Origin of the sequence: Hydrogenophaga sp. Root209, from assembly GCF_001428625.1 — a bacterium.
Classification (GTDB): domain Bacteria; phylum Pseudomonadota; class Gammaproteobacteria; order Burkholderiales; family Burkholderiaceae_C; genus Hydrogenophaga.
Genome location: NZ_LMIE01000001.1, coordinates 276,236 through 331,265 on the forward strand (window position 1 = coordinate 276,236; position 55,030 = coordinate 331,265).

Genomic DNA, 55,030 nt, shown 5'->3' on the forward strand with positions numbered 1-55,030 from the left:
CACCGAGAAGCGTTGCTCCACCCGTGGCGCTCGCGTGGGCTGCAGCAGCGGGCTGCTGCCGTCGCCAGCGCCCAGAAAACACCAGGCCTGCAGCGGCGCCCACTGCGCGGTCTGCGCGGCCGTGGGCGCGCACGCGGCCTGGATGGGCTGGCCCGGGAGCGCCACGCGCAAGGCCGCGCCGTCAAAGCGCGCACTCAGCGTGGCCAGCAAACGGCGTGCAGGCGGTTGCACCGAGACCACCTCAGCCACGCGGCGGCTGCGCCAGGAAAAAGCGCAGCATCTCGGCCGAGGCGTCGGGCCCGGCGTTGTCGGTGTAGGAGCCTGCGGCGTCCCCGCCCGACCACGCGTGCCCGGCGCCGTGCACGGTCCACTGCTCCACCCGGACCCGGCCGGCGGCATCGGCATGCACTTCGCGCGTGTAGCGGCGCCCGCCAGCGGCGGTGCCGGTTTCGCTGCGAGCGTTCAGGGGCGGCTCTGCGTGGCGCGCCTGCTGGGTGATGTGCTCGCCGTTGCTGTGTTGCACGGTGTGGTCGCGGTCGCCGTGGAACACGATGGTGGGCACGGCCTGCGTGGCGCTGCGCCGGGGGTCGTCGGCGGTGCCGGGAAAATGGGCCCGGCCCATCACGCCGCGACCCTTCATGGCGGCCATGGCCGAGGGGATGTCGTGCGCGGCCGCAAACGGCAAACCCGAGTGGGCGCCCACGGCGGCAAACACATCCGGCCAGGTCTCGCCGAGGATCACCGCCATCGCCGCGCCGGCCGAGAGCCCGGCCACGAACACGCGCCGGGGATCCACCGGCGGGTCGGTGGCGTGATCGCTCATGACCTCGCGCACCATGGCGGCGATGAGGGCGGGCTCGCCGCCCTCGCGCACCTGGTCTTGCGGGCGAAACCAGTTCCAGCAGCGCGACGTGTTGGCGCTGGCCGACTGCTCGGGGTAGAGCACCAGAAAACCATGCTCATCGGCCAGGCGGTTCATCTGCGTGCCGGCGGCAAAGTCGTCGGCCGACTGGGTGCAGCCATGCAGCATCACGACCATGGGCCGTGGGCCGCCCGGTGTGCCCGCCCGCACGGCGGGCCGGTAGAGCTTGTAGTCGCGAACGCCAACTGGGTGGTTGAGCGTGCGGGCCAGAAACTGGCCGACGCCTGGCGCCGTGGGCTGGGCGGAGATGTCGCGCGCGGTCACCTCGATCGCGTCGGCATCGGCTGGCATGCCCACAGGCCCACCCCCCAGGCCGGCCGAGGCCAGCGCCTTGCGGATGGTGTCCGTCACGCCTTTGAGCGGTCCGCCGCGGGTGTCGAGTCCAGCCTGCGCAAGCGCCTTGGCGATGGTGTCGTTGATGTTCATGGCCAGGGTTGGCGGAATGGGCGTTTTCAATGGGGGGTGTTTCGTCATGGAAAAAAGGAAGATCAAACGGTGCGAGGCGCGAGCGCTTGGCGCACGGCGGGGCTGGCGTGGAAGGCACCCAGCACCGACACGGTTTCGATGGCGGCCAGGGCGAGCTCGGGCGTGACGTCGTCGTCGATGCGGGCCAAGCCCACCACCTGGATGCGCAATGTCTCACCGGCGGCCACGGTCCGTTCCAGTTCGGCGCGGGTGAGGTGCTGCAGGCCCAGCGTCAGCGTTTTGCGGGCCACGGTTTGCTTGAGCGTGTCGGCATGGGTGGCGAGGAGGTTGCGCACCGCCGTGCGCACCAGGTCGGAGCGGTTCGAATAAAAGCCCTCCTGCACCAGCAGGTCGACCTGGCCCAGGTCGACCACCCGAGATTGACCGTCATCTTCTCGGAGTCGCCCACTCGAGGGCGGGCTTCGGGCATTCGGTTTGTCATCTATTTGCCATCCATGTGGAATCCATATGGATGGTATTTAAGCACGATTTCTCAGAATGCAAGGGCGTGGCTTCAACACAACCCGCTGGTGCGCTGGCGAACAGCGCCATACTCGGCGCGCCCTCAAACTCCTGGCCGTGAACATGACAACACCTGCCACACCCGACCCCGTTGAATCCGCTTCCGGTGAGCCACAGGTGCTCTCACCCCTGCCCATGCCTGCGGTCTCGGCGCCACTCACGCTGCGCCTGATGCTGGCCGCCGTGACGGTGGCGTTCTTCTGGATCCTGCTGCCCTTCTTCGGCACCATCCTGTGGGGCTCGATCGTTGCGCTGATGTTCACCCCGCTCTACCGGTGGCTGCTGCCGCGCATGAACCATCGGCACACGCGCGCAGCGCTGGCCACCATGGGCGCCGCGCTGGTGGCCGTGGTCATGCCGGCGGTGCTGGTGCTGATCTCGCTGGCGCGCGAGGCGGCGCAGATGTACACCCGCATCCAGTCGGGCGAAGTCAATCCGGCGGTGATGCTGCGCGGACTGTTCAACGCCCTGCCCGATGGCGTGATCTCGCTGCTCGGGCGGTTCGGTCTCGGCAACTTCGACCGCGTGCAGCGCAAGTTCAATGCGTTGCTCACGCAAGGCAGCGAGCTGATCGCCACGCACACATTCAACTTCGGCCAGGACCTCTTCACTCTGGTCGTCAGCGTGTTCATCACGCTCTACCTTGCGTTTTTCCTCATCCGCGATGGCGCCAGCATCGTGCGCAGCGTGCGCCTGGCCATCCCGCTGCCGCCCGACCACAAACAGGAGTTGCTGGATCGCTTTGGCACCGTGCTGCGCGCCACCGTCAAGGGCAATCTGGTGGTGGCCCTGGTTCAAGGCATGTTGGGTGGTCTGGCGTTCTGGGCGCTGGGGGTCAACGGGGCCTTGCTGTGGTCCGTGTTGATGGCCGCGCTCTCGCTGCTGCCCGCCGTGGGTGCGGGCCTGGTGTGGCTGCCGGTGGCGCTGTACCTGTTTGCCATGGACCAGGTCTGGCAGGGCACGGCCCTGGTGGCCTACGGCGTGCTGGTGATCGGGCTGGCCGACAACGTGCTGCGCCCGCTGCTGGTGGGCAAGGACACCGGCATGCCCGACTACCTGGTGCTGATCACCACGCTGGGCGGCATCGCGGTGATGGGCATCAACGGTTTCGTGATCGGCCCGACCATCGCGGCCATGTTCGTGGCGGTCTGGCACATCCAGACCACCACTCGACCCCTCATCGCGCCGCACCGGCCACCCGTGGTGGAAGCGCCGCCAGAGCCAGGGGCGCCGGTCGACCGCCCGGCGCCCTGAAGCCCGGGCGTACCGCCTCATTCGAAGTTCTGCAACTCCTGCAGCAGGCGAGGACGCACTGCGCGCATGCCGCGGTAATGCGCCACGGCGTCGGTCATGGAGTACAACGCCTCCCGCAGTTCGGCCGACCGGCCGGGCACCACACGCAGCACGTCGGCCAGCCCGCACACCAGCACTCGGATGAAGAACACGCCACGCAGCAGAGACGGCAGCGGCAGCGTGGTCTGGCGCTCCACGCGAAAGAACACCTGATCGAGCAGCCGACCCGAAGGCGACGTGTCGGCCTGTTGAAGCGCGTCTTCCCAGCGGATGCGGCGGGCCTCGGGGTGTTGCGACAACTCGGCGCCCGGCGTGAGCAGCCACACATGGCGCAGCATGGACGCCTTGCGAAACGCCATGTCGACGATGCCGTGCGCGCCGGCCTGCAGCAGCGCGTTGTCGGCCACGGGCGCGTGGATGGCGGTGAAGTCCAGGCCGAGCTTCTCGGTCGGGTTCCAGTTCGACGGAAAACACACGGCCAAGAATCGCGTGCGCATGCCGGCGGGTTCGTCGTGCAGGATCACGAAGTCCTCCTGCATGCCATGGACCAGCGCGTCCACGGTGGCGCTCAGGTGCACGCCGGTCTGCAGCTCGTAGGCCTGGGCGATGGCCTGCAACACCTGGGCGCCGGGCTCGCCGGGCAGGCCGTTTGTCCCCAGGGCGTGCAGCGCGGCGGCTTTGTGTGCGGCGTATTCACCGGCCAACGCGTCGCGCAAAAAGAGCGGTGGCCCATCAACCACGGATGCAGCGGGCAAGCGCCTGAGACCGGGCTGCATGCGAAACGGGCTGGACACGGTCCAGGGCATCTCGGGAGCGGGCGTGAGGGTTCGCATGGTCACCCCCGATCTTCAGGCAAGTCCGCGTGGCGCGTTGGCGCCACTTTCTGCTCACAATGCAGTCCATGAAAAGCCCGCGCCTGACGATCCTCGTGGCCGTGGTGGCCTGGTTCGGCGTGCTGCTGCAGCTGGTGCTCTCGCTGCAACTGGCCATGGCCAACGGCAAGTCGGCTGGTGACGGCGTGGTGGCCTACCTCGGCTACTTCACGGTGCTCACCAACCTGCTGGTGGCCATCAGCCTGAGCTGGCCGCTCTTGCGCCCGCACAGTGCAGCGGGTCGATGGTTCCAGCGACCGGGCGTGGCTTCGGCCGTCACGGTGAGCATCCTGATCGTGGGACTGGCCTACCACCTGCTGCTGCGCCACGTGTGGAACCCCCAGGGCCTGCAGTGGCTGGCCGACGTGACACTGCACTACGCGACGCCGCTGCTGTGCCTGGTGCACGGGTGGCTGGCGGTGCCGCCCGCCCGCATGGCCTGGCGCGCGCCGCTGGCCTGGGCCCTCTGGCCATTGGCCTACGTCGTCTGTGCGCTGCTGCCCGGCGTGTGGCTGCAGAGCTACCCCTACCCGTTCATCGACGTGACCGCGCTCGGCTACCCACAGACGCTGCTGAACTCGGCGGGCCTGCTGATCGCCTTTCTGCTGCTGGGCAGTGGGCTGGTGGCGATCAGCCGCGCGCGCCTCAGACCGCTGCCGCGCTGAGCAGGCGCTGCACCAGCGGGTGTTGCACCTTGCGCGCGGTGCCAATGGCGTAGAAGTGCTCGCGCACGCCGTCACAAGGACCGATCCACTGCAGGCCATACGATTTCGACAGCTTCTCGCGCAGGCCTTCGGACGCGGGGAACACTCCCATGCCGGACGCACCGAACGTGGCAAGCAGCGCGCTGTCTTCAAACTCCCCCACCACGCGCGGCAGCACACCATGCCCCTCGAACCACTGGTCGATGCGCAGGCGCACCGAGGCGTGGGCCGTTGGCAGCAGCACCGGCACCGTGGCCAGGCTGTGGGGGAAGCCCTGGCGCGCCTGGGCCAGCCAGGCCTTGGGCGCGTACCAACCCAGAGCCGATGAGCCCAGTGCGTGGCTGTAGAGCTTGAGGTTGGGGTTCGCTGGAGCAGGCCGGTCGGCAAGCACCACATCAAGTCGGTGCAGGGCGAGGTCGGCCAGCAGATCGTCGAATTCGTCTTCGTGGCAGAGCAGGCGCAGGTTCGGCTCGGCCAGCGCCGGCTCCAGCAGGTCGCGCACCGCCAGCTTGGGCAAGCCATCGGAAATGCCCACCACCAGGCGCACCTCGCTGGCGCGCGTGGCGTCGCGCACCGCAGCGGGCAACTGCCCACCGAGGTGGAAGATCTGCTCGGCCACCTGCAGTGCGGCCTGCCCCGCTTCAGTGAGCGCCAGGCCACGACCCGCGGGCTTGAAGAGCGCGTGGCCCAGCGACTGCTCGAGCAGACGCACCTGCGCGCTCACGGTCTGTACCGCCAGTCCCAGGCGCTCCGCCGCGTGCGACATGCCGCCTTCCTTGGCCGTGACCCAGAAGTAATACAGGTGCTTGTAGTTGAGTTCCGCGTTCATGCTTCGATTTTTCAGGATGGTATCGCAGTGATTTTCTGCTTTTTCAAAAACCCTTGCACGCCTATCCTCGCGGCTTCCTTCCACTCTGGAGCCTTTCATGGAAAACGCCTCGCGCAATTCCGCCCTGTCCCGCCGCATGGCCGTGGCCACCGCCACCGACGCCACCCCGGCACAAACCACGCGGGTGCTCAAGAACACCTACGCCCTGCTCTCGCTCACGCTGCTGTTCAGCGCTGGCGTGGCAGCCTTGGCTGTGGCCAACAGCTGGCCAGCTCCGGGCCTGGTGATCACGCTGGTGGGCTACTTCGGTCTGCTGTTCGCCGTGCACAAGCTGCAGAACAGCGGCTGGGCGCTGCCCGCGGTGTTTGCCCTGACCGGCTTCATGGGCTACACGCTCGGCCCCATCCTCACCCACACGCTGGGCCTGCCCGGCGGCGCTCAGACCATCGTGGCCGCGCTGGGTGCCACCGGCGCCACGTTCCTGGGTTTGTCGGCCTATGTGCTCACCACGCGGCGCGATTTCAGCTTCATGGGCGGCTTCCTGTTCGCCGGCATGGTGGTGGCCCTGGTGATGGCGCTGGCCGCGTTCTTCTTCAGCGTGCCCGCTCTGGCGCTGGCCGTCTCGGCCCTGGTGGCCCTGCTGTCGGTCGGCATGATCCTGTTCGAGACCAGCCGCATCGTCAACGGCGGCGAGACCAATTACGTGCTGGCCACGGTGGGCCTGTTCGTCTCGCTGTTCAACCTTTTCACCAGCCTGCTCAGCCTCATGGGCCTGGGTGGCAGCAACGAGTGACATCACACGCCACCCCCATTCAGGATCACACCATGCGCACCTATCCCGTGAACAGCCCGCAAGCCGCAGCCCGTCTGCTGGCCATGGCCCTGGTGGCCGACGGCAACTACGCGCTGAGCGAGATCAAGGCGCTGGACCGACTGGACGCCGCCCGCCAGCTCGGCCTGCCGCCGCAGGACCTCAAGACCGTGATCGAAGCCTTCTGCGAAGACCTGCTGATCGGCGCCCAGGGAGAGTGGCTGGGCTCGTCGCAGCTCGACACCGCCACCCGTCAGGCCCTGCTGGCCGAAGTGACCGACACCGCCCTGCGCACAAAGATCGTGGCCTTGTGCGAGGCCGTGGTGGAGGCCGACGGCCATCTCGCCGACGGTGAGACAGCCATGCTCGACAGCCTCACGCGGGCCTGGCGCCAGATGCCCGATCGCCACCGCACCCGGGAAGGTGCCTTGCCATGAGGACCATCGTCTGGGGCGTCTTTGCGCTGCTCACCGTTTGCTGGACCGCGCTGGTCGCGCTGTCGGTGCAACTGACCGGCTGGCTGCTCGGCGCCGCCGGCTCGGGTCAGGCCACGGCAGCGGCCAATTCGGTGGGCCAGTGGCCCATGCCGACCTGGGCGGCGGTGTGGGTCGATCCTGCCTGGCTGCAGGCGCTGCAAGCCATGTGGCTCGACCTGGTGCAGTGGCTGGGCCGGGTGGCGCCTTCGAGCGATGGCCTGATGGGCTGGATCACGCCGCTGCTGTGGACCGGCTGGGGGTTGGGCATGTTGTGCCTGCTGGTGTCTGCCATCGGCCTGCACTGGCTCATCGGCCTCGTGCAGAAGCCCGCCGCGCTGCGCAGCAGCGTGACCACCTGAGGGCGGGGGTGCGGCGCCTAGAATCGGCGCACACCCTACCGGACCCTTCGTTTGACGACTGCCGCCACCCACGCCCGCCTCGCCGACACCTGCCCGCTTTACGTGGATATGGACGGCACGCTCACGCCCAGCGACACGCTGTACGAGTCGGTGATGCTGTTCATCCGGCGCAACCCGCTCAACCTGCTGCGCCTGTTCGCGTGGCTGCTGCTGGGCAAGGCCGGCTTCAAGCTCAGACTGGCCAACGCCGTGCGCCCCGATCCGGCACGTCTGCCCTACCACGAGCGCTTCGTGCAGTACCTGCGCGAGGAACGCGCGCGCGGCCGCAGTCTTGTGCTGGCGAGTGCGGCGGACTCGCGCATCGTGCGCGACGTGGCGGCGTACCTCAAGCTGTTTGACGACACCCTGGGCACCAATGCCCGTGCCGACGGCGTGAACCTCAGCCGAGGCAACAAGCGCGACGCCATCGCCGCGCACGCGAAGGCGCGCGGCCACAGCAGCTGGGCCTATGCCGGCAACAGTGCCGACGACCTCGCCGTGTGGCAGGGCAGTGCGCAGGCCGTGGCGGTGAACGCACCCGCCAGCGTGATCAGTGCGCTGCAGCAGGTGCACCCCCAGGCACGCGTGTTCGAGCGCGAGCCGCTGCGCCTCAAGACCGTGCTGCGCGCGATCCGCATCAAACAGTGGTCGAAGAACGCGCTGCTGTTCCTGCCCTTGCTGGCCTCGCACCGGCTCGACCCCCATCTCTGGGCATTGGTGCTGATGGCCTTCGTGGCCTTTGGCCTGTGCGCGTCGGCCACCTACCTGTTCAACGATCTGCTGGACCTGCCCAACGACCGCGCGCACCGCCTCAAGCGCCACCGGCCGCTGGCCGCGGCCACCATCAGCATTCCGCTGGCGGTGGTGCTGGGCAGCGTGATGCTGGTGCTGGCCTTCGTGCTGGCCTGGACCGTGTCCCCGGGCTTCAGCGCCATGCTGTTGGTCTACACCGTGACCACGCTGGCCTACTCGCTGGTACTCAAGCGGCTGGCGCTCATCGACGTGCTGGTGCTCTCGGGTCTGTACACGCTGCGCATCGGCGCCGGCGCCGTGGCGGCACAGGTTGAGCTGTCCAACTGGCTGGCCGCCATCTCGATCTTCCTGTTCCTGAGTCTGGCCCTCGTCAAACGCTGCGCCGAACTCGAGGAACTCGACGACGAGCGCATCACGCTGGCTCCCGGTCGGGGCTACCAGCCGCGCGACCTGTCCTCGCTGCGCGCCATGGGCATGGCCAGCGGGTTTCTGGCGGTGATGGTGCTGGCCCTGTACATCGACAGCCAGAACAGCGAGATGCTCTACGCCAACCCCGAATGGCTGTGGGCCGCGGCGCCCGTGCTGCTGCTGTGGATCATGCGTATCTGGCTCAAGACCGGCCGGCGCGAGCTGCACGGCGAAGACCCGCTGCAGTTCGCCTTGAAAGATCCCTTCAGCTGGATGACGCTGCTGGCCATGGGCGGCATCGGCATCGCCGCCACCCTCGGACTCTGAGGCTCCCCCATGAAATCCATCGCCATCGGCCTGGCCGTCTTCTGTGTGCTGCTGTCTTCGGCGGCTCAACTCGCCATGAAACGCGGCATGGGCGCGCCCAGCGGCGCCGACGTGGGCGCCACCTATGTGCACGCGCTCACCAGCCCCATGGTGTGGCTGGGCCTGGTGCTGTACGGCGCGAGCGCCGTGCTCTGGCTGTGGGTGCTTTCGCGGCTGGACGTGAGCCTGGCCTACCCGCTGGTGAGCCTGGGCTTCGTGGTGACGATGGCGCTCGGTGTGCTGTGGCTGGGCGAGCCCTTCTCGTGGCTGCGCGTGGCGGGCTGCACGCTGATCGTGGTGGGCGTCTCTCTGTTGGCCCTTGACGCCTGACGCTGCCGATGCGCGCCTCCGAATTCTCCGCCCACGCGTCGCGCCAGATCTTCTGGTCCGCGTTCGCCATCACCCTCGTCCTGAAGATCGCCATCGCGGCGGGCTTTCCGTTCACCGGCGACGAGGCCTTCTTCTACCAGTGGGGCGTGTTCCCGGCCTGGGGCTACTCCGACCACCCGCCCATGGTGGGCTGGCTGCTGGCGGTGCTGCGCCAGATCAGCGACCACCCGCTGGTGCTGCGCAGCTTCACGCTCATCGTCACCAGCGTGATCGCGCTGGGCATCGTCGATGCGCTGCGCCGCTTTCTGCCGGACGAACGCGAGTCCAGCGCGTGGCTGGCCGGCGCGGTGTACCTGGCCATGCCGTGGAGCTGGATGTTTGTACTGGTGACCACCGACTCGCCACTGATCTTCTTCATGGCGCTCTCGGCCTGGGCCTACCTGCGGGCCGACACCAGCGCCACGCGCAGTGCGCCCTGGTACGCGCTGGCGGGCTTGTTCCTGGGCCTGGCGTTTCTCTCCAAATACTTCGCCGCGCTGCTGGGTTTTGCGTACGCGGCCCACTGTTTCGGCTGGCGTCGCGAGCGCTGGTGGGCGCCGTTCCTCATTTTCACGCTGGCGCTTCCGTCGATCGCGATCAACGTGGCCTTCAACGCCACGCACGGCTGGACCAACGTGATGTTCAACGTGTTCAACCGCAACGAAGGTTCGGCCTGGTCGCTCAAGACCTTCGGGGTGTACGTGGGCATGGCGGTTTACCTGCTCACGCCCTGGTTGCTGTGGCGTGGCGTCAGCTCGCGAGCGGCACCAGGCACCTCGGCGACCACGCGCACGACGCTGGCGGTGCTGTGGCTCTTCCCCATCCTGGTGTTTGCACTGCTGAGCACCCGCCGCACGATCGGCCTGCACTGGGTGCTCGGCTTCGTGCCGGTGTTTGTGGTGTGGGCCGGGATGCGGCTGGAGGCCAGGCCGTTGCGCAGCGCGCTGAACTGGACGGTGGCGCTGTCGGTGCCGCACCTGCTGGTGGTCGCGGCCATCGCCTGGGCGCCACTGGCCTGGTGGCAACCCTTCAAGATTCATGACCGGGCTGTCTTCCTGCGCGAGACGCCCGCGGTGGTGGCCGCGCTGAAGCAAGACCTGCCGGCCGGTGCTGCGCTGATGGCACGCACCTACAACCCGGCGGGCATGCTGGCGTTTCACCACGGCGCCTACGTGCCGGTGTTCGGCGTGGGCCGCCACCACGCGCGCCAGGACGACCAGATCATTGACTTCCGTGTGTACGACGGCAAGCCGATCCGGGTGTTTCTCTACGACGAACCGGTGCTGGCCGAGTTCGCGCCGTACTTCGAGCGGGTGAGCGTGAAGCGTTTCGAGGTGGAGGGCGTGCCGTTCTTCGCGGTGGATGGCGTGGGGTTCCGCTTTCAGGCGTATCGCGATGGGGTGCTGGCGGAGGTGGCGCGGGAGTATCACGACGTGCCTTCGTGGCTGCCGGTGTTGGGGAGTCCGTTTTGTGAGCGGTATGGGTTTGTTTCCTGTTCGCCTTCTGCTCGGTCGAAGTGATGTTGTTTCTGTCGTGGCGAGCCGGGTCTCGGCCCGGCGGCCGACTCACTTTCTTTTGCTTCGCCAAAAGAAAGTGAGCAAAGAAAAGGCGAGCCGAATTCGCTGGCCCTTCGGGCACGCTGCGTTGCTCGGATCGCCCGGGGTGCGCACAAACTTGTCTGCTGCGCAGCCTTCGGACATGTGCGCCCCTTGTCCGGGCGCCCCTGCGCTACTCGCCAGCGAATGACGGCGCAAGCGGGAGCAAGACACGCGCACCGGAAGGGAAACCCGATCCCGATTCCGCTTGTTGCCGTGTGGCCGGGCTGAGCAGCGCAGGGGCGCTCGGACAAGGGGCGCGCATTGTCTGAGCGAAGCGAGTTTGCGCGCACCCCGAGCGAACCGAGCAGCGGAAGGAAGCCCGCAGGGCCCCGGACTTCGGCTCGCCTTTCTTTTGCTTACTTTTCTTTGGCGAAGCAAAAGAAAGTGAGTCGGCCGCCGGGCCGAGACCCGGCTCGCCACGACAGAAAAAACCTCACATCAAAAAGCAAGATCAAGAAGAAAACGGAACCCGCTGAGCCACAGCACACATCAACTCATACCCAATCGTCCCCGCAGCCGCCGCCACCTCATCCACCGGCAACACCGCTCCGGCAGAAGACCGCCCCCACAACACCACCTCAGACCCCATGCCGGCAGCATCGAGGCCCGAGAGATCCACCGTCACCATGTCCATGCTCACCCGCCCCACCACCCGGGTTCGCACCCCATCCACCAGCACCGGCGTGCCATTGGGCGCGTGGCGCGGATACCCATCCGCATAGCCACACGCGACCACGCCGATGCGCATCGGCTTGTCGGCGGTGAAGGCCGAGCCGTAGCCCACGGTGTCACCTGCCTGCAGCGTCTGCACGCCGATGATCCGGCTCGACAAGGTCATGGCCGGTTGCAGGTTCCAGTCGGTCGATGAACGCAGGGGAAAGTCGGGCGCGCTGCCATACAGCGCGATGCCCTCGCGCACCCAGTCGCCGGCCAACGTCGTCGCGCCCTCGCCACGCAGCGCAACCGACGGATGCCGCAGCAAAGCCGCGCTGTTGCACAGCGTGCGTTCGCCCGGCAGGTCGGCGGTGGCGGCTTCAAAAGCTGCCACCTGGTGCGCAATGCCGCGGGGGCCGTCGGCGTCGCTGAAGTGGGTCATGAGAGAGATCTCGTCGACCTGCGGCAACGCGTTGAGCCGCGCCCAGGCGCTGCGAAAGCCGTTGGGGGTGAAACCCAGGCGGTTCATGCCGCTGTTGAGTTTGAGGAACACGCGATGCGGCGCCAGCGTCTTGTGCGCGGCCAGCCAGTCGATCTGCTCCGCGCAATGCACCGTGTGCCACAGGTGCAGGCGGGAACACAGCTCCAGGTCGCGCGGCTCGAACACGCCTTCAAGCAGCAGGATGGGGCCGCGCCAGTCGAGCGCCCGGATGCGTTCGGCCTCGGCCAGATCCAGCAGGGCAAAACCATCAGCAGAGCGCAGGGCATCGAAGCAGCGCTCGATGCCGTGGCCATAGGCATTGGCCTTGACCACTGCCCACACCCGCGCATCGGGGGCGCATTCGCGGGCGCGTTGCAAGTTGTGGCGAAGGGCTTCGGGGTGGACAGTGGCGAGGATGGGGCGGGGCATGGGTGCGGTCGGGCGTGAGGTCCGTCATCGAACGGTGTTGCAAGCGAGGTCAACACCCGTGAATTCGGCGTCGTCCGGGGGTGGCGTGCTATAACCCCGCATCCCCTGGAGACACCTGTCAACTGTCGCATAAAAATGCCGCTGCGACCCGCTCAGCCTCTCTCTGCTGAAGCCACTCGGCGCTCAAAATCATCGCCATGAAGCGCGGCTTCTACACCATCATGACGGCGCAGTTCTTCAGTTCGCTGGCGGACAACGCGCTGTTCGTGGCCGCCATCGAACTGCTGCGCACGCGCGGTGCTCCTGAGTGGCAAAGCGCTGCCCTCGTTCCCCTGTTTGCCCTGTTCTACGTGGTGCTCGCGCCCTTCGTGGGTGCCCTCGCCGACGCCCGACCGAAAGGTCAGGTCATGTTCATCAGCAACGCCATCAAGGTGGTGGGCTGCCTGCTGATGCTCACCGGCGTGCACCCGCTGCTGGCCTACACGCTCGTGGGCCTGGGCGCAGCGGCCTACTCACCGGCCAAATACGGCATCCTCACCGAGCTGCTGCCACCGTCGCAGCTGGTCAAGGCCAACGGCTGGATCGAGGGCCTGACCATCGCTTCCATCATCCTGGGGGTGCTGCTGGGTGGCCAGCTGGTCAGCCCTTGGGTGTCGGCCCAGTTGCTGTCGATCGACATCCCCGGCTTTCACACCGGCATCCACCACCCCGCGCAAGCCGCGGTGGCTGCGCTGATGCTGGTCTACATGCTGGCGGCGTGGTTCAACACGCGCATCCCGCTCACCGGTGTGACCCCGCGGCCCATGCCCACGAACCCCTGGGCCCTGTTGCCCGATTTCTGGCGCTGCAACAGCCGTCTGTGGCGCGACCGCCTGGGCCAGATCTCGCTGGCCACCACCACGCTGTTCTGGGGCGTGTCGGGCAACCTGCGCTACATCGTGCTGGCCTGGGCCGGTGCGGCGCTGGGCTATGGCACCACGCAGGCCTCATCGCTGGTGGGCGTGGTGGCGCTGGGCACCGCAGTGGGTGCGGTGGTGGCGTCGATGCGCATGCGGCTGGACCAGGCCACGCGCGTGATGCCGCTGGGCATTGCCATGGGGGTGCTGGTGATCCTCATGAATTTCATCGACAACGTGTGGGTGGCCGCGCCCTTCCTGGTGCTGCTCGGTGGCCTGGGCGGCTTCCTGGTTGTGCCGATGAACGCGCTGCTGCAGCACCGCGGCCACAACCTCATGGGCGCGGGCCGCTCGATCGCGGTGCAGAACTTCAACGAACAGGCCTGCATCCTCACACTGGGTGCGCTCTACAGCTTCTACACCGGCATGGGGTGGTCGGCGTTTGCGGCCATCACCGCCTTCGGTCTGCTGGTGGCCGGCTTCATGGGCCTGATCGCGCTGTGGCACCGCCACAACCAGCGCACGCACCCGCACGAACTGGAACGGCTCTTGGAGATCGCCCGCCGGGACGACCTGCACGGCTAGAACCCGACGTTCGTCGGTGCGAAGCCGTCCAGGCTCACGAGGCGATGCTGCGCCAGCACCTTGTACAGATCACCCTCGCTCACCGAACGCGAGAGGTAGGCGTCGCTGCCGGCGAGACCCGCCTTCATGCGGTCCATGCTGCCGGCGGTGGGCGCGAACATGATCACCACCGGCGCGCCTTTCGGGCCCTTGGTCTGTTTCGCGGATCGGCAGATCTGGTTGGCGTCGGGCTCTCCTTTGAGCCGGTCGATCACCACCAGCCGGTAGGGGTGGGCCTTGAGCATCACGAGCGACTGCGCCGCTTCGCGCGACCAGTCGATGGTCAGGCCATAGCGCTTGAACCGTTTGAGCAGGATGCGGCCTTCCACGAGACTTTCGGCCACCAGCAGCATGTCGCCGCGCGGCACGTCGGGCACCGCGGCCTTCTCGGGGCTGATCCTGGAACGCGGTGAGCGGGTGGAGCGCGGTGCAGGCGGCGACGGCAGATCGTCCAGGCCGCCGAAGTCGGTCAGGCGCATGGTGCCCTGGCGGTTGGCAGCAGCAGTCCGCTGCACGGCCACCGGTGCTTGCGATGCTTGCGGTGCCGAGGCAGCCAGAGACCGCAGCTCGTCACGCTCCATGGGCCGGGTGGGCGGGAACTCGGTGTCGGACGTGCGGCGCCGGCGCGCGCTCACGGCTGGTGCCATGGGGGGAGGTTGCTCTTCAGGTGGCTGGGTGGCGGAGAAGCTGCGGTCGGCGCCAGCGCGATAGGCCACCGCAGGCCCGTGGTCGGGCGCGGCGAGGCGGCCGCTGGCCAGCCGCATGCTGGCGTCCAGCCCCTGCAACTGGGAACTCTCATAAGGCTGGGTGGCCATGAAACCAGTGGCGGGTGCGCGCCTTTCTGCGGGGGCCGAAGGGCGCACGCCGACGAGGACGTCCAGCGCGTTGAGCACCGCGACCAACTTGACGGGTTTGCGCTGCAAAGGCCAGCCGGTGCCGCCGTCGGACTGGCCCACCAGCAGGATCTTGCCGGGCAGTTCGGCATCACGAACCAGGTGCAGGGCCTGGGTGTTGTCGGCATTGACGATCAGGATCTGGGCGTCCATCACTTCGTCCTGCACCATGTAGCTGGGCGGACGGCGCGCGGCCATGCGGAAGAAGGACTCGAACGTGGCGGACTCGGCTTGCGTGAAGCCCACCAGCGCCACCGAATATGCTGCCACCATCGATTTGCCCCGCCCGCTGAGATTGTTGGTTGATGCCGCAAGACCTTGATGAGTATGCCTTTTTTGCAACGGAGTACGCTGTCTTCCGTTCATCTGTCATTTGAAATGCGACACCTGTTGCGCGGCAACGATCACGGATTCAGCCCTAACTTTCACCCCACCTTTGCCCAACGGAGACCTCCATGTCCAGCATTCACGACTTTGAAGCTTTGTCCATCGACGGCAAGCCGGTGTCACTTGCGCAGTTCAAGGGCAAGCCCATGCTGATCGTCAACACCGCCAGCGCCTGCGGCTTCACGCCGCAGTTCGGCGGCCTGGAAAAGCTGCACAAGACCTATGGCGAACGCGGGCTCGTGGTGCTGGGTTTCCCGTGCAACCAGTTCGGCAGCCAGGACCCGGGCAGCAACGACGAGATCGCCAGCTTCTGCCAACTCAACTTCGGCGTGACCTTTCCCATGATGGAGAAGATCGACGTCAATGGCGCAGAGGCCCACCCGCTGTACCAATGGCTCACGGCCGAGGCGCCCGGGCTGCTGGGCAGCAAGGCCATCAAGTGGAACTTCACCAAGTTCCTGGTAGGCAAGGACGGGCGCGTGATCAAGCGCTATGCGCCGCAGGATGCGCCGGAGAAGTTGGCGACAGACATTGAAGCCGCTTTAGCCTAGATCCGGCGCCGGGCCGCCCCAAGCCGGATCAGCCCCCCCTGGGGGCAGCGACCCGCGCAGCGGCGGAGCGTGGGGGCAGGCTCAAATCCATTTCAACAACAGGCCTGCCACCAGCGGCAGCGCGACGGCGCTGAACAAGGCCGACAGCCCCATGGCCAAGCCGGCGAAGGCACCCATTTCCTCGCTCACCTGAAATGCCCGCGCGGTGCCGATGCCGTGCGCGGCGGTGCCCAGCGCAAAGCCGCGCACGATCGGATCCTTGATGCGAAGGGCATCGAACAGGAAGCGCGCGCTGGCCGCACCGATGATGCCGGTGGCCGCCACCAGCACGGCAGTGAGCGAAGGAATGCCACCGATCTTTTCGGCGATGCCCATGGCCACCGGGCTGGTGACCGACTTGGGCGCCAGCGACGCCAGCGTGGCCTTGGACGCCCCCAGCGCCCAGCCCACGCCGATGGCCGTGACGGTGGCCGCCAGCGTGCCCACCACCAGCGCGCCCACGATGGGCAGCCACAGGCGCTTGAGCCGCGGGAGTTGTTCGAACAACGGGATGGACAAGGCCACCGTGGCCGGTCCGAGCAGGAAGTGCACGAACTGCGCGCCTTCGAAATACGTGGCGTAGGGGGTGCCCGTGGCCCAAAGCAGGGTGGCCAGCACCGCGATGGCGATGGCCACCGGGTTGGCCAATGGGTTGAAGCCGCTGCGCTGGTAGAGCAGGAAAGCGCCTTGGTAGACCAGCAGCGTGAGCGTGAGGCCCAGCAGCGGCGTGGCCGAAAGGTAGACCCAGATGTCGGCCAGCGCGCCGGACAAGGGCAGCGCGGGCGTCATCGTGGGGTCCGCTTCATCAACCAGGCCATGGTGAGCGCCGCACTCGCCAGCCCCACCAAGGTGCTTACCACCAGCGCCACACCGATCGCCAGGGCTTCGTTGCCCAAGCGCTGCAGGTGCAGCATGACGCCCACACCGGCGGGCACGAACAGCAATGAGAGGTGCTGCAGCAGCGTCTGTGCGGTGGGCTTGATGGCGCCCAGCACGGAAGGCCGCAACACCAGCGTCAACAGCAGCAGGGCCAGACCCACCACCGGTCCGGGCACCGGCGCGCCCGTGGCGAGCACAAGCGCTTCGCCCAGCAACTGAAAAACGAGCAGGGTGGCGAGCGCTGGGATCACGGCGAGGAGCGACTCAAGTGGACAGCGCTTCGTCGAGTACCTCGACCCAGTGGCGCACCGGCGTGCTGGTGCCGCTCTGCAGGTGCGTGATGCAGCCGATGTTGGCGCTGGTGATCACGCTGGGCTGGAGTTCGCCCAGGTGCCCGAGCTTGCGGTCGCGCAGCTCGAAAGCGATCTCGGGGTTGAGCACCGAGTAGGTGCCGGCCGAACCGCAGCACAGGTGCGCCTCGTTCTTCGCCACCTGCACGGTGAAGCCGAGCGCGGCCAGGTGCTGCTCCACACCGCCCTTGAGCTTCTGGCCGTGCTGCAGGGTGCAGGGCGGGTGGAAGGCGATCACGCGCGATGCGTCGGGTTGGTGTTTGAGCAAGGGCCGCAGCGTGGGCACGAGCGCGGGCAGCAGTTCGCTGAGGTCCTGTGTGAGCTCGCTGATGCGCGCGGCCTTGGCGGCATAGGCCGGGTCGTCTTTCAGGATGTGGCCGTACTCCTTCACGGTCACGCCGCAGCCCGAGGCGTTCATCACGATGGCCTCGACACCGTTGGCGCCATCGACCAGGGGCCACCACGCATCGATGTTGGCGCGCATCTGGGCCATGCCCCCGTCCTGGTCGTTGAGGTGGAACTTCACCGCGCCGCAGCAGCCCGCGGTCGGCGCCAGCACGCCCTGGATGCCGGCGGCGTCCAGCACGCGCGCGGTGGCGCTGTGGATGCTCGGCATCATGGCCGGCTGCACGCAACCCGCCAGCAGCAACACGCGACGCGCGTGGGTGCGGGTGGGCAACTGGCCAGCGGCGCGGGGCGCGGGCACCTTGTTCTGAAGCGAAGCTGGCAGCAGCGGGCGCACCAGTTGGCCGAGCTTCATGGCCGGACCGAACAACGGGGAAGGCAGGCCTTCCTTGAGCAGCCAGCGCAACGTTTTCTCCATCACCGGGCGCTGCACTTTTTCATCCACCAGCTTGCGGCCGATGTCGATCAGGTGCCCATAGTCCACCCCGCTGGGGCAGGTGGTTTCGCAGTTGCGGCAGGTGAGGCAACGGTCCAGGTGCATCTGCGTCTTGCGCGTGGGCTCGGCGCCTTCGAGCACCTGCTTCATCAGGTAGATGCGCCCGCGCGGGCCGTCGAGCTCGTCACCGAGCAGCTGGTAGGTGGGGCAGGTGGCGGTGCAAAAACCGCAGTGCACGCACTTGCGCAGGATGGCCTCGGCCGCGCGGCCGTCGGCGCGGGCCTGGTATTCGGGGGAGAGCTGGGTTTGCATGGTGTGTGTGGCGAGGGTTCAAGGGCGCACGATCCGCCGCCGGGCCGCCCCAAGGCGGATCAGCCCCCTCGGGGGGCAGCGGACCTCGCGCAGCGGGGGAGCGTGGGGGCTCATGCTCTGCCGCGGTTGAAGATGCCGGCGGGGTCAAATGATTCGAGGAGGCGGGACTGGATGCTTTGCAGTGCCGCGCTCTGGCTTTGAAAACGAGACACGCCAGGCGCGCCATCGGCTCCTGCGCGGAACAGGGTTGCGTGTCCGTTCACCGCACTGGCCGCCGCGCGCAACTCGGCACCCGCCGAGGCTGGCGCCCACAGCCAGCGCTGCGCTCCCTGCCACTCGATGAATTGCGCATGGGGCAGCGCCAGCACCGGCGCGGTCTGCGGCACCGAGAGGCGCCACAGACACAGCTCGGGCGAGGGCGCGGTGAAGAACGGCAGGCGCTGGTCGCGGCAGGCGTCCCAGTCGGGCCCGGCTTGCGCGTTGTCCATGCGGGTACCGCCAGCTTCGCTGGCCATGCGTTCGCAGGCCGCTTCCACCGCGGCCACCGCGCCACGCAGGCGCACAAACAAGAGCTCGGGTGCGTCTGGCTGGGTGTCGTCCTTCACCCAACAAGAGGCGTTGATCGGCAGCGGCTGGCCGCCCCAGCGGTGCAGCTGCTCCAGGGCTTCGTGCTGTCCGAGCGTGAACACCAGCGTGGCTTCGGCCAAGGCCATGGGCAGCACCTTCAGACTCACCTCGCTGATCAGGCCCAGGGTGCCCATCGACCCCGCCATGACGCGACTCACGTCGTAACCCGCCACGTTCTTCATGACCTGACCGCCGAAGGTGAGCAGCTCGCCGCGGCCGTTGATGAAGCGTGCGCCCAGCACGTAGTCGCGCACCGAACCGGCGCTGGCCCGCGCCGGACCGGCCAGGCCCGCGGCCACCATGCCCCCCACGGTGCCGCCCGGGCCAAAACGGGGTGGTTCGAACGGAAAACACTGGCCCTGCCCGGCCAACAACGCCTCCACCTCGGCCAGGGGAGTGCCTGCGCGCACGGTGATCACGAGCTCGGTGGGCTCATAACTGACGATGCCGGACCAGTCGGTGGTGGAAAGCACATCGCCCTCGGTGGGCGTGCCGTAAAACGATTTCGTGTTGCCGCCGACGATGCGCAATGGCCTGCGGGCAGCGGCGGCTTCTTTGATCTGGTCGATCAGATGGCTGGGTTCTTCGATGGTGCTGGCTTGCATCCAATCGATGGTAGTCGCCGATACCAAGCCCGACTTTGATTTTTTTGCACAGTCCGCTGCAAACGAGCCGCGATCCGCCGCAGGGCCGCCCCAAGGCGGATCAGCCCCCCCGGGGGGCAGCGGACCACGCGAAGCGGGGAAGCGTGGGGGCCTTTTTATCGGGTGTAGCCCAGGCACATGCCGGCATTCGACCGGCCTTTGCATTCGCGCTTGAGGCGCTTCTCACGCGCCGCCGGACTTTCTTCGGACGGCGACTTGTGGAAGGTGACCGAGGTGGATTTGCGCTGGGCGCCGGTGTCGCTGCCTGGCGAGGCAGCATGAGCAATCAGGCAAAGGCTGGCGGTTGCAGCCACCAGGATGCGGAGCAAAAGCGCTGGAATCATGAGTCCTCCCGAAAAGCATGTTGATGGGCCTGTAACTATAAAGAACTCAACAGGCACCAAAAAACCCGCGTGCCTGGCGGCAACGCGGGTTCAACTTCCACAGGAGATTCTCAGCAACGGCGCGGTGGAGACATTCCGTGAAGAACGGACCGCACCGCGCGGTGAGACCTGCAGGGCTTAACGGTTGTAGGCCGTCTCGCCGTGAGCGGTGATGTCCAGACCTTCGCGCTCGGCTTCTTCCGAGACACGCAGACCCAACATCATGTCAACGATCTTGTAGCAGATGAAGGCGATCACACCCGACCACACGATGGTGATGAGCACGCCCTCGGCCTGCACCACCATCTGGCTGGCGATGGAGTAGTCGTCACCCTTGATGCCACCGAGCGAGCCGGCCGAGAACACACCGGTGAGCAGCGCGCCCACGATGCCACCCACGCCGTGCACACCGAACACGTCCAGCGAGTCGTCAGCACCCAGCATCTTCTTGAGACCGGACACGCCCCACAGGCACAGGAAGCCAGCGATCAGGCCGATGATGATGCCGCCCATGGGGCCCACCGAGCCGCAGGCCGGGGTGATGGCCACCAGACCGGCCACAGCGCCGGACGCAGCGCCCAGCATCGAAGCCTTGCCCTTGGAGAGCGCTTCACCGACACACCAGGCCAGCACCGCAGCGGCGGTGGCCAGCAGGGTGTTGATGAAGGCCAGGCCAGCACCGCCGTTGGCTTCCAGGTTGGAGCCGGCGTTGAAGCCGAACCAGCCCACCCACAGCAGCGAGGCACCAACCATGGTCAGCGTCAGGCTGTGAGGCGCCATCGATTCCTTGCCGTAGCCGATGCGCTTGCCCACCATGTAGGCACCGACCAGACCGGCCATGGCGGCGTTGATGTGCACCACGGTACCGCCGGCGAAGTCCAGCGCGCCCTTGTCGAACAGGTAGCCCCCGGCGCCCCAGACCATGTGGGCGATCGGGATGTAGCTGAAGGTGAACCACAGCGCGCAGAACAGCAGCACGGCGCTGAACTTCATGCGCTCGGCGAACGAGCCCACGATCAGCGCGCAGGTGATGCCGGCGAACGTGGCCTGGAAGGCCACGAAGATCAGTTCGGGAATCATCACGCCGGGGGTGAAGGTGGCGGCCAAGGTGTCCATCTTGATGCCCATCAGGAACACCTTGTCGAGGTTGGCGACGATCAGGCCCTCACCACCGAACGCCAGGCTGTAGCCGTACACGGCCCACAACACGACGATCAGCGAGAACACCACCATCACCTGCATCAGCACCGACAGCATGTTCTTGCTGCGAACCAGGCCGCCGTAGAACAGCGCCAGGCCCGGCACGACCATGAGCACCACGAGGATGGTGGAGACCATCATCCAGGCCACATCGCCCTTGTCCATGGTTTCCTTGACCGCTTCTTCAGCGGGCGCAGCGGCTTCTGCCGGGGCGGCAGCAGCCGGTGCTTCAACAGCCGCGGGTGCGGCGGCGGGAGCGTCTGCAGCCGGCGCGGTGACGGCTGCAGGCGCTTCGGTCGTGGTCTGCGCGGTGGCGCTCAGGCCTGCAAAGGCCAGGCCGGCGCCCAGCAGCAGGGTTGCAATCAGTTTTTTCATGTCTGTGATCTTTCTTGTTCAGTGGCGATGATCAGAGCGCTTCTTTGCCGGTTTCGCCGGTGCGAATGCGAACCACCTGTTCGAGCGAGGTGACGAAAATCTTGCCGTCGCCGATCTTGCCGGTGCGCGCGGCACCTTCGATGGCTTCGATCACGCGATCGACCAGGTCGTCAGACACGGCTGCTTCGATCTTGACCTTGGGCAGGAAGTCGACCACGTACTCCGCGCCGCGGTACAGCTCGGTGTGGCCCTTCTGACGGCCGAAGCCCTTGACTTCGGTCACGGTAATGCCTTGGACGCCCATGCCGGAGAGTGCTTCACGCACTTCGTCCAGTTTGAACGGCTTGATGATGGCTGAAACCATTTTCATGCTGCTATTCCTCTTCTTGAACAGGAGGGTGATGAGACCGGATGGCCGACACCGGGAGGTGAAACGAGTTCGGTATGCCCGGGAGCAAACCAATCACGGTGGGCTGACTGCCGCATGGAAAACCACGCTTCGAATCAATCGCTTACAAGACCTAGCAGGGAATATGCCAACTTTGCGACCCCCTACCCGGTGGGGTTTGTTGGTCCCATGGCCACTACAGTGGCCGGCGCGGGACGGCGCCATCCACCCCACCGCGCATGCCCGCACCTTCCGGGTGCGCACCAAACGAGTGCCCACACAAAAAGCCGTCCAGCCCCTGGGACGACGAAAAACACGCACCGAAACAGGGAGTGAATTGCGATGAGTCTGTCTTTGGTGCGCAGCCGCGCCCTGCTCGGCCTGGACGCGCGGCCGGTGCAGGTCGAAGTCCACCTGGCCAACGGCCTGCCCAGCTTCACGTTGGTGGGCCTGGCCGACACCGAGGTGAAGGAAGCCCGCGAACGCGTGCGCTCGGCCATCGCCAACGCCGGGCTGGAGTTCCCGTCCAACAAGCGCATCACGGTGAACCTGGCGCCGGCCGACCTGCCCAAGGACTCCGGCTATCTTTGAGGTGATGCCATTGACATGCTACGGTGCAGAGTCGATCCTATGGACACTGACCACTGGGAGTCCAAATGGCTACTCTTGAATGGATAACGTATCAGCAACACCAAGCCTCCCTAAAAGATGGAACTGTTGTCTGGAAGGTGCGGAGTGCTGCGCCAAAGATTGAACGTTTTCCTCAAATTTATTGGAAGGATAGTAGTCCATGGAGAGAGGCTAATCTTTGGGCTCAAGCTCGCGCAACAAGTAACGACGTTGATATTTCAACTATACAAACGGCGGCGACATCCCTACATGCATACGCTAATTGGTTGGAGACGACGGATACAAACTGGTGGGACTTTCCACTACGTAAATCAGAACGTTGCTTAGTTAAATACCGCGGGGCGCTTATCGAGATGCGGAACGACGGCCACCTTGCACCTTCAACTACCGCTCAACGAATGCGAGTTGCTATTGCTTTCTACCGATGGCTAAACGGTGTGGGGCTCTTAGACTCAAATTGGCCACTCTGGCAAGATAAACAAGTTCAGATTCGATTCATGGACAAGGTGGGATTCGAACGTTCAGTTCTTGTTACAACGACCGACTTGCGAATCCCCAATAGAAGAGTGATTCGAGAGAATCTTGAAGGAGGACTGCTTCCCGTCACGATAGAAGATCGAGATATCATCCTTCAATTCGCCTACGCCTATGCGTCTGAGGAGTTGTTCCTAATGTTAGTTCTTGGCTTTTTTACAGGCATGCGACTGGGTAGTATTTGTGACCTTAAAGTTGCTACGCTGTCGCAAGCATTGCGTGATCCAACGTCAAACGAACTCTTTAGAATTTCTATAGGACCAAGGGCCCGTCCGCCAGTCGCAACCAAATTTGGTGTAACCGGTCAAGTATGGTTAACAAGATTACATCTTGAGCGAATGATTGAGTATGCCCAAAGTTCTCGGAGATTAAAGCGAGAAGCTGAGGCATGCGCCGATAACAAAGATCTCTTGTTCCTGACAAGATTTGGTAACCCATATCACCAGAGTGGGACACAGAAGAGTGCCGCTCTTAATGTTGAGATTTATTCCCTAAAAAAATTAGCAGCTAAGCACGGAATCAGTTCTTTTGAAAATTTTCATTTTCACCAGACACGCGCTACTTACGCAACTGAGCTTGCAAAGATTGCACTGGCAGTGAGCGATACAGCGGGTGCAGTAGCATTCGTTAAGGATGCATTGATGCACAAAAATGAAGAGACTACACTTCAATATATTCGCTTTCTGGAAAAGGCACCAATTAAATCCGCAGCTTCGAACGCCTTTACTCGAAGTTTTCTCGGTCTTCTAGCAGGCCAAGTAAATGGAGAATAGAAATCCTGCCATTCCAGATTTAACAATCGTAGTAAATAGAAGTCGGACAAGTGCAGTGTGGAGCCTGCACCCTCTTCTTTATCGTGGGGGAGCAGCGATTGACATGCGTAAAGTTGACCATGCAATTGATAATGGGACTTTGGGTTGCTATATTGATGAACGCCTACCACTTGTGTTGAAAATCCATGAAACGATGGAAGATATGCTAGTTGGCGGGTGTAGTAGATTGACTATTCGATCATCTCTCGCATGCCTAAAGAATTTCTTTTCTTGGGCGGATACCAATGAAAAGTCTTTGAATCTACAAAATGTTGAAGTTTGCTTCCTTGAGTGGACAGAAAGCTTAATTCATCGCCAAGGCACACATGGCGGTCTAAAACCAATTTCTATCTATTCAAAAGCAAGCAACGTCGCCTCTTTATTAGACCGAGCACTTTCGCTCACCGGTGGAATGATGCGGCGGACTAGGATTAAGAAAAGGTCCTCGGCCTTAGATTCCATTAGTCGCACCGATAGAGTATCAATTTCTGATTTACAGCGTTTTGGCCCAACGCTTGTTGACATATGCGAGGCACTTTCAATGGAGGCAATATGCGGACGCCTTCCTGTCAAAATTGCGCTACGTGACGGTAAGTCAACTCTTGATTGGTGCGGACTGCGAAGCCTTGAGAGTCTAAAGAGTTTTTCATCTACGAATGTCCGGGAAAGTAGTCGCACTAGCATTCAAGACACTCGGGACGCCTACATAGCGAATGTCTCATTGCGCACGAGATATTCATTGCTCAATCTTAGAATTGAGGCAGAGTTGTTAATATTTATTGCCCAAACCGGAATGAATTTGTCTCAGGCCTTCAAACTCAAGTTTGGAGACTTTTCATACCAGAGTCATTCACACGGCTACAGAGTTAGCAGATTATATAAGGGGAGACGCAAGGGCGAGGTCGAGTTTGAGATCTACAGTGAGTACCGCCCCTTTTTTGAGCGATATTTAAGATGGAGAAAGTCTTCAATTTTCAATCCGTCCGGAGACAGGCTTTTCCCATTGTGGTCGCCCCAACTACGCTCCGAAGATGTAGCACCTACATTCAAGGCAGTAAAGCGTCGTTGCGACTTATTCGGAGTGCCCTATATTGGCCCTATGGCTCTAAGGAAGGCACGGATTAACTGGCTAGCCAATTATACTGAGGACATTCACCTCACCGCTCAGATGGCTCAGCATACGGTGAGCACATTGAGACAGTCCTATCTGTATATTAGTTTAGAAACTGTTAAAGCTGAAATTAGTAATTTTCATGCAATAACAGAAACGGCAATAGCTGCTCCAGGCCCTGTAGATTGTAATGGCTGCTCACCACAGGCAGATTACAACTCTCCTCGTGGTGCGCCAGAACCTGATTGTATTAGTCCCAGTGGCTGTCTATTCTGCTTGCAGCACAGAGACATTGATAGCGAAGATCATGTTTGGTCACTTGCTACATTTCGCCATCTCAAAACAATTGAATTGAGTGGCTCCAAACCAATTGTTGGCGGGGGAATTCATCCGGCAACTCTTGTAATCGATCGTATAACGTCAAAGTTGAATGAATTCTTTGGCCGCGAAACGAGTACTGCGTGGGTTCTTGAAGCAAAAGCTCGCGTGTTAGAAGGGCATTACCATCCCAAATGGGATGGATTCATACGTCTGATGGAGGAAGGAGTTTAGTTTGGCGTCCCACTTTGTGCTCGGAATCAATTCGCCATTGGTGTCTCAGGAATCTCTTAATTACAGACTACCATCCTGGCCGCCCTCAGTTGACTTTCCTGTGGTCATTGATGCAAACGATCGTATTGTGAGTCGCTTCGGTGATTCATCATGGGACATCTCACATTGGTTGGGGGTTAAAGAAGTAATCTCATTTGACGGAAATGATTCGTCACACAAATTTCCGCTGTCCACCGAAAATGCAGACTTACTTCGAAAGATTGCAGGTTGGTGGCTCTGGGGCCCGCGGGCAGTGTCCGCGCCAAGAACACTTCTCGCAAGAGTTAAGTGGATCCGCCCAGTTTTCGCTCTGTGCACCAAGCATAAAATTTGTGCTTCCTCTCTTTCGGAGCATCCGGAAATTGTGGATGACAACCGACAGAAGCCTCGCAAGCATCGTCAGGTCAGTTGAATGTTCTGCAGAACTCGCTTAGGAATCGCTCGGTAGTGAGGTCGCAGCAACTCGTTAAGCCTGTTAGCGCTGCCTAGTGTCCATAGGGTTCACCTAACACATACCGGGCCGCTTTGACCTGCCGATCGCCCTGGGCATTCTGGCGGCCAGTGGCCAGATCAGCGCAGCGCGCCTGGCCGACTGGGAGTTCGCCGGCGAGTTGTCACTCGGCGGCGAACTGCGCCCGGTGCGCGGGGCACTCGCGATGAGCCTGGCCCTGCACCGCGACGCTGGCGTTGACGCCACCGCCCGCCTCGTGCTGCCGCCCGGCAGCGCCGAAGAAGCCGCGCTGGTACCGCAGGCCCGGGTTTACCGGGCTCGCCATCTGCTGGATGTGATTGCCCGCTTCGCGCCCGAGAGCGCAGCCGCGACCGAACCACCCGATGACGAGGGCTGGGCGCGCCTGAGTGCCCAGGCCATCGCCCACGCCCCATTGACCACCGATCTGGCCGACGTCAAAGGCCAGGCGGCGGCCCGGCGTGCGCTGGAGATCGCCGCGGCCGGTGGGCACAGCCTGCTGATGCTTGGGCCGCCCGGCTCGGGCAAATCCATGCTGGCCCACCGCTTCGCGGGCTTGTTGCCACCCATGAGCACGCTCGAAGCGCTGGAATCCGCGGCCGTGGCCTCCCTGGCCGCGCGCTTCGAGCTGGAGCGCTGGGGCCAGCGCCCCACCTGCGCGCCGCACCACAGCGCCAGCGCTGTGGCGCTGGTGGGCGGCGGCTCGCCGCCCCGGCCGGGTGAAATCTCGCTCGCCCACCACGGCGTGCTGTTTCTCGACGAACTGCCCGAGTTCCCCCGCGCTGCACTCGAAGCCCTGCGCGAGCCACTGGAGAGCGGTCACATCCGAATCTCGCGCGCGGCCATGCAGACCGAATTCCCGGCGCGCTTCCAGCTGGTGGCGGCCATGAATCCATGCCCTTGCGGTTTTCTGGGCCACCCCACCCAGGCCTGCCGCTGCACGCCCGACCAAGTCTCGCGCTACCAGGGCAAGCTGAGCGGCCCGCTGCTCGACCGCATCGACCTGCATGTGGAAGTGCCGGCCTTGCCGTCCGAGCACCTGTTGACCCACCGCATGGGCGAATCCAGCGCAGCCGTGCGCGAGCGTGTGGTCGCCGCGCGGGAGCGGGCGCAGGCCCGGCAGGGCATGGCCAACCAGTCATTGGCCGGCCGGGCGCTGGATCAACACGCGCTGGCAGATCCCGCCGCGCTCCAGTTCCTGCACACCACGGCCGCGCGCCTGGGCTGGAGCGCGCGCGGCACGCACCGCGCGCTGCGTGTGGCGCGCACCATCGCCGATCTGGCGGGGCTGGAAGGAGTGGAGGTGGCCCAGGTGGCCGAGGCAGTGCAGTACCGCCGGGTGTTGCAAAGGAATGGTTGAAGCGGCGCGGAGAAATACTACGAAAGAAGTATGGTCCACAGCCTGCAGCCTTGACTAGAGTCGCGCGACCAAGGAGGCAGGACAAGATGACCGTGAAAAAAGGGGCGCGCGCAACAGGGTGGTGGGCTCGTATGGCCGTGTTGTGGTTCGCACTGGTGCCGATCCAGCTGCTCGCAGAAACCAGATGCTTCGACGTACCCTATTTCGTGTACACGATGCCGGAAACCTTCACCCCGGCCGAACAACGCGCACACGAGTTCATTGGCCATTTCCGGTATTACAGGGGCCATGGCACGCTGGAAGAAAACACCGCGGCCAGCCTGGCCGAGTTGCCGCCGCTGGACCAGGGCACGCTGCCGAACGGTGGCTCCCTCGTGCAGTGGCTTTCGCCCGACATCACCATGTCCACCGACCTGTATCTTGACTACGACCAGCACCTGTACACGGCAGAAGTGCACGCGGTCAACCTCAGCTGGACCGGATGCACAGCGCAGGGAAGCTGCCGCCATTCTGAATACGTGAACTTCCATCGCGGCTGCGTCACCGCCACCTACACCCCCTACCTCATTTCGCTCGACGGCTCCTCGAGAACCATCGACAAGGACCTGACGCCCATCGACCTCACGCTGAGCCTCAGCCTCAACGGGCGCCCCGCTGCCCACAAGCCGGTCAGCATCGTGGCCTCCGATCAGGGGCGACACGGCTTCCTCAGATGCAAGGGAACATGTGCCGGATTCATGTGGCAAACAAATGATGAGGGCCTGCTGCTGCTCGAATACGTGCCCACACAGCCCGCCAGCGAACGCATCGAGTTCGTCGCCAGCTGTGCGAATTGCGGCAACACCGCCAACTGGGTGGTGCAACCCCAGCGGGACATCGTCATCGGGTTTTTCAATGGGGTGGCGAATACGCAGGAAGCCGCGCTGGACAGCCTGGACCGCCTTGAAGAAGAGTTCGGCCCTCAGTACAAGGACACTCCGCTCAAGTACGACTGGTTTTACAACCAGACCGCTTGCGGCGAAGGCGTCTTGGGCAAGCCGTCGTGCCTTGAGGACGTGGCCGAGGTGTTCGACCAGCGCACCCGAGAACTCGGTGGCGTGTTCGCTTCACGATGGGAAACCTTCTGGGACATCCTGGCAGGTAGCTACCAGCAAGAGACGTCCTTCACCGGCCGGTTGCTCGACCGACTGGGCAACAGCGGCAATGCCCTCTTGCAATGGCTGGACGCCGGCCTCAATGCGATATTGAACCAGTTGGCGCGCGACACCTTCAAGCTGATCACCCTGTTCAAGGACTCGCCCACCTACGAAAACCGGGCCAGCCACATGGAACGCCTGTGGCGCTACGCCGATGAAGGCCACGGCATGGTGCTCGTGGCCCACTCGCAAGGCAATTTGTTCGTCAATAGCGCCTTCGATGCACTCAAGGCCTTCAAACCTGAGGCGCAGGCCCAGGTGGTGCACGTTGCCCCGGCCTCACCCACCCTGCGCGGCGACCACGTGCTCGCTGACATCGATCTGGTCATCAACGCGCTGCGCGTCACCGGTCTCAACAGCGTGCCGGATGTCAACATCAATCTGCCTGTGAGCAAGATCGATCGCAGCGGTCACGGCTTCGAGCCCACCTATCTCGACACGGCGCGTGCGGCCTACGCGCGCACCCGAGGCCTGATCGTCCAGTCGCTGGACGCACTCGTTAACTGATCCCACAGGAGCACACCCATGAGAAGACACTCCCTCACTGCGCTGTTCCCGCTGGCACTCGCCGGCTGGCTGTCGGCCTGCGGCGGTGGTGGCACATCGTCCGGCAACACGGGCACGCCATCGGCCACACTGGCCGAGCAAATCAAGGCCTTGGAAGAAAGCAGCCAATTGCCCAAGCTGGACCGCTCCAGTGACATTCGAGGTCCGGACGCGGACAACAACGGCATCCGCGATGACATAGATGCCTGGATTGCCGCCCAACCTATCTCGGATGTGCAGAAGAAAGCAGCGCAACAAATGGCTCGTGTGCAGCAGGCCAAGTTGCTGGCAGACCTCAATGACAAGGAAGCCCTTCAGGCTCTGGGGGAAAGATCCGCTGCTGGAATCGTGTGTCTAGGAGATGTATTCATGCCGGAACGCCAGAAGGGCCGTGATCTACGAAGTCAGCTCGAGGCCATCATGGCCAACACCAAGGAACGCGCCAGGCAGTACATCGCCTACAACCGGGCAGTGTCGGGCAGCTCCGGCCGATTGCCGGAGGGAAACACCTGCGAGCCATGATCCACCGCTGCTCACTACGTGTGAAAAGTTGCCTGCTCGTCCCGTTGGTCTTGGTCTTGTTTGCCTGTGGCGGCGCGGCTTCGTCCAACGAATTGGGCGCATCGCCGACCGCTAGAAGGGTTCTGATCTTATGGGCCATCTTGAAGCGATGATGGCCAACACCAATGAGCGTGCCAAACAGTACCTCGCCTACAACCGCGCACGCTCAGGCAGCGTTACCGAGCTGCCAGCTGGCAACACGTGCGAGTCCTGATTTACGGTGGATTTGATGCGAACGTCCATCAAGGTTGCCTTGTGGCTCATCCTCATCAACTTCGGTACGATGACCGCGCTCGGCATGCTCGTCGTGGGCCTTGCGGGCCCCATCGTCGACATGTGGTGCTCGCCCAGTTCCGACGACCTCGATTTTGCAATCACCGGCGTTGCTGGCCTGTTGTGGCCCTTGGGTATCCCCTTGGTCATGCACGGATTGGACCGCTGGAAGCACCGCTGGAGTGCTCCTCTGTTCTTGACGGTGGTTGTGGCCTCGCTCTATTTCTGGGCGGTGCTCGTGGTCTGGATGACGCTGCTCCTGCTGGAGCAACCCTCTTGATGCCCCCTGCTGCCGCGCGCCATGCACCAACTGGTATGGTTTCCGGTTTCCCCCTTTGCAAGCAGGAGACCACATGACCTACCCCAACACCCAACTCTTCATCCACGGCCAGTGGCGCGACGCCGCCGCTGGCGAAACGCTGGCCGTCTTCAACCCGGCCACCGGCAAGGAGATCGGGCGCGTGGCGCACGCCCGCCAGGCCGATCTGGACCTGGCGCTCGACGCCGCGCAAAAAGGCTTCGAAGTCTGGCGAGACAAGCCGCCCATCGAACGCGCCAAGATCATGCGCGCCGCCGCCGCCCTGATGCGCGAGCGTGCCGGCGCCATTGCCGCGCTGTTGACGCAGGAACAGGGCAAGCCGCTGGCCGAGGCCAAGGGCGAGGCCATGGCCGCTGCCGACATCATTGAATGGTTCGCCGACGAAGGCCTGCGTGTCTACGGCCGCATCGTGCCCTCGCGCCACAACCTCGCGATGCGCCAGATGGTGTTGAAAGACCCGGTGGGCCCGGTGGCCGCGTTCACACCCTGGAACTTCCCCATCAACCAGGTCGTGCGCAAGCTGGCCGCGGCGCTGGCCACGGGTTGCTCGATGATCGTCAAGGCACCCGAAGAAACCCCCGCCGCACCCGCCGAACTGGTGCGCGCCTTTGCCGACGCCGGCTTGCCACCTGGCGTGCTCGGCCTGGTCTACGGCACACCGGCTGAAATCTCCAGCTACCTGATTGCGCACCCGGTGATCCGCAAAATCACCTTCACCGGCTCCACGCCGGTGGGCAAGCAGCTCGCCGCGCTGGCCGGCCAGCACATGAAGCGCGTGACCATGGAGCTGGGCGGGCACGCGCCGGTGATCGTGGCGGAAGACGCAGACGTCGCGCTGGCCGTGAAGACCGCGGGCGGCGCCAAGTTCCGCAACGCAGGCCAGGTCTGCATCTCGCCCACGCGTTTCCTGGTGCACGAGAGCATCGCCAAGGAATTCTCGGCGGCGCTGGTGAAACACGCCGCCGGCCTGGCCGTGGGCGACGGATCCACCGAGGGCACGCAGATGGGCCCGCTGGCCAACCCGCGCCGCGTCACGGCCATGGCCGAATTCACGAAGGACGCGGTGGAACGCGGTGCGACGCTGGCCTCGGGCGGCGAACGCATCGGTGACGAAGGCAACTTCTGGCAACCCACCATCCTGACCGACGTGCCGCTTGACGCGCGCGTGTTCAACGACGAGCCCTTCGGCCCGATGGCCGCCGTGCGCAGCTTCAAGACGCTGGACGAGGCCATCGCGGAAGCCAACCGCCTGCCCTACGGCCTGGCCGGCTATGCCTTCACCAGCTCATTGAAGAACGCGGACCTGCTGGCGCGCCGCGTGGAGGTGGGCATGCTGTGGGTGAACATGCCCGCCATGCCGTCGGCCGAAATGCCCTTCGGCGGCCTCAAGGACTCGGGCTACGGCTCCGAGGGCGGCCCGGAGGCGATGGAGGCTTACCTGAACGCGCGCGCCATTTCAATCATGAACGTCTGAAGCAGAATCGCGTTCGAGCCGCGGACCCCGTTCGCACTGAGCCTGTCGAAGTGCTTGCGCTCGCAGGGCTTCGACAGGCTCAGCCCGAACGGTACTGGCGCAGGATTTAGCCTGCGGGCATCAGCCTTTATTTGGGCCCAGCTTGTTCGTGAACGCCACAACGAGCGCGGTCATGAAGAACAACGCCTGCAGCTCCAGCCGCCAGCCACCACCCGCGCCCAGGTCAAGGAACTGGCCCATGTGGGCCAGGCCCACGGCAAACGCCATGTTGGTCGCGATGATGAGCGCCGCGGGCACCACCCACACGCCAGCCAGCAACATCAGCGGCGCCACCAGTTCGCCCAGGTACACGCCATAGGCAAGCCAGCCGGGCAGGCCCTGGCCGACCAGCATGCCCTCGATGCCGCCCACACCACCCATCACCTTGGCCCAGCCGTGAAAGATCATGAGGATGGCCAGGGTCCAGCGAAGCAGGATCACGCCAAGGCGGGGTTGGTTGAACAGGTTGTTGAGTGCGTTCATGTGTTTGAAGTCCGTTGAAGGGGGAAGAAAGGGTTCCCCAAAGCTGACCTGCAAGGTCGCCTTCGGTTCCGCTCGCCGTTGAAAAAGGCCTACAGATTCGGCGCCAGCCAGCGCTGCAGTTCCTTCTCGGCCACCGCGCTGCGCTGCGCCAGATCGGCCACCTGGTCGTCGCCGATCTTGCCGACGTTGAAGTAGGTGCTCTCGGGGTGGCCCAGGTAGAAGCCGCTCACGCTGGCTGCCGGTGTCATGGCCAGGCTTTCGGTCAGCGCCATGCCGATGTCTTCGCACTGCAGCAGTTCGAACATCGGGCGCTTGACCGAGTGGTCCGGGCAGGCGGGGTAACCCGGCGCCGGGCGGATGCCCTGGTACTTTTCCTTGATGAGTTCCTCGTTGCTCAGCGCCTCGTCGGCCGCGTAGCCCCAGAGGTCGGTGCGCACGCGGTGGTGCATGCACTCGGCCAGGCCCTCGGCCATGCGGTCGGCCAGGGCCTTGAGCATGATGGCGGAGTAGTCGTCGTGGTCGTCGATGAACTGCTTTTCCTTCTTCTCCACGCCCAGGCCCGCAGTGACGGCAAAAACGCCCACGTAGTCGTTGGCCACACCCTTGGGCGCCACGAAGTCGGCCAGACACCGGCTGGGCCGCATCACGCCGTCGACCTCGAAGCGCTCCGTCTGCTGGCGCAGGCCGTGCCAGGTGAGCGCCACCTCGCTGCGGCTCTCGTCGGTGTAGAGCTCGATGTCGTCATCGTTCACGCTGTTGGCCGGGTACAGGCCCACCACCGCGCTGGCGCTGAGCCAGCGGCCTTCGATCAGGCGCTGCAGCATGCGCTTGCCGTCGCTGAACACGCGCCGCGCCTCTTCGCCCACCACCTCGTCCTTGAGGATCTCTGGGAACGGTCCGGCCAGGTCCCAGGTCTGGAAGAACGGCGCCCAGTCGATGTACTTCACGATCTCGTTGAGATCGAAGTTCTTGAACACACGCTTGCCGATGAAGCGCGGCTTCTTCGGCTCGAAGGCGCTCCAGTTGATGGGTGTCTTGTTGGCGCGCGCCTTGGCCAGCGGCCACAGCGGCACCTGCTTCTTGTTGGCGTGCTGGGTGCGCACCTTGTCGTAGTCGGCGTTGAGTTCGGCGATGTACTGCGCTGCCTGGTCAGACAGCAGCCCCTGCGCCACGCCCACGCTGCGCGAGGCGTCGGGCACGTAGACCACCGGGCCGCTGTAGTGCGGCGCGATCTTCACCGCGGTGTGCACGCGGCTGCAGGTGGCGCCGCCGATCAGCAGCGGGATCTGCCTCTCGCGGAAGTGCGCGTCCTTCTCCATCTCGCCGGCCACGTACTGCATCTCTTCCAGGCTGGGCGTGATCAGGCCCGAGAGGCCCACGATGTCGGCGCCCTCGGCCTTGGCCATGGCCAGGATCTCGTGGCAGGGCACCATCACGCCCATGTTCACCACCTCGTAGTTGTTGCACTGGAGCACGACGGTGACGATGTTCTTGCCGATGTCGTGCACGTCGCCCTTCACGGTGGCGATCACGATCTTGCCCTTGGGCTTCACGTCTTCACCGGCCGCCACCTGGGCCAGCTTCTCGGCCTCGATGTAGGGCAGCAGGTGCGCCACGGCCTGCTTCATCACGCGCGCGCTCTTCACCACCTGCGGCAAAAACATCTTGCCCTGGCCGAACAGGTCACCGACCACGTTCATGCCGTCCATCAGCGGACCTTCGATCACATTGAGCGGGCGGCCACCGCCGGCCTCGATCTCGCGCCACATTTCTTCGGTGTCTTCGGTGATGAAGTCGTTCATGCCGCGCACCAGCGCATGGCTCAGGCGCTCGCGGATCGGCAGGGCGCGCCACTCGTTTTTCTTGCTGTCGTCCTTGGCCGCGCCCTTGGCGTTCTCCGCCACGTCCACCAGGCGTTCGCCAGCGTCCGCGCGGCGGTTCAGCACCACGTCTTCCACCCGTTCGCGCAGCTCGGGCTCAAGCTCGTCGTACACACCCACCATGCCGGCGTTGACGATGCCCATGTCCATGCCGGCTTTGATGGCGTGGTACAGGAACACGGTGTGGATGGCCTCGCGCACCGGGTCGTTGCCGCGGAAGCTGAACGACACGTTGGACACACCGCCGCTGACCTTGGCGCCGGGCAGGTGCTGCTTGATCCAGCGCGTGGCGTTGATGAAGTCGACCGCGTAGTTGTTGTGTTCCTCGATGCCGGTGGCGATGGCGAAGATGTTGGGGTCGAAGATGATGTCTTCGGGCGGGAAGCCCACCTCGTCCACCAGCACGCGGTAGGCGCGCTCGCAGATCTCGACCTTGCGCTCGTAGGTGTCGGCCTGGCCTTTTTCATCAAACGCCATCACCACCGCGGCCGCGCCGTAGCGCTTGACCAGCCGCGCCTGGCGCTTGAACTCGTCCACGCCCTCTTTCATGCTGATCGAGTTGACGACGCCCTTGCCCTGCACGCAGCGCAGGCCGGCCTCGATCACCTCCCACTTGGAGCTGTCCACCATCACCGGCACGCGCGCGATGTCGGGTTCGCCCGCGATCAGGTTGAGGAACTTCACCATCGCGGCCTTGCTGTCGAGCATGGCCTCGTCCATGTTCACGTCGATGATCTGGGCGCCGTTTTCCACCTGCTGGCGCGCCACGGCCAGCGCCTGCTCGTACTCGCCGTTCAGGATCATGCGGGCGAAGGCCTTGGAGCCGGTGACGTTGGTGCGCTCGCCAACGTTCACGAACAGGCTGTCGGGGCCAATGCGCAGCGGCTCCAGGCCGGAAAGCACCATGGGCGGAACGGAAACGGAAACGGAAGGGGAGAGAGATTCGGACATGCGGCTCACCAAGGCAGTTTTGCAGACAACAGACTGGTGAGCGCCGTTTTGGGCCTGTTCATGCCCACTCAAGCCTGACGCACGGTGGGGGCTGTGAAAGCCCGCCGGCGCTGCAACGCTCCTTGAGAGGGGTGGATTTTAGCGTGCGGGGCCTCCGGGCGGTTTCTGGTGCGATGCTTGCTTACCCGGCACCCATGCCGCCGAACACCAACGACCCCCTGGCCGAAGCCCTGGAAGCCAGCACCGACTGGCACGCCCAGGAGCTGCTGCTCATGCGCGAGGTGATGAAGCTGGTGGGCCGCAGCCTGGCGCCGGCCTTCGTGCTGCGCGAGATGCTGCACCTGATGAGCGAGCTGCTCGGCTTGAACCGCGGGCGCATGGTGCTGGCCGACGACGCGCCGCACGAGGCTGAGCGCACGGCCTCCATCCGCCACGCCTACGGCCTCACCGCCGGCCAGGTGGCCAGCGGCGTGTACCGCTGGGGCGAGGGCATCACCGGGCGCGTGCTGCAGACCGGCCTGCCCGCCATCGTGCAGGACGTGGACGCCGAACCGCTCTTTCTGTTTCGCTGTGTGCCGCGCAGCCAGCTGCCACCGCAGACCGTGGCCTTCATCGCGCTGCCCATCGAGGTGAACGGCGCCACCATCGGCGTACTCGCCTGCCACCGCATCCGCAGCCGCCAGCGCCACTTGAACGACGACCTGGCCGTGCTGCGCATATTGGCCACGCTGGCCGGCCAGCTGCTGCAGCTGGAGCAGCTGGTGGCCGAAGAAACCCGCCAGCTTGAAGAACGCAACGCCGCCCTGGCCCGCGCGCTCGACACGAGCACCGCGCGCTACGGGCTCATCGGCCGCTCGCCCGCGCTGCTGCAGGCGCTGGGCGAGCTGGAGCGCGTGTCGCAATCGCAAGCCACGGTGCTGCTGCTGGGCGAGTCGGGCACGGGCAAGGAGCTGTTTGCCCGCGCCGTGCACCTGGCCAGCGGCCGGCACGACCAGCCCTTCATCAAGGTGAACTGCTCGGCGATTCCCGAGACGCTGTTCGAGTCGGAGCTGTTTGGCTACGAGCGCGGCGCCTTCACCGGCGCCAACACCGCGCGCGCGGGCTGGTTTGAGCAGGCCAACGGCGGCACCATTTTTCTGGACGAGATCGGCGAGCTGCCGCTGGCCATGCAGAGCAAGCTGCTGCGCACGCTGCAAGAGGGCACGCTGGTGCGCCTGGGCGGCACGCGCGAGCTGAAGGTGAATGTGCGACTGGTGGCCGCGACCAACCGCGACCTGGCGCGCGAGGTGCAGGCCGGGCGGTTTCGGCAAGACCTGTACTACCGGCTCAACGTGATCCCGATCCGCCTACCCAGCCTGCGCGAGCGGCGCGAAGACATCCGCGCGCTCGCGCTGCATTTTGTGAACCGCGCCAACCAGACCCACGAGCGCAACGTGCACCTGGCCCCCGAGGCCATGGCGCGGCTGGAAACGCACGACTGGCCCGGCAATATCCGCGAACTCGGCAACCTCATCGAACGCCTGGTGCTGCTCACCGACCACACCCGCGTGACCGCCGTGGCGCTGGAGCGCTTCATGCCCGAGTCCTTGACGCCGCTGCCCGCCGCCGAACCGCCGCCCGGCCGGCCCCTGCCCGCCGGCACCGTGCGCGAATACCTGAGCGCCCGCTCACACAGCCCGCAGGCCCTGCAAGACGCCCTGCTGCGCCACCAAGGCAACCAAACCCAGGCCGCCCAAAGCCTGGGGCTCACGCTGCGGCAGTTCAGCTACCGGCTGCGCAAGGCGGGGCTGCGATGAAGGGTGGGGTTGAACGGTTGCAGTGAAAACCGGCGCAACGGATGTGTGACAGCATCAGCGCCATTGACCAAGACTTGCGAGAAGCCGCCATGAAAACCATCGACGAAATGCTGAACCTGGCATTGCTGACCCCCGACGAGCACCAACAAATCAGCAGCTGGATTGCGCAAGCCGACACGCCCGACGAGATCTTGAAGATGCCGCCCCTGCTGTGGCGGGCGGTGGAGCGGGCGAGCGCGGTCATGGGGATCGATGAGGACCTGCTGCGGCCGCCTGCGCTGGATGGGGATGATCTGATTGGACGATAGGGCCGGGCGATGCGGCTAAACGGCCTGCCATGCAGTCTTGGCCGTTTCGAGATAGTGAGTGCTATGGGGATGGCTGCCCATTAAAGATGCAGAAAAAAGCGCAATGGATGCTGCGTATAGCGATTCAGCGGAAATACTTACTTTGCGCCCTAATAATTTTGCCTGTTTCACTATGAATCGATGAATGGCAGAAGCGAGAAAATGTCCTCTAAGATAGACGAGGATGTTCTCTGTTGTATCGCCTACCTCAGCGTTAGCCGATGAGATTGCACTCCCAGGTATTTTTGAAATTATTCCTGAGACCGCCTCATCAATTTTCTGTGGACACAAGGCGGCAGAATTCAAACTAGTCATAAATCTGCTGCAGTTATCTCCTATTGTCGCCAAGCCGGAGGCGGAAATGGTATTTGCTACATCAAGATGGACAAGTGGTGCAATACATTTGGCAAATTCTTCGATCCAGGATTGGCAAACGCTAGCCGAGATATCGCTTGTTTTGCACCACGCACGAGCTAGCTTCGTAACTGATTCGGTAACATACAGGCTATTTTCAACAGAGTACCCGCGCGTATAGACAATTCGTGGATCTTGAGAGCAGGTCCCCAATATGCGCAAAAAATCTGCGTCTCTGGCGGCAATAGCTATAAGTTGTCCTGATGAAATCTTTCGAATGTAGTCATCTAATGTCGGCGCTCCTCCAACTGGCTCTACTTCAAAATGTTCGTCAGCCACTTGAGAAAACACCTCGTGCCAGAACAGTACGTCATCATCACCCTCAACATAAATGATGGTTTTGGCACCAAAAAAGGCGTTGCGTACGTTTAGTGCATCGTCCGAATATGAGAGATCAGGCATGGAGTATGTCTTCCATGTCCAACAAGCATTGCTTGAATTTTCCGGCGATTTCAGGGGAATGCGTGGCTACAACTATTTGGGCGTTTGGATTCAAAGCTCGAATCGCAGTAAGGATGCTTCGTTGCCAAGCAATATGCAGAGAAAGTTCTGGCTCATCAGCGAGGAAAATGAAAGGGCGTTGTCGCTGTAGCAAGGCTTCAATAAATAGAATTAAAAGCTGCTTTTCGCCCGACGAGAGTTTCGCAAGAGGTACAGACCCCTCAGAAATAACGACTAATTCACCGCCGCTAAACGAAAATTCTTTATCGGCAATGAATGATTTCAATGTCGAAATAAATAGGGTTACTTGGCTAAAGATATCATTTGTTCTGGATTCTGCATCAAGTGATTTGGCTACTACAGCTCGAGTCAGTTTAAATGCTTCAAGAGCTGCGAAATCAATTTTGAGTTCGCGAATCGCTTTTTCATCACCTTTCTTTTCCGAAGCGATTTCGATGTTTTTTATAGTAGTTCCAACTGCAGAAATGTGATCCTGTATCTTCTTTGAGACTTCAGCGCCGCCAACGCCAAGTTGTCTGTAGGCCGAAACAAGATTTTGTCGTTCCGTTGTTTCATCAAAATCAAGAATGTAGCCTCTGTCTCGCTCTTTTATCTCCGTATAGAGCAAAGAGGTTAAAACATCTCGTTGAAGCTTGATGGATACTTCTCTTGCGGCATTGGATAGTTCTAGTTGGTACTGCGTGAGGCGCTGCATAAGGCTTTGCAAACGTACGTCTACTGTGGATGCATATCTTCTCGGAGCTCGTTCACGAGCCTCGGGATCAGGTTCACCACCGATTCGATAAACGGAAAGCGAGGCAACAGATACCAACCTGCCCAGTTCAGCCTTGATTCGCTGAATATCTTCGGTAGCTCTTCTACGCAGAGCTAGGGGCATTGCCCTACCGTCGTCCGCTCCAATCAAAACTGCAGAGAAGCGACGATTTGAGATGTGATAGTCAACCGTGGGGTAAGGCGAAGATTTTGAGTCGACCCGAGCAGCGCGGACTGTCCGAGTTCGCTGTCCATCACTCAAAGTAAGGACGACTTTTTTGAATGGATTTTCATACATGGCTTCTACGTCAACTGCGAGAACTGCATGAACGATGTTCATGAACGTTGTTTTCCCCGTGCCGTTTTTTCCGATGATGATGTTCACGTCATCGCGGAAGTGAGCTGAAGCAGTTCTCGACTGCCAAAATCCTGAGACTTCAATTGAGCTAAGTTTGAACATTGAGTAGAACCCGAAGTGAAGTGCACTGAGATAAAAATGCAGCCTTGAGACCATTGCTCTTGGTTTCAAAGACAGCTTGAGCGATTGTGTAAAGATTTTCTGGAATCACTATAGCGTTCAAGTGCTATGCGACGAGGAGATTCGGTGATCGCCTTTGGCCGCATACGCCACTGTGTTGACATTGTGTCGACACAGTGGCGCACCTAGGCATCGCCGGGCAGCTATCGCCTCCCCGCCCCTACTCCCAATAAACCCAACAAATTCAACGCCCTTCCAGCGTTGACACACCCGCTTGCCCCCCTGGCACGCAGGTTGCGCTAGAGACCTCAGGCAATCCCGCCTGCCGCCACTTCCGCGAGGTCTCCATGAGCATTGAAGCCACCCTGATCGCCCCCGCCCAGCTTGCTGCGCTGCAGTCGTCCGAACCCGTCGTGGTCATCGACACGCGTGACGCCGACACCTTTGCCGCCGGTCACATTCCCGGTGCCGTGAACCTGCGTGAGGTGTTCACGTATCTCGCCACCTCCACGCCCGAAGGCCTGCAGGCGCTCAAGGCCACGTTTGCCGAAGCGCTCGGCGCGGCCGGTTTGTCGGGCAAGGAAACGGCGGTGTTTTACGAAGACGCGATGAACAGCGGCTACGGCCAGTCGTGCCGGGGCTACTACCTGCTCACCTGGCTGGGCTACCCCAAGATCAAGGTGCTCAACGGCGGCTTCAGCGCCTGGAAAGCGGCCGGCCTGCCGGTCTCCACCACGGCGGCCACGCCCACCCCCGCCACCTTCCCGAGCGATCTGCCCACGGCCGACGTGATGCTCACGCAGGACGACGTGAAGGCCGCGCTGGGCACCGACACGGTGTTGCTCGACGTGCGCGACATCGACGAGTGGATCGGCGAATCGTCGTCGCCCTACGGCAAAGACTTCGCCCCCCGCAAAGGCCGCCTGCCCGGGGCCAAGTGGCTGGAGTGGTACCGCTTCATGAAGCCTTCGGCGCAAGGCCCGGTGTTCAAGACGCCCGACGAGGTGAAGGCCGAGTGCGCCACCGCCGGCATCACCACCGACGACACCATCTACCTCTACTGCTTCAAGGGCGCGCGCGCGTCCAACACCTTCCTGGCGCTCAAGCAGGCCGGCTTCTCTGACGTGCGCATGTACTTCGGCTCGTGGAACGAGTGGTCGCGCGACGACAGTCTGCCGATCGAGACTGGTCTGCCGCTGGCCAAGTCCAGCAAAAAGCCCGCGCTGGCCCTGGCCGCCTGAGCCTTCCCTTTTTCCCCGCCCCCTGAAACCCTGGAGACACCATGTCCGTTACCGACACGCTTGAGCCCGTAACCACTGTGAAGGCTTACCTGCGCCCCATCGACAGCGAGGGCCTCGCGGCCTTTGCCGCCAAGGGCAAGGCCAACCCCGCCAGCCGTGGCACCAACAAGGTCCACACCGTGATGGAGGGGCAGTACCGGTCCCTCTCCACCGTGGGCAACCATGCCCCGGTGGTGGTGGACGAGCCGCTGCACCTGTTTGGCGAAGACACGGCACCGGCCCCGGGCGAGATCGTGCTCTCGGGCCTGGGTGGATGCCTCGCGGTGGGCATCACGGCGGTGGCCACCTGGAAGGGCGTGAAGCTGAGCAAGCTGGAGGTGTTCCTCGAAGGCGACATCGGCAACCCCGCCGCGTGGGGCGCCGGTGGCGCGCTGGAGAAGTTGCCGGTCGAGATGGGTTTCCAGGCGATCCGGGTGAAGGTGGTGGTGGAGGGCGACGCGCCGCGCGAGGTGCTTGACGAGATCGTGCAGCACGCGAACTTCTACTCGCCGGTGGCGAACAGCATGCGCAATCCGATTCCGTTTGAGATCGCGCTGGCCTGAAGGCTTCGGCCCCTTCGACAGACTCAGGACGAACGGAGCTCAACCCGAACGGAGGTTTTCTCGTTCGAGCTGGGCTTCGACAGGCTCAGCCCGAACGGGATTTTCCGTGCACCCCAATCTCCTTCTCCGTCCGCCCTGAGCACCCCCTCCGTTCGCCCTGAGCCTGTCGAAGGGCCTACCCCCATGTTGGAGTCCGAATGAACCCGAATGACCTCCCCCGCGAACTGACGCTAGAGACATCGGCCAACGCGCTGCTGGCCGCGGTGCGCGAGGTGGCGCAGGGCCCGTTGGCGGCGGTGGTGGAGTCCATCGACCGCACCGGCTACTACCCGCGCGCCGAACTGCAGCAGCTCGCCGCGCTGGGCGCCATGAGCGCGCACCTGCACGGCGAGGCCGGCCCGGGTGATTTCGGGCTGTCGATCCGCGCCATGGCCGAGGCCTCGCGCGTGTGCGGCGCCACCGGCTTCATGATGTGGTGCCAGGCCGTGTGCGGCCTGTACATGCAGCAGTCGGGCAACCCCGCGCTGAACGGCGAAGCGCTGATGGCGCATGTGCGCGGCGACACGCTGGGCGGCACGGCCTTGTCCAACCCCATGAAGAGCTACGCGCAGATCGAAAGCCTGCTGCTCAAGGCCACGCCGGTGGAGGGTGGCTACATCGTCAACGGCGCGCTGCCTTGGGTGAGCAACCTCGGGCCGGGCCACGCCTGCGGCGCCATTGCCGCGGTGGTGCATGGCGACGAGCTCATCGGCCGCGAGGTGATGTTTCTGCTGCGCTGCGGCGCGCCGGGCGTGGAGCTGCGCGAATGCCCGAGCTTCTCGGCCATGGAAGGCACGGGCACCTACGCGCTGCGCCTCAAAGACCATTTCATTGGCGCCGACGACGTCATCGCCGACGCCGCCAAACCCTTCATTGCCCGCATCCGCGCGGCCTTCGTCATGCTCCAGTGCGGCATGGCGGTGGGTGTGACGCAGGGCGCCATCGATTCCATCTGGGAGGTGGAGGCGCAGCTGGGCCACGTGAACCAGTTTCTGGAAGACCGGCCCGACGCGCTGCAGGCCGAGCTGGATGCGCTCGCCGAGCGTGTGATGAAGCTGGCCGAGACACCCTACAACCCGTCGGTGGAATTCTTCATCGACGTGCTCGACGCGCGCGCCCACGGCGCCGAGTTGAGCCTGCGCGCCGCGCAGTCGGCTCTGCTGCACCAGGGTGCGCGCGGCTACCTCATGAGCTCGGCCGTGCAGCGCCGCGTGCGCGAGTCTCACTTCGTGGCCATCGTCACGCCCGCCATCAAACACCTGCGCAAGGAGATTGCGCGGCTGTCTGCCGAGGTGATGCCGGCATGAACGCCCTTCTGCCCGTGGCCCTGCCCACCCCTCCGTCCGATCTGCACACCCCACCGTTCGGGCTGAGCTTGTCGAAGCCCTCACCAGAAGCCTCCGTGCAAGCCCTCGCACCCTGGCAGCAGTACATCTGCGACGCCTGCGGCTACATCTACAACGAAGCCGACGGCGACCCCGACGGCGGCCTGGCCCCCGGCACGCGCTACGCCGACATCCCCGACGACTGGGCCTGCCCGCTGTGCGGCGTGACCAAAGCCGATTTCACGCCCTACACACCGCCCAGCCTGGACGCGCTGCGCGCCAGCATCCAGGGCAGCGCCCCGGTGGCCACACGCGGCGCGGCGGGTGTGGTCATCGTTGGCGCCGGGCGCGCCGGCTGGCAGATGGCAGAAGCCCTGCGAGCGCTCGATGCCGACCTGCCCATCACCGTGGTCACGGCCTGCGCGGGCGACGTGTACGACAAGCCCATGCTGTCGATTGCCATGGCGCGCAGCACGGCACTGGACCAGCTGGTGAAGGAAAGCGGCGCGGCAGCGGCTGCGCGCCTGAACGTGCGCCTGCTCAGCCACACCCACGCCGTGCGCATCTGCGCCGACACGCAGCAGCTGCGCACCACACGCGGCGTGCTGCGCTTTGATCGGCTGGTGCTGGCCCACGGCGCACAGGCCAATTTGCCAGCCGCGCTGCCAGCGGCGCTGTGCTGGCGCATCAACCACCTCGCCGCGTACCAGAGGCTGCGCGCAGCTTTGGGAGACACACCGAAGGACGTGACCATCGTCGGCGCCGGCCTGATCGGCAGCGAACTCGCCAACGACCTCGCCCTCGGCGGCCACCGCATCACCCTGCTCGACGTGCAGGCCGAGCCGCTGGCGCGCTGGAGCGCCGAGGGCGCGGGCGGCCAACTGCTCGACGCCTGGAAAGACCTGGCCATCCACTTCGTGGGGGGTGTGCAGGTGGCGCAGCTGGAGCAGCTGGCGGGCCGCTACCGCATCACCACCACCTGCGGCCAGCGTTTCGCCGCCGACCAGGTGATCGCCGCCGCCGGCCTGGCCACACCGCCGCGCCTGGCGCAGAGCGCGGGTCTGAAGTGGGACAACGGCATTGCGGTGGACCCGGCAAACCTGAAGACGAGCAACGAACTCATCCACGCCATGGGCGACTGCATCGCCATCAACGGCCAACCCAGCCGCTTCATCGAACCCATCGCGCGGCAGGCGAGGGCCATCGCAGCCGACATTTGCGGCACCACGCCCGCGCCTTATGAGCCGCGCGCAGCGGTGGTGCGGGTCAAGACGACGTCACGGCCGTTGACGCTGCACTGAGCCTCGCGCTCAGCCCTTGCGCTCGGCCTGCACCTGCGCCAACGCCAGGATGACTTCCCGCACCAGCTTGCGCTGCGGCGCGGGCAGGCTGAGGAAGGCGTCGAACACCTCGCGCTCCTGGTAGCTCACGCCTTCGTCCCACCGTTTGCGGCTCTCCTGCACCCGGTGGCGCACGGCCTGGCCGAAGCGCAGCACCTCGGGCTCCACCCGCAGGATCTCGGCCAGCACCAGCAGCTTGTCCTGCGCGGGAATCGCCTCGCCACGCAACCAGCGTGACACCGCCTGGAACGACACCGAGCGCCCCCAGTACTGCGCGTTGAAGAGGTTCAGCAGCACGCCGGGGCGTGGCTCCAGACCGGCGGCCGCCATGGCATCGCGCAGCCGCTGGGCGAATTCGAGCTTGTGTTCCATGCACCGAACGCTAGTTTTCGGCTGCGTTTCGAATCAACATCGTGTTGTATGCTGAATTCACTTGTTGATTGAATCGCTCACCCAAAACCACAACCGCAAGGAGGACAACATGAACCCAACCGTGTCGCAGCGCGTCACGCCCACCACCGCTGCGCTGCTGCAATGGTGGTTTGACCCACCGTGCACGCAGGCCCGGGGCGGGCTCGGCTTTCACGACGAGCAGCGTCGCGCCATCCTGGCCACGATCACGGCGCACGAGGCACTGGATGGCGATGCGCCGCCGATCGAGCGGCCGGTGCACCGCGTGGCGATGACCATCGGCATCGACCAGACGCGGGTCATGCTCGCCCTGCTGATCTGGCAACTGCTCAACCGCACCGATGCGCTCGCCGCCGGCATTGACGACCCCCGTTTCACCAACCGCTTCCTTGCCGTGGCCCACCACGCCCGCGCCCGCGACCGCCTGCTCGGCACCTTTTGCGGCATGCCGGTGCCGGGCGGCCTGGGCGCCCGCGACTTCGGCACATCCGGCCTGGTGCGGCTCGCCGAAATGCTCATCCCCACCAACCGCCGCGACGAGGTCTATGGCTTCGTGTGTGCCCACGTGTGCAGCGGCGCGCAGTTCATGCGCCAGCCGGTGCGCGAGGGTTTGATCGCCATCACCGACGGCCGCCTTGAAGCCTTGGAGTGTTTTGCGCGCCTGCCGCGCGTGATGGTGTTCGACGACGAAACGCGCCCGCCGCTCTGGGCCCACAGCCACAGCGGCGTGAGCAGCCCGGCGTGGCGACAGCACCTGCGCCGCATCGCCTCGGCGCGCGACGAGCTCTGCGCGCAGGTGGTGTTTGCGCAGCACCGGCCCGGCGAAGGCCCGGCCCTCGGCAGGCCTTGAGAGCCCTCAGGCGTTGGCGCCCTGCACCCGCAGGGGAATCACCCGCCTCGCGGGCTTCTCGGCCCGCGCACGCAGCTGCCCACAGCCGCCCTCCACGTCCTGCCCGGCCGACTGCCGCAGCTTGGTGAGGATGCCGCGGCGGTGCAGGCGGCGGGCGATCGACGCGGCCTGTGCCCAGCTGGGGCGCTGGTAGGGCAGGTCGTCCACCGTGTTGTACGGAATCATGTTGAGGATGGCGTGCTTGCCGTGCAGCAGGCGCACGATGCCCTCGATTTCGTCGTCGCCGTCGTTGATGCCTTCGAGCAGCGTCCACTGGTACTGGATCGGATACCCGGTGGCGCGTGCGTAGCGCTCGCCGGCGGCCACCAGTTCGTCGGGTGTCATGCGCGGGGCGCGGGGCAACAGCTGTTCCCGCAAGTCGGCTTTGGTGGTGTGCAGCGAGAGCGCCAGCGCGGGTTTCACACGCGCCAGCGGCAAGGCCTCGAACACGCGCGGGTCGCCCACGGTGGAAAACACCAGCTGCTTGTGCCCGATGTTGCCGATGGTGCCGAGCAGGTCGATGGCTTCCATCACGTTGTCCAGGTTGTGCGCTGGCTCGCCCATGCCCATGAACACCACTTTCTTCACCGGCCGCAAACCGCGCGCCAGCGCCACCTGCGCCACGATCTCGGCGCTGCCCACCTGGCGCACCAGGCCGCCCTGGCCCGTCATGCAGAACACGCAGCCCACCGCGCAACCGACCTGTGTGGACACGCAGAGGCCGTCGCGCGGCAGCAGCACGCTCTCCACCGTCTGGCCGTCGGCCAGCGCCACCAGCAGGCGGGCCGAGCCGTCTTCGCCAGGGTGTTGCGACTCCAGCCGCGCCAGGCCCGCGAGCTCGTCGGCCAACGTGGGCAGCGCCGCCACCAGCGTGGCCGGCAGGAAGTGCGCGAGTTCGCGCCGCCCGCTGTGCTGCGGCAAGGCCTGCGACCACAGGCGCAGCACGCGCTGTGTGTGGCGCGGGTTGGCGCCCAGGGCGTGCAGGCGTTGGCGGAGGTGTTCGATGCGCATGGGGGGAGAAGCTTACAGCCATGACGGCGTTGAAAAAGGCGCGTGAACCCCCTCCCCGTTCGGGCTGAGCCTGTCGAAGCCCTCTCACCCGATCATCCTGAGCTTGTCGAAGGGGCAGGCTCAGTCCGAACGGAAACAAAGGCGCATTACCGGTCAAACAAGGCCGAGAGGGCCGGCCCTGCCTCATCGATGAAGTGACGCAGCTTGGCCGGCACGAAACGCTGACCCGGGTAGACGAGGTGGATAGGGTCGGTGCGCGCGTACCAACCCGGCAACAGCGGCACCAGGTGCCCGTGGTCGACCTCGCGCCGGCACACGTAGTCCGGCAGCAGGGCCACGCCCTGGCCATCGAGCGCGAGCTGGCGAATGAGGCGCATGTCGTTGGCGGCAAAGGCGCAACGCAGCGGCACTTGCGCGCGGGTCTTGCCCCGCGTGAGCGTCCAGCTGTCGCGCCCGAGCGGGCTGAAGCACAGCGTGGCGTGTTGCGTCAGATCTTTCGGCACGCGCAGCGCCGGCGCACGCGCCAGGTAGTCCGGATGCGCAAACGGCGCCCAGCGCGCCTGGCCGATCTGGCGCGCCACCAGGCTGGAGTCGGCCAGTTCGCCGGCGCGCAAGGCGAGGTCCAGACCTTGCGCCACGAGGTCGAGCCGCGCATCGGAAAACACCAGCTCGACCGCCACACCCGGGTGGCGCGCGCGGTAGCCACTGAGAATGCCCAGCAATTGGTCGTCGCCCATGTCGATCGGCAGCGTGATGCGCAGCAGGCCCTGGGCCTCGTGTTTGCCGGCATCGAGCTGAGCCTCGGCTTGCAGGATGTCTTCGAGCCCGCGCGCGGCCTGGTGCAGATAGGTCTGGCCCGCTTCGGTCAGGTGCAGCCGGCGTGTCGTGCGCTGAAGCAGCGTGACGCCCAGGCGCTTTTCCAGCCGCGACACGCGCACGCTCAAGGTGGACGTGGGCATGCCCAGCAGCCGCGCGGCGGCACTGAAGCCACCGGCCTGCGCCACGCGCACGAACACCAGGGTGTCGTTCAAATCGGGGTTCTGCGGGTTCACCGGATTGTTCATCTCATTGAAAAATGATTTGTGATCTTACCGACTTATCACGCACGCATGACCCCGGTACAGTGGACGTTCACAAGGAGAACACCCCCATGAAAACCGTTTCTTTCATCCAGCGCAGCGTCGGCGGCCATTGGGTCGGCGACGGCTTTCCGGTGCGCAGCATGTTTTCGTACAACGACCGGCCCGAGCGCTTCTCGCCCTTCCTCATGCTCGATTACGGCGGCCCGACACGCTTCGAGCCCACCACGAAGCAGCGTGGCGTGGGCCAGCACCCGCACCGCGGCTTCGAGACCGTGACCATCGTCTACGACGGTGAGGTCTCGCACCGTGACTCCAGTGGTGGTGGCGGCACCATCGGCTCCGGCGAGGTGCAGTGGATGACGGCGGCCAGCGGCATCGTGCACGAGGAGTACCACGGCGAGCGTTTCGCGAAAGCCGGCGGGCCGTTCGAGATGGTGCAGCTGTGGGTGAACCTGCCGGCGCGCGACAAGATGGCCGCGCCTGGCTACCAGGGCATCACGCGCGACCAGATCCCCGAGGTGGCACTGCCCGATGGCGCAGGCACGGCGCGCATCATCGCGGGCGAACTGCTCGGCGCGAAAGGCCCGGCCCACACCTTCACGCCCATGCAGGTGTGGGACCTGCGCCTGAAGGCCGGTCACACGGTGACCCTGCCGGCCGCCGCAGGCCACACCACGGCACCGCTGGTGCTGCGCGGCCGCCTGCGCCTGGCCGATGGCCAGGAAGTGGTGGCAGCGAATCTGCCCGTGTTTTCGCGTGAAGGCGAGGACGTGACGCTGGAGGTGCTGGAGGACAGCACCGTGCTCTGGCTGACCGGTGAACCGATCGACGAGCCGGTGGTGGGTTATGGTCCGTTCGTGATGAACACGGAGGCCGAGATCCAGCAGGCCTTCACGGACTTTCAGAGCGGCCGCATGGGCCGCATCACAGCCGACGCTTGAGCAGGAGAACACGATGCTTGAAATGGTGATCACCGCGCGCGCCGCCGACCTGGGCCACGGCCTGAAAGTGCGGCGCGTGCTGCCCTACGCCAAACGACGCATGGTCGGCCCGTGGATCTTCGTGGACCACGCCGGGCCGGTGACGCTGGCGCCGGAAGACACGCGCGCGGCCGACGTGCGGCCGCACCCGCACATCGGCCTGTCCACCGTGAGCTACCTGCTCAGCGGCCAGGTGTTGCACCAGGACAGCCTGGGCGTGCACCAGCTCATCAACCCCGGGGACGTGAACTGGATGACGGCCGGGCGCGGCATTTCGCACTCCGAACGGTTCACGCACCCCGACTCGTTCGCCGGCGGCGGGCTGGAACTCATGCAGCTGTGGGTGGCTCTGCCCGAGAAAGACGAAGAGACCGACCCCGCCTTCACCCACTACCCGGCAGCCGACCTGCCGGTGCGCGACGAGGGTGGCGTGTGGATGCGCCTGATCGCGGGCGAGGCCTACGGCATGAAGAGCCCCGTGAAGACGCATTCACCCCTCTTCTACCTGCACACCGAGTGGCAGGCCGGCGCGAGCCTTGCGCTACCCGGTGGCCACAGCGAGCAGGCGGTTTACGTGGCGCGCGGCGAGATCGAACACGCCGGCGAGACGTATGAGCCCGGCCAGCTGCTGGTGTTCGGCGACGACAAAGACGCGGTGATCACCGCCCGCTTGAGAAGCACGCTCATGGTCTTCGGCGGCGAGCCGCTGGGCGAGCGCCACGTCTTCTGGAACTTCGTGTCCTCGCGCAAGGACCGCATTGAGCAGGCCAAGGCCGACTGGGCGGCGGGGCGCTTTGCACTGCCGCCGGAAGACAACCAGGAATGGATTCCGCTGCCGGGATAGGCTGGCTGCATTCGGACAGAGTTTGGTATATTCTTACCGTTCGTCTATCGATAGATCCGGAGCCAGACATGTCCAGTACCGCCACACTTTCCAGCAAATTCCAGATCTCCATTCCCAAAGCCGTTCGCGACGAACTGCACTGGGAGGCGGGCCAGGAGTTCGTGTTCATTCCCAAGGACAAGGGCGTGCTGGTGATGCCGGTGCCCGAACTCAAGCAACTCGCCGGCATTGCCAAAGGCGCAAGCACGGCAGGGTACCGGGATCGCAAGGACCGCTTCTGATGGCGGCGCCCTTGCGCGTGGTCGACACCTCGGCCTGGATCGAATGGCTGATCGCCTCGTCGGTCGGCAAGAAGCTCGCCAAGGAGATCCCAGAGAAGGACCTGTGCGTTGTGCCGACCATCGTGCAGTTGGAGCTGTCCAAATGGTTGTGGCGCGAACTCGGTGAATCGCAGGCCGATCAGGTGATCGCCTACACGATGAAGTGCCTGGTCACACCGTTGGACACGGCCACCGCGCTGCTGGCAGTCGATCTGCACCGCCAGCACAAGCTGGCCACGGCCGACGCCATTGTGTACGCCACGGCCGTGCAGAAAGGCGCCGAACTGCTCACCTGCGATGCCCACTTCGAAGGTCTGCCGGGCGTGGTCCTGTTTCCGAAATCGCCAGCACACTGACCCGGCATCTTCAGACCCGAGCCAGCAAGCGCCCCACGCTGGCCAGCGCTGCATCGCGCGTCGCGCCATCGGTGGCGCTCTCGGCCAGGTAGGCCGTCACGATCAGCGGCGCACGTTGCGGTGGAAGCGCGATGCCGATGTCGTTCGCATCGTCGCCGGCGGTGCCGGTCTTCTCACCCACGCGCCATCCTGCGGGCGCCCCGGCCCGCAAGCGCTTGCCGCCGGTGGTGTTGGCCAGCAGCCATTGCAGCAGCCGCTCGCGCGAGGCCGGTGCCAGCGCATCGCCCAGCAGCAGCTTGCGCACCGTGTGCGCCATGGCGCGCGGCGTGGTGGTGTCCAGCGGCTCACCGCTGGCGGCGCGGCGGTTCAGCTCGGGCTCGGTGCGGTCATGCCGTGTCACGGTGTCACCGAGGCGGCGGGCAAACGCGGTGAGCGCCGCCGGGCCGCCGTAGCTGGCCAGGATGAGGTTGGCGGCTGTGTTGTCGCTGGTGGTGATCGTGGCTTCGCACAGCTGCGCCAGGCTCAGGCCCTCGCCGCCCACATGTTTCTCCGTCACGGGTGACCACGTCACCAGATCCTGCTGGCGAAAGCGGATGCGCCGCTCCAGCGACTCTTCGCCCCGGTCCGCCCGGGCCAGCACCAGGGCGCTGGCCAGCAGCTTGAACGAGCTCAGCATGAGGAAGCGCTCGTCCGAGCGCCAACCGTGTTCGCGCCCGGTGGCGGTGTCGATGATGTGCACGCCCAGGCGGCCCCGGGCCATGGCCTCGATCTCGCGCAGGCTGTCCTGCAAAGGGGTCGTGTCCGCCCACGCATTTTTGATGGGCAATCCCGCCAGGCTGCATGCCAGCCCGGCGCCGGGGGTCAGAAAGAAAGTGCGTCGATCGATCATGGGTTCTCCTTGAAAAAGGCCCGTATCGTAGGCAGGGCGGGCCCGACATTCAAACGGGAATAATCAAGGACTGACCACAGAAAAACTTGGGGATCCCATGGACCTGCCACTCAACGCCCTGCGCGCCTTCGAGGTGTCGGCGCGGCACCTGAGCTTCACGCGCGCGGCGCAGGAGCTCAATCTCACGCAGACCGCCGTGAGCCAGCACGTCAAGAACCTGGAGCAGCGCCTGGGCAAGCCGCTGTTCCGGCGCGTGCCGCGCGGGCTGGCCCTGACCGACGAGGGCATGGCCCTCTTGCCCACGCTGGTGGACGCGTTCGCGCGCGTCTCGGCCACGCTGGAGAGCTTCAAGGGCGCGCACAAGCGCGAGGTGTTGTCGGTGGGCGCCGTGGGCACCTTTGCGGTGGGCTGGTTGCTGCCGCGCCTGCGCGACTTCCAGGCGCGCCACCCGCTCATTGAGTTGCGGCTGTTCACGCACAACAACCGCATCGACCTCGCCGCCGAGGGGCTGGACTGCGCGATCCGCTTTGGCGACGGCCAGTGGCCCGGCATGCAGACGCGCCACCTGCTGGCCGCGCCACTCGCGCCGGTGTGCGCGCCCTCCCTGGCACACCGCATCCGCGCGGTGGCCGACCTCGGGCGCGAGACATTGCTGCGCTCCTACCGCTCGGACGAGTGGCCTCAGTGGTTCGAAGCGGCCGGTGCGCACTCGCCCCTGCTCACTGGGCCGATGTTCGACTCGTCACTGGTGCTGGCCGACGCGGCGGCCCAGGGCGCGGGCGTGGCGCTGCTTCCGCTGGCGCTGTTCAGCCGCGACCTGCAAAGCGGGCGGCTGGTGCGCCTGTTCGACGTCGAGGTGGACGTGGGCGGGTACTGGCTCGCACGCTTGAAGACGCGGCGCAAAAGCTCGGCCATGAAGGCGTTCCAGGAGTGGATCGAGCAGCAGACGCCGGAAGCGCAGCGCTGAACGAGCCCATCGACGGCGGTCACAACACGGTGCCGTCGCCGATGCTTTCGATCACAAGGTCCAGAAATGCGCGCAACCGCGCGAGCCCCCGCAGGTCCTGGTGATAGGCGAACCAGACATCACGGCCTGGCGGAACAGGATCGATGTCGTGTCTCTCGAGCCCGGGAAAGGCGTCTCCCAGCAGCGTGGGCAGCACGGCAAAACCGACCCCCAGGGCGCACAGGCGGGCCTGCACATCGCGGTTGTTGCTCCCCAGCGCGAAGGTGGCCGCTGGAAACGTGGTCTGCAACCAGTGCACATCCGGGAGGTCTTCGAGCGCCGTGTCCAGTGTGATGAGCCGGGTGCCTTCGCCGTTGCCTGCGATCGGCGGCGGCGCCCCGGCAGGCCCATACAGGGCGTAGGTCATGTGCAGCAACTGCCGCTGGACCACCTCCGGGCTCTCGGAAGGCCGGATGCGGAACACCAGGTCGGCCTCGCGTCGCGCCAGATCGAGAAAGCGCGCGTCGGTGATGAGGTCGATGCGCACGCCTGGGTGGAGCGCCGCGAATCGCGCCACGACAGGCGAGAGCACATGGAGTCCAAACCAGTCTGAGGACGACACGCGAAGAAGGCCCTGGAGTTCGGCGCCTTGTCCGGCGAGCTGTCTTTCGATGGCGAGCGCCTCTTCTTCCATGCGCTCGGCGTGCCGCAGTACCGACGCGCCTTCATCCGTCAGTTGAAACCCCTCGCGTCCACGTTGAAACAGCCGTTGACCGGTGGACTCTTCCAGCGCCCGCACGCGGCGTCCCATCGTGGGCTGAGACAGGCCCAGACGCTGCGCCGCGCCATTCAACGAGCCCGAGCGGGCCACCGCCAGAAAGATGCGGACATCACTCCAGTCCATGGTCACATTCAAAAATGAATTTATAGAGTTCAGTTTTGTGAATTTACATGCAAATGTGAATTCGGCACAGTGGAATCCCAGCATCACCCACTGTGAATAAGGAGCTCATCATGTCCCTCTCAACGCTTCCCGCCACCATGCAGGCCGCCCTCGTCCGCGAAACCAACGGCCCCTTCAGCATCGCCGAACTCCCGCTTCCAGACGTCCCTGCGGGGCATGTTCTGGTGAGCATTGCCGCCAGCGGCGTCAACCCGTTGGACGCCAAGATTCGCGCCGGGACGGCGGCCCATGCGAAGCACCCACTTCCCGCGATCCTCGGCATGGACCTGGCCGGGGTGGTCGTTCAACTCGGTGTCGGCGTGACTCGCTTCCAGCCGGGCGATGAGGTCTACGGCCTCGTGGGCGGCGTGGGCGGCCTGCAAGGCACCCTGGCCAGATACGCCGCCGTCGATGCCGACCTCCTCGCGCACAAGCCAAAGACCCTGTCCATGCGGGAGTCGGCCGCGCTCCCTCTGGTCTCCATCACCGCTTGGGAAGGTCTGGTGGACCGCGCGCGCACGGACGCTGGTCACCAAGTGCTCGTGCATGGGGGCGCGGGCGGGGTCGGAAGCATCGCCATCCAGATGGCCCGCGCGCTGGGCGCCGAGGTCTTCACCACCGTGAAGCCGGCGCAGTTCGATCGGGTCCGAGCGCTGGGTGCCACGCCCATTGACTACACGGTTTCAACGCCAGCCGACTATGTTCTCGAGCACACCGCCGATGAGGGATTCGATGTGGTGTACGACACCGTGGGCGGCGCCACGCTCGATGCGTCCTTCGTGTCGGTGCGCCGGTACACGGGCCACGTGGTGAGCGCGCTCGGCTGGGGTACCCATGCGCTGGCGCCGCTGTCCTTCCGGGGCGCCACCTATTCGGGCGTGTTCACGCTGATGCCCATGCTCAGCGGCATGGGCCGCGCGCACCACGGCGACATCCTGGCCCGGGTCGCCGAGTGGGTCGATGCGGGTCGGCTCCATCCGCTTGTGGATGACCAGAGGTTCACGCTGGACTGCGCCAGCCAGGCACATGCCCGCATGGCGAGCGGCCGCGCCGTGGGCAAGGTGGTGGTTGACGTCGCCTGAGCGGAGAGCGTTGTGCTCAAACGTGCCGGTGGATCGGTGCTCAGTGGGTCCGCGCCGAGTTGGCACCGTGCCAGCCGCTGCGGTAGGTCTCGTATCCGGGCGAGGCGGCGTGAGCGACGCAGGTCTCCCGGCCTTCGATGCGCAGGACGGCCGAGCTGGGGGGCTGCTTCAGCAGCGCTTTCCACACGCTGATGTCCAGCTGAGATGTGCCGTCCTGCATCGAGTCGGCCAACACGCGGCCGGTGTTGTCGATGATGCAGACGCGGGTGCGGGCCCATTCGTCGGCTGTCAGCGGCGTGCGACGCACGATGGTCCCCGCCAGCGCGTCCCAGTCGAACAGGATGCCCAGCACGCCCAGCAAACGGCCATGCACGTCGACCAGCACGAGGTCGCTGTACACGGTGTAGGAATCGAGGATCTGGCCGAGGCGGCGCTGGGCATGCTGGCGGTGAGGCGCGCTCGGATCGCGCACGCAATCCACCGCCGCCGCATCGGTGGCCCACCAGCGCACGTCGCAGCTGCGCTCGTACAGGTTGCGGTCGATGAGGTCGATGTTGGTCAAGGCCAGTTCGCACAGGCGCGCGTCGCGCACCTGACGGCCGGTTTCGTGGGCGTCGCCACGCAGCCGCGCGGTGAGGGACTTGACCTCGCTCGAGAGGCGGTTCATTTCGGTCGCCACCACCGCGAAGCTGCCGCCCGCCGCGCCGGCGCGCGCGGCTTCAATGCGCGCGTTGACCGACAGCAGCTGGGTCGAGAGGTTGACGTTGCTCACCTCATCCAGCGCCGTGTCGACCCCCCGCAAGAGGGATTCCGAAAGCGAGGCGATGGCAGCAATCTGCTGCTCGACCGCCGCGCCTCTGTCGCGCGTCTCAGCGGCGCCGTTGGCCGTCCCGATCTCACCGTTGCAGCCCATCATTGAACTCCTTGCCCGTGAACCATCCAAGGTTTTTCGACACAAGGCGGCCCGGCTTGAGCCCGGGCGCTCAAAGTCCGAGGACGCTCAGGCCGGGATGGTCGTCGGGCCGCCGACCCAGGGGCCAATGAAACAGGCGCTCGCTCTCGTGGATGGGCCGGTCATTGATGCTGGCGTGGCGCTGCTCCATGTAGCCGAGTTCGTTGAACTGCCAGTTCTCGTTGCCGTGCGATCGGAACCACTGGTCCGAGTCGTCGCGCCATTCGTAGACGAAGCGCACGGCGATGCGGTTGGCATTGAACGCCCACAGTTCCTTGATGAGCCGGTAGTCGAGCTCCTTCGCCCACTTGCGCACCAGGAAGGCGTGCACCTGATCGCGGCCCACCGGAAACTCCGCGCGGTTGCGCCAGCGCGTGTCTTCGGTGTAGACCTTGACCACACGGTCCGGGTCGCGGCTGTTCCACGCGTCCTCAGCCCCGCGCACCTTCTGCGTGGCGGACTCGGCGGTGAAGGGCGGCAGTGGCGGGCGCGGCTCCATCAGTACTGCTTGTACGGAAGAAATTTGCCCGACATCACGATGTTCACGCGGTCACCGTTCG

54 protein-coding genes, 3 pseudogenes and 1 riboswitch (2 of these 58 cut by a window edge) are annotated in these 55,030 nt (G+C 64.8%); of the genes and pseudogenes, 31 read left to right on the top strand and 26 right to left on the bottom strand.

The annotated features are described in order from the left end of the window. From ASE11_RS01380 to ASE11_RS01390, 3 genes and pseudogenes are all read right to left on the bottom strand, one after another. A protein-coding gene (locus ASE11_RS01380) for a hypothetical protein (RefSeq protein WP_156406186.1) crosses the window boundary here: on the bottom strand, positions 1-231 show its start. Its footprint begins 459 nt before the window's first position; 231 of the gene's 690 nt are visible here — the first part of the coding sequence; it begins with the start codon at positions 229-231; its stop codon lies beyond the left edge, outside the window. Positions 232-241: 10 nt separating this feature from the next. Then, on the bottom strand, positions 242-1,396 hold the full coding sequence (locus tag ASE11_RS01385) for an alpha/beta hydrolase family esterase (protein WP_056264725.1): 1,155 nt from the start codon (positions 1,394-1,396) through the stop codon (positions 242-244). 14 nt (positions 1,397-1,410) lie between these two features. Next, positions 1,411-1,817, bottom strand: a pseudogene (locus ASE11_RS01390) (CopG family transcriptional regulator). A 155-nt stretch (positions 1,818-1,972) separates the two neighbouring features. On the opposite strand from ASE11_RS01390, the gene ASE11_RS01395 reads away from it, so the two are divergent. Beyond that, positions 1,973-3,163, top strand: a complete 1,191-nt coding sequence (locus ASE11_RS01395) for an AI-2E family transporter (RefSeq protein WP_235501159.1) — start codon at positions 1,973-1,975, stop codon at positions 3,161-3,163. 17 nt (positions 3,164-3,180) lie between these two features. Here the strand turns inward: ASE11_RS01395 and ASE11_RS01400 are convergent, their stop codons facing one another. Further along, a complete protein-coding gene (locus ASE11_RS01400) occupies positions 3,181-4,035 on the bottom strand; it encodes a heme-dependent oxidative N-demethylase subunit alpha family protein (protein ID WP_235501168.1) in 855 nt (284 codons plus the stop codon). Between the two features lie 68 nt (positions 4,036-4,103). Between ASE11_RS01400 and ASE11_RS01405 the strand changes: the two genes are divergently transcribed. After that, a complete protein-coding gene (locus ASE11_RS01405) occupies positions 4,104-4,739 on the top strand; it encodes a Pr6Pr family membrane protein (protein WP_156406187.1) in 636 nt (211 codons plus the stop codon). Here the strand turns inward: ASE11_RS01405 and ASE11_RS01410 are convergent. Further along, positions 4,720-5,607, bottom strand: coding sequence for a LysR family transcriptional regulator (locus ASE11_RS01410; RefSeq protein ID WP_056264735.1), 888 nt, complete (start codon positions 5,605-5,607; stop codon positions 4,720-4,722). The two genes, ASE11_RS01405 and ASE11_RS01410, sit on opposite strands and share 20 nt — an antisense overlap. A gap of 97 nt (positions 5,608-5,704) precedes the next feature. On the opposite strand from ASE11_RS01410, the gene ASE11_RS01415 reads away from it, so the two are divergent. Genes ASE11_RS01415 through ASE11_RS01440 form a run of 6 tightly spaced genes read left to right on the top strand, consistent with a single transcriptional unit; the run spans position 5,705 to position 10,708 of the window. Beyond that, positions 5,705-6,400, top strand: a complete 696-nt coding sequence (locus tag ASE11_RS01415) for a Bax inhibitor-1/YccA family protein (protein ID WP_082585434.1) — start codon at positions 5,705-5,707, stop codon at positions 6,398-6,400. A gap of 32 nt (positions 6,401-6,432) precedes the next feature. After that, entirely contained in the window at positions 6,433-6,855 is a 423-nt protein-coding gene (locus ASE11_RS01420) for a TerB family tellurite resistance protein (RefSeq protein ID WP_156406188.1), read from the top strand. After that, a complete protein-coding gene (locus ASE11_RS01425; protein WP_056264743.1) occupies positions 6,852-7,253 on the top strand; it encodes a hypothetical protein in 402 nt (133 codons plus the stop codon). The genes ASE11_RS01420 and ASE11_RS01425 overlap by 4 nt, the downstream gene beginning before the upstream one ends. Positions 7,254-7,304: 51 nt before the next feature. Beyond that, positions 7,305-8,780: a UbiA family prenyltransferase gene (locus ASE11_RS01430; protein WP_056264746.1), complete on the top strand. Its 1,476-nt coding sequence runs from the start codon at positions 7,305-7,307 to the stop codon at positions 8,778-8,780. Between the two features lie 9 nt (positions 8,781-8,789). Next, positions 8,790-9,149, top strand: a complete 360-nt coding sequence (locus ASE11_RS01435) for an SMR family transporter (protein ID WP_056264750.1) — start codon at positions 8,790-8,792, stop codon at positions 9,147-9,149. A gap of 8 nt (positions 9,150-9,157) precedes the next feature. Beyond that, positions 9,158-10,708, top strand: a complete 1,551-nt coding sequence (locus tag ASE11_RS01440) for an ArnT family glycosyltransferase (protein WP_056264755.1) — start codon at positions 9,158-9,160, stop codon at positions 10,706-10,708. Positions 10,709-11,237: 529 nt separating this feature from the next. On the opposite strand, the gene alr is transcribed toward ASE11_RS01440, so the two are convergent. Further along, a complete protein-coding gene (gene alr / locus ASE11_RS01445) occupies positions 11,238-12,350 on the bottom strand; it encodes an alanine racemase (RefSeq protein WP_056264759.1) in 1,113 nt (370 codons plus the stop codon). A 197-nt stretch (positions 12,351-12,547) separates the two neighbouring features. Here alr and lplT point away from each other — a divergent pair, with 197 nt between their 5' ends. Further along, on the top strand, positions 12,548-13,831 hold the full coding sequence (lplT, locus tag ASE11_RS01450; protein ID WP_056264762.1) for a lysophospholipid transporter LplT: 1,284 nt from the start codon (positions 12,548-12,550) through the stop codon (positions 13,829-13,831). Here lplT and ASE11_RS01455 read toward each other — a convergent pair. After that, a complete protein-coding gene (locus ASE11_RS01455; RefSeq protein ID WP_056264767.1) occupies positions 13,828-15,036 on the bottom strand; it encodes a hypothetical protein in 1,209 nt (402 codons plus the stop codon). The genes lplT and ASE11_RS01455 overlap by 4 nt on opposite strands. Positions 15,037-15,218: 182 nt before the next feature. Here ASE11_RS01455 and ASE11_RS01460 point away from each other — a divergent pair, with 182 nt between their 5' ends. Then, positions 15,219-15,701, top strand: a complete 483-nt coding sequence (locus tag ASE11_RS01460) for a glutathione peroxidase (protein ID WP_056264771.1) — start codon at positions 15,219-15,221, stop codon at positions 15,699-15,701. Between the two features lie 81 nt (positions 15,702-15,782). Here ASE11_RS01460 and ASE11_RS01465 read toward each other — a convergent pair whose 3' ends face one another. The 7 genes from ASE11_RS01465 to glnK all read right to left on the bottom strand — a co-directional run bounded on the left by ASE11_RS01465 (position 15,783) and on the right by glnK (position 21,721). Beyond that, on the bottom strand, positions 15,783-16,529 hold the full coding sequence (locus ASE11_RS01465) for an LrgB family protein (RefSeq protein ID WP_056264772.1): 747 nt from the start codon (positions 16,527-16,529) through the stop codon (positions 15,783-15,785). Continuing rightward, a complete protein-coding gene (locus tag ASE11_RS01470) occupies positions 16,526-16,870 on the bottom strand; it encodes a CidA/LrgA family protein (RefSeq protein WP_056264776.1) in 345 nt (114 codons plus the stop codon). Before ASE11_RS01470 ends, ASE11_RS01465 begins: the two co-directional genes overlap by 4 nt. Before the next feature lie 13 nt (positions 16,871-16,883). Further along, positions 16,884-18,122, bottom strand: a complete 1,239-nt coding sequence (gene glcF, locus ASE11_RS01475) for a glycolate oxidase subunit GlcF (protein WP_056264779.1) — start codon at positions 18,120-18,122, stop codon at positions 16,884-16,886. A gap of 110 nt (positions 18,123-18,232) precedes the next feature. After that, positions 18,233-19,354, bottom strand: coding sequence for a glycolate oxidase subunit GlcE (glcE, locus tag ASE11_RS01480; RefSeq protein WP_056264781.1), 1,122 nt, complete (start codon positions 19,352-19,354; stop codon positions 18,233-18,235). 155 nt (positions 19,355-19,509) lie between these two features. After that, entirely contained in the window at positions 19,510-19,737 is a 228-nt protein-coding gene (locus ASE11_RS01485; RefSeq protein WP_056264784.1) for a hypothetical protein, read from the bottom strand. Positions 19,738-19,914: 177 nt separating this feature from the next. Further along, complete coding sequence (locus tag ASE11_RS01490; protein ID WP_056264787.1) at positions 19,915-21,351, bottom strand: ammonium transporter; 1,437 nt, start codon at positions 21,349-21,351, stop codon at positions 19,915-19,917. A 31-nt stretch (positions 21,352-21,382) separates the two neighbouring features. Then, positions 21,383-21,721, bottom strand: a complete 339-nt coding sequence (gene glnK / locus ASE11_RS01495) for a P-II family nitrogen regulator (protein ID WP_056264790.1) — start codon at positions 21,719-21,721, stop codon at positions 21,383-21,385. A 360-nt stretch (positions 21,722-22,081) separates the two neighbouring features. On the opposite strand from glnK, the pseudogene ASE11_RS01500 reads away from it, so the two are divergent. From ASE11_RS01500 to ASE11_RS01525, 8 genes and pseudogenes are all read left to right on the top strand, one after another. Then, positions 22,082-22,321, top strand: a pseudogene (locus tag ASE11_RS01500) (magnesium chelatase domain-containing protein); the annotation flags it as partial. A gap of 74 nt (positions 22,322-22,395) precedes the next feature. Further along, entirely contained in the window at positions 22,396-23,676 is a 1,281-nt protein-coding gene (locus tag ASE11_RS25110) for a site-specific integrase (RefSeq protein WP_156406189.1), read from the top strand. A gap of 103 nt (positions 23,677-23,779) precedes the next feature. After that, a complete protein-coding gene (locus tag ASE11_RS25660; protein WP_156406190.1) occupies positions 23,780-25,378 on the top strand; it encodes a site-specific integrase in 1,599 nt (532 codons plus the stop codon). A 557-nt stretch (positions 25,379-25,935) separates the two neighbouring features. Next, positions 25,936-27,246: pseudogene (locus ASE11_RS01505) on the top strand (YifB family Mg chelatase-like AAA ATPase); the annotation flags it as partial. Positions 27,247-27,377: 131 nt separating this feature from the next. After that, entirely contained in the window at positions 27,378-28,949 is a 1,572-nt protein-coding gene (locus ASE11_RS01510; RefSeq protein WP_056264795.1) for a hypothetical protein, read from the top strand. Between the two features lie 18 nt (positions 28,950-28,967). Next, positions 28,968-29,510, top strand: coding sequence for a hypothetical protein (locus ASE11_RS01515; protein ID WP_056264799.1), 543 nt, complete (start codon positions 28,968-28,970; stop codon positions 29,508-29,510). 268 nt (positions 29,511-29,778) lie between these two features. Further along, entirely contained in the window at positions 29,779-30,102 is a 324-nt protein-coding gene (locus ASE11_RS01520; protein WP_056264803.1) for a hypothetical protein, read from the top strand. 73 nt (positions 30,103-30,175) lie between these two features. Then, on the top strand, positions 30,176-31,615 hold the full coding sequence (locus ASE11_RS01525; RefSeq protein WP_056264806.1) for an NAD-dependent succinate-semialdehyde dehydrogenase: 1,440 nt from the start codon (positions 30,176-30,178) through the stop codon (positions 31,613-31,615). Positions 31,616-31,735: 120 nt separating this feature from the next. Here ASE11_RS01525 and ASE11_RS01530 read toward each other — a convergent pair whose 3' ends face one another. Next, positions 31,736-32,137: a DoxX family protein gene (locus tag ASE11_RS01530; protein WP_056264809.1), complete on the bottom strand. Its 402-nt coding sequence runs from the start codon at positions 32,135-32,137 to the stop codon at positions 31,736-31,738. 89 nt (positions 32,138-32,226) lie between these two features. Beyond that, positions 32,227-34,968 carry a methionine synthase gene (gene metH, locus ASE11_RS01535; protein ID WP_082585468.1) on the bottom strand — a complete coding sequence of 914 codons (2,742 nt, stop codon included), beginning with the start codon at positions 34,966-34,968 and terminating at the stop codon, positions 32,227-32,229. A gap of 31 nt (positions 34,969-34,999) precedes the next feature. Next, positions 35,000-35,098: riboswitch (S-adenosyl-L-homocysteine riboswitch) on the bottom strand. Between the two features lie 64 nt (positions 35,099-35,162). On the opposite strand from metH, the gene ASE11_RS01540 reads away from it, so the two are divergent. Both ASE11_RS01540 and ASE11_RS01545 read left to right on the top strand, forming a co-directional pair. Beyond that, on the top strand, positions 35,163-36,764 hold the full coding sequence (locus ASE11_RS01540) for a sigma 54-interacting transcriptional regulator (RefSeq protein ID WP_056264813.1): 1,602 nt from the start codon (positions 35,163-35,165) through the stop codon (positions 36,762-36,764). A gap of 89 nt (positions 36,765-36,853) precedes the next feature. Further along, entirely contained in the window at positions 36,854-37,072 is a 219-nt protein-coding gene (locus ASE11_RS01545) for a hypothetical protein (protein ID WP_056265604.1), read from the top strand. 15 nt (positions 37,073-37,087) lie between these two features. Here the strand turns inward: ASE11_RS01545 and ASE11_RS25115 are convergent, their stop codons facing one another. Both ASE11_RS25115 and ASE11_RS25120 read right to left on the bottom strand, forming a co-directional pair. Beyond that, positions 37,088-37,927, bottom strand: a complete 840-nt coding sequence (locus ASE11_RS25115; RefSeq protein WP_082585437.1) for a DUF4435 domain-containing protein — start codon at positions 37,925-37,927, stop codon at positions 37,088-37,090. Then, complete coding sequence (locus ASE11_RS25120; protein WP_082585438.1) at positions 37,920-39,254, bottom strand: AAA family ATPase; 1,335 nt, start codon at positions 39,252-39,254, stop codon at positions 37,920-37,922. The genes ASE11_RS25115 and ASE11_RS25120 overlap by 8 nt, the downstream gene beginning before the upstream one ends. A gap of 311 nt (positions 39,255-39,565) precedes the next feature. Between ASE11_RS25120 and ASE11_RS01555 the strand changes: the two genes are divergently transcribed. From ASE11_RS01555 to ASE11_RS01570, 4 genes are all read left to right on the top strand, one after another. Then, complete coding sequence (locus ASE11_RS01555; protein WP_056264819.1) at positions 39,566-40,459, top strand: sulfurtransferase; 894 nt, start codon at positions 39,566-39,568, stop codon at positions 40,457-40,459. A 41-nt stretch (positions 40,460-40,500) separates the two neighbouring features. Further along, complete coding sequence (locus ASE11_RS01560; protein WP_056264823.1) at positions 40,501-41,061, top strand: OsmC family protein; 561 nt, start codon at positions 40,501-40,503, stop codon at positions 41,059-41,061. Positions 41,062-41,258: 197 nt separating this feature from the next. Next, a complete protein-coding gene (locus ASE11_RS01565) occupies positions 41,259-42,407 on the top strand; it encodes an acyl-CoA dehydrogenase family protein (RefSeq protein WP_056264826.1) in 1,149 nt (382 codons plus the stop codon). After that, positions 42,404-43,726: an FAD-dependent oxidoreductase gene (locus ASE11_RS01570; RefSeq protein ID WP_082585439.1), complete on the top strand. Its 1,323-nt coding sequence runs from the start codon at positions 42,404-42,406 to the stop codon at positions 43,724-43,726. The genes ASE11_RS01565 and ASE11_RS01570 overlap by 4 nt, the downstream gene beginning before the upstream one ends. A gap of 9 nt (positions 43,727-43,735) precedes the next feature. On the opposite strand, the gene ASE11_RS01575 is transcribed toward ASE11_RS01570, so the two are convergent. Further along, a complete protein-coding gene (locus ASE11_RS01575; protein ID WP_056264829.1) occupies positions 43,736-44,137 on the bottom strand; it encodes a helix-turn-helix domain-containing protein in 402 nt (133 codons plus the stop codon). A 109-nt stretch (positions 44,138-44,246) separates the two neighbouring features. Between ASE11_RS01575 and ASE11_RS01580 the strand changes: the two genes are divergently transcribed. After that, positions 44,247-45,026, top strand: coding sequence for a hypothetical protein (locus tag ASE11_RS01580; protein ID WP_156406192.1), 780 nt, complete (start codon positions 44,247-44,249; stop codon positions 45,024-45,026). Between the two features lie 6 nt (positions 45,027-45,032). On the opposite strand, the gene ASE11_RS01585 is transcribed toward ASE11_RS01580, so the two are convergent. After that, entirely contained in the window at positions 45,033-46,076 is a 1,044-nt protein-coding gene (locus ASE11_RS01585; protein WP_056264834.1) for an RNA methyltransferase, read from the bottom strand. Between the two features lie 146 nt (positions 46,077-46,222). Further along, complete coding sequence (locus tag ASE11_RS01590; protein ID WP_056264838.1) at positions 46,223-47,140, bottom strand: LysR family transcriptional regulator; 918 nt, start codon at positions 47,138-47,140, stop codon at positions 46,223-46,225. A gap of 86 nt (positions 47,141-47,226) precedes the next feature. On the opposite strand from ASE11_RS01590, the gene ASE11_RS01595 reads away from it, so the two are divergent. The 4 genes from ASE11_RS01595 to ASE11_RS01610 all read left to right on the top strand — a co-directional run bounded on the left by ASE11_RS01595 (position 47,227) and on the right by ASE11_RS01610 (position 49,658). Continuing rightward, on the top strand, positions 47,227-48,099 hold the full coding sequence (locus ASE11_RS01595; protein ID WP_056264842.1) for a pirin family protein: 873 nt from the start codon (positions 47,227-47,229) through the stop codon (positions 48,097-48,099). A gap of 13 nt (positions 48,100-48,112) precedes the next feature. Next, positions 48,113-48,982, top strand: coding sequence for a pirin family protein (locus ASE11_RS01600; protein WP_056264846.1), 870 nt, complete (start codon positions 48,113-48,115; stop codon positions 48,980-48,982). A gap of 68 nt (positions 48,983-49,050) precedes the next feature. Further along, complete coding sequence (locus ASE11_RS01605) at positions 49,051-49,263, top strand: AbrB/MazE/SpoVT family DNA-binding domain-containing protein (RefSeq protein WP_056264850.1); 213 nt, start codon at positions 49,051-49,053, stop codon at positions 49,261-49,263. Continuing rightward, positions 49,263-49,658 (top strand): type II toxin-antitoxin system VapC family toxin, encoded by a 396-nt coding sequence (locus tag ASE11_RS01610; protein WP_056264853.1) that lies wholly within the window; start codon positions 49,263-49,265, stop codon positions 49,656-49,658. The genes ASE11_RS01605 and ASE11_RS01610 overlap by 1 nt, the downstream gene beginning before the upstream one ends. A 10-nt stretch (positions 49,659-49,668) precedes the next feature. Here ASE11_RS01610 and bla read toward each other — a convergent pair whose 3' ends face one another. Continuing rightward, a complete protein-coding gene (gene bla / locus ASE11_RS01615) occupies positions 49,669-50,547 on the bottom strand; it encodes a class A beta-lactamase (protein ID WP_056264856.1) in 879 nt (292 codons plus the stop codon). A gap of 97 nt (positions 50,548-50,644) precedes the next feature. On the opposite strand from bla, the gene ASE11_RS01620 reads away from it, so the two are divergent. Further along, a complete protein-coding gene (locus tag ASE11_RS01620) occupies positions 50,645-51,514 on the top strand; it encodes a LysR family transcriptional regulator (protein WP_056264858.1) in 870 nt (289 codons plus the stop codon). A 19-nt stretch (positions 51,515-51,533) separates the two neighbouring features. On the opposite strand, the gene ASE11_RS01625 is transcribed toward ASE11_RS01620, so the two are convergent. Next, positions 51,534-52,397 carry a LysR family transcriptional regulator gene (locus tag ASE11_RS01625; RefSeq protein ID WP_056264861.1) on the bottom strand — a complete coding sequence of 288 codons (864 nt, stop codon included), beginning with the start codon at positions 52,395-52,397 and terminating at the stop codon, positions 51,534-51,536. Positions 52,398-52,507: 110 nt separating this feature from the next. Here ASE11_RS01625 and ASE11_RS01630 point away from each other — a divergent pair, with 110 nt between their 5' ends. Further along, the gene (locus tag ASE11_RS01630) at positions 52,508-53,518 is read left to right on the top strand and encodes a zinc-dependent alcohol dehydrogenase family protein (RefSeq protein ID WP_056264866.1); all 1,011 of its coding nucleotides are present in this window, start codon (positions 52,508-52,510) and stop codon (positions 53,516-53,518) included. Between the two features lie 40 nt (positions 53,519-53,558). Here the strand turns inward: ASE11_RS01630 and ASE11_RS26955 are convergent, their stop codons facing one another. The 3 genes from ASE11_RS26955 to cynS all read right to left on the bottom strand — a co-directional run. Then, complete coding sequence (locus tag ASE11_RS26955) at positions 53,559-54,434, bottom strand: methyl-accepting chemotaxis protein (RefSeq protein WP_056264870.1); 876 nt, start codon at positions 54,432-54,434, stop codon at positions 53,559-53,561. A gap of 67 nt (positions 54,435-54,501) precedes the next feature. Further along, positions 54,502-54,969, bottom strand: coding sequence for a DUF1348 family protein (locus ASE11_RS01640; RefSeq protein ID WP_056264871.1), 468 nt, complete (start codon positions 54,967-54,969; stop codon positions 54,502-54,504). Further along, positions 54,969-55,030: the 3' portion of a cyanase gene (gene cynS / locus ASE11_RS01645; protein WP_056264874.1), read on the bottom strand. 382 nt of this gene lie beyond the right edge of the window; 62 of the gene's 444 nt are visible here — the last part of the coding sequence; its start codon lies off the right edge, out of view; it ends in the stop codon at positions 54,969-54,971. Before cynS ends, ASE11_RS01640 begins: the two co-directional genes overlap by 1 nt.

What these genes read in the sequence shown, in the direction of transcription:
- ASE11_RS01610 (WP_056264853.1), top strand. Translation starts at nt 49,263, where the DNA reads ATGGCGGCGCCCTTGCGCGTGGTCGACACCTCGGCCTGGATCGAATGG.
- ASE11_RS01525 (WP_056264806.1), top strand. Translation starts at nt 30,176, where the DNA reads ATGACCTACCCCAACACCCAACTCTTCATCCACGGCCAGTGGCGCGAC.
- glnK (WP_056264790.1), bottom strand. Translation starts at nt 21,721, where the DNA reads ATGAAAATGGTTTCAGCCATCATCAAGCCGTTCAAACTGGACGAAGTG.
- ASE11_RS01630 (WP_056264866.1), top strand. Translation starts at nt 52,508, where the DNA reads ATGTCCCTCTCAACGCTTCCCGCCACCATGCAGGCCGCCCTCGTCCGC.
- ASE11_RS01420 (WP_156406188.1), top strand. Translation starts at nt 6,433, where the DNA reads ATGCGCACCTATCCCGTGAACAGCCCGCAAGCCGCAGCCCGTCTGCTG.
- ASE11_RS25110 (WP_156406189.1), top strand. Translation starts at nt 22,396, where the DNA reads ATGGCTACTCTTGAATGGATAACGTATCAGCAACACCAAGCCTCCCTA.
- ASE11_RS01595 (WP_056264842.1), top strand. Translation starts at nt 47,227, where the DNA reads ATGAAAACCGTTTCTTTCATCCAGCGCAGCGTCGGCGGCCATTGGGTC.
- ASE11_RS01485 (WP_056264784.1), bottom strand. Translation starts at nt 19,737, where the DNA reads ATGATTCCAGCGCTTTTGCTCCGCATCCTGGTGGCTGCAACCGCCAGC.
- ASE11_RS26955 (WP_056264870.1), bottom strand. Translation starts at nt 54,434, where the DNA reads ATGATGGGCTGCAACGGTGAGATCGGGACGGCCAACGGCGCCGCTGAG.
- ASE11_RS01560 (WP_056264823.1), top strand. Translation starts at nt 40,501, where the DNA reads ATGTCCGTTACCGACACGCTTGAGCCCGTAACCACTGTGAAGGCTTAC.
- ASE11_RS01580 (WP_156406192.1), top strand. Translation starts at nt 44,247, where the DNA reads ATGAACCCAACCGTGTCGCAGCGCGTCACGCCCACCACCGCTGCGCTG.
- ASE11_RS01590 (WP_056264838.1), bottom strand. Translation starts at nt 47,140, where the DNA reads ATGAACAATCCGGTGAACCCGCAGAACCCCGATTTGAACGACACCCTG.
- ASE11_RS01575 (WP_056264829.1), bottom strand. Translation starts at nt 44,137, where the DNA reads ATGGAACACAAGCTCGAATTCGCCCAGCGGCTGCGCGATGCCATGGCG.
- ASE11_RS01410 (WP_056264735.1), bottom strand. Translation starts at nt 5,607, where the DNA reads ATGAACGCGGAACTCAACTACAAGCACCTGTATTACTTCTGGGTCACG.
- ASE11_RS01585 (WP_056264834.1), bottom strand. Translation starts at nt 46,076, where the DNA reads ATGCGCATCGAACACCTCCGCCAACGCCTGCACGCCCTGGGCGCCAAC.
- ASE11_RS01625 (WP_056264861.1), bottom strand. Translation starts at nt 52,397, where the DNA reads ATGGACTGGAGTGATGTCCGCATCTTTCTGGCGGTGGCCCGCTCGGGC.
- ASE11_RS01605 (WP_056264850.1), top strand. Translation starts at nt 49,051, where the DNA reads ATGTCCAGTACCGCCACACTTTCCAGCAAATTCCAGATCTCCATTCCC.
- ASE11_RS01640 (WP_056264871.1), bottom strand. Translation starts at nt 54,969, where the DNA reads ATGGAGCCGCGCCCGCCACTGCCGCCCTTCACCGCCGAGTCCGCCACG.
- ASE11_RS25660 (WP_156406190.1), top strand. Translation starts at nt 23,780, where the DNA reads ATGCGTAAAGTTGACCATGCAATTGATAATGGGACTTTGGGTTGCTAT.
- ASE11_RS25120 (WP_082585438.1), bottom strand. Translation starts at nt 39,254, where the DNA reads ATGGTCTCAAGGCTGCATTTTTATCTCAGTGCACTTCACTTCGGGTTC.
- ASE11_RS01460 (WP_056264771.1), top strand. Translation starts at nt 15,219, where the DNA reads ATGTCCAGCATTCACGACTTTGAAGCTTTGTCCATCGACGGCAAGCCG.
- lplT (WP_056264762.1), top strand. Translation starts at nt 12,548, where the DNA reads ATGAAGCGCGGCTTCTACACCATCATGACGGCGCAGTTCTTCAGTTCG.
- ASE11_RS01395 (WP_235501159.1), top strand. Translation starts at nt 1,973, where the DNA reads ATGACAACACCTGCCACACCCGACCCCGTTGAATCCGCTTCCGGTGAG.
- ASE11_RS01530 (WP_056264809.1), bottom strand. Translation starts at nt 32,137, where the DNA reads ATGAACGCACTCAACAACCTGTTCAACCAACCCCGCCTTGGCGTGATC.
- ASE11_RS01565 (WP_056264826.1), top strand. Translation starts at nt 41,259, where the DNA reads ATGAACCCGAATGACCTCCCCCGCGAACTGACGCTAGAGACATCGGCC.
- alr (WP_056264759.1), bottom strand. Translation starts at nt 12,350, where the DNA reads ATGCCCCGCCCCATCCTCGCCACTGTCCACCCCGAAGCCCTTCGCCAC.
- ASE11_RS01455 (WP_056264767.1), bottom strand. Translation starts at nt 15,036, where the DNA reads ATGGTGGCAGCATATTCGGTGGCGCTGGTGGGCTTCACGCAAGCCGAG.
- ASE11_RS01600 (WP_056264846.1), top strand. Translation starts at nt 48,113, where the DNA reads ATGCTTGAAATGGTGATCACCGCGCGCGCCGCCGACCTGGGCCACGGC.
- ASE11_RS01515 (WP_056264799.1), top strand. Translation starts at nt 28,968, where the DNA reads ATGAGAAGACACTCCCTCACTGCGCTGTTCCCGCTGGCACTCGCCGGC.
- ASE11_RS01490 (WP_056264787.1), bottom strand. Translation starts at nt 21,351, where the DNA reads ATGAAAAAACTGATTGCAACCCTGCTGCTGGGCGCCGGCCTGGCCTTT.
- ASE11_RS01400 (WP_235501168.1), bottom strand. Translation starts at nt 4,035, where the DNA reads ATGCGAACCCTCACGCCCGCTCCCGAGATGCCCTGGACCGTGTCCAGC.
- ASE11_RS01540 (WP_056264813.1), top strand. Translation starts at nt 35,163, where the DNA reads ATGCCGCCGAACACCAACGACCCCCTGGCCGAAGCCCTGGAAGCCAGC.
- ASE11_RS01570 (WP_082585439.1), top strand. Translation starts at nt 42,404, where the DNA reads ATGAACGCCCTTCTGCCCGTGGCCCTGCCCACCCCTCCGTCCGATCTG.
- ASE11_RS01440 (WP_056264755.1), top strand. Translation starts at nt 9,158, where the DNA reads ATGCGCGCCTCCGAATTCTCCGCCCACGCGTCGCGCCAGATCTTCTGG.
- ASE11_RS01415 (WP_082585434.1), top strand. Translation starts at nt 5,705, where the DNA reads ATGGAAAACGCCTCGCGCAATTCCGCCCTGTCCCGCCGCATGGCCGTG.
- ASE11_RS01510 (WP_056264795.1), top strand. Translation starts at nt 27,378, where the DNA reads ATGGCCGTGTTGTGGTTCGCACTGGTGCCGATCCAGCTGCTCGCAGAA.
- ASE11_RS01545 (WP_056265604.1), top strand. Translation starts at nt 36,854, where the DNA reads ATGAAAACCATCGACGAAATGCTGAACCTGGCATTGCTGACCCCCGAC.
- ASE11_RS25115 (WP_082585437.1), bottom strand. Translation starts at nt 37,927, where the DNA reads ATGCCTGATCTCTCATATTCGGACGATGCACTAAACGTACGCAACGCC.
- bla (WP_056264856.1), bottom strand. Translation starts at nt 50,547, where the DNA reads ATGATCGATCGACGCACTTTCTTTCTGACCCCCGGCGCCGGGCTGGCA.
- metH (WP_082585468.1), bottom strand. Translation starts at nt 34,968, where the DNA reads ATGTCCGAATCTCTCTCCCCTTCCGTTTCCGTTTCCGTTCCGCCCATG.
- glcF (WP_056264779.1), bottom strand. Translation starts at nt 18,122, where the DNA reads ATGCAAACCCAGCTCTCCCCCGAATACCAGGCCCGCGCCGACGGCCGC.
- ASE11_RS01620 (WP_056264858.1), top strand. Translation starts at nt 50,645, where the DNA reads ATGGACCTGCCACTCAACGCCCTGCGCGCCTTCGAGGTGTCGGCGCGG.
- ASE11_RS01520 (WP_056264803.1), top strand. Translation starts at nt 29,779, where the DNA reads ATGCGAACGTCCATCAAGGTTGCCTTGTGGCTCATCCTCATCAACTTC.
- glcE (WP_056264781.1), bottom strand. Translation starts at nt 19,354, where the DNA reads ATGCAAGCCAGCACCATCGAAGAACCCAGCCATCTGATCGACCAGATC.
- ASE11_RS01425 (WP_056264743.1), top strand. Translation starts at nt 6,852, where the DNA reads ATGAGGACCATCGTCTGGGGCGTCTTTGCGCTGCTCACCGTTTGCTGG.
- ASE11_RS01435 (WP_056264750.1), top strand. Translation starts at nt 8,790, where the DNA reads ATGAAATCCATCGCCATCGGCCTGGCCGTCTTCTGTGTGCTGCTGTCT.
- ASE11_RS01385 (WP_056264725.1), bottom strand. Translation starts at nt 1,396, where the DNA reads ATGACGAAACACCCCCCATTGAAAACGCCCATTCCGCCAACCCTGGCC.
- ASE11_RS01465 (WP_056264772.1), bottom strand. Translation starts at nt 16,529, where the DNA reads ATGACGCCCGCGCTGCCCTTGTCCGGCGCGCTGGCCGACATCTGGGTC.
- ASE11_RS01555 (WP_056264819.1), top strand. Translation starts at nt 39,566, where the DNA reads ATGAGCATTGAAGCCACCCTGATCGCCCCCGCCCAGCTTGCTGCGCTG.
- ASE11_RS01405 (WP_156406187.1), top strand. Translation starts at nt 4,104, where the DNA reads ATGAAAAGCCCGCGCCTGACGATCCTCGTGGCCGTGGTGGCCTGGTTC.